A 54,442-nucleotide genomic window follows, 5' to 3' on the forward strand; every position below is an offset into this window, starting at 1 on the left:
ATGCACAGCTCAGGGTTGCATTCCAACCAGGACTTCTCAAAGTATTTCATCCATCTGCGCAATGTTATATTTTCGTACTGTTTCAACATCCACGGCGCATGTGCAACGATCAAACGGCTCGCTCGGGTCCAATCTTTTCCGAGAAACGCATGCTCAGTCGCCTCCATTATCCACCCGTGACTTTCAAACCAACAGCTTGCAGAGATATGTAGGGCAGGAAGCAATTCGTTATAGGTTTTTCTTACATGGGAAAGCAGAAGTTCTGCGAACAAATGGTGATAACGATACCACTCATTTACGCCATCCAGTGCGATGACAAATGAATTCGTTCTCTCCAGCATGCGAAGGATGTCGTAAGCATCTGGTTCTCCCGTAACGGCTGCGCATAGATCGCCTGTCAGACGCGGCAGTATGGACGTTTTCAACAAAAACTTCTGCACCTTTTCTGGAAGTCGTTTCAATACTTCTTCCGACAAATATTCCCCGACATACTTGTCATTACCGGAAAATTGATGAATGACCTTAGACGCTTCGGGCTTTCCTTGCATGGACAAGGCTGCTAACTGCAAACCGGCCACCCATCCCTCCGTTCGTTTGCTTAGCATGCCAATATCTTGTTCTGACAGACTCAGACCCAGTTGCTCATGGAATAAGCGTCGACACTCCTCCTCATTGAACCGAAGAGTGTCTGAGCCCAGTTGCTTCAACTGTTTCCGAACGCGTAGACGGTGAAGGGCAAAAGGAGGTTCCTCCCGCGTAATCAGGACGACATGCATATAGAAGGAAGCATGCTGAAGCAGTGTCTGCAGTCCTTCATGAATGGAAGGCTCCTTAATGAGATGGTAATCGTCCAATACCAGATAAAAATCACGTTCAAATCCCGCAATTTCTTCGAGTAACACGGACATCAATTGCTCAGCAGAAGCCGTGTACTGTGGGTGAAGTACCGAGGAAGATTCTTTGCCCAAGCCTTCCTGTGCCCTATCAATCGCCCTAGCAAAATATCGCCAAAAGCGCACGGGATCATTATCTGATTCATCCAGAGAGATCCAACCGGTCGGTTTGCCAGAATTTTGCGTCCATTGACTGACTGCTGTCGTTTTACCGAAACCGGCTGGCGCGCACACGAGAATCAATCTTGCAGCGCCCGCTTCATCGATTTCTTTCAATATCTGATGTCGAAGTAACAAGTCCGAACCATACTTCGGAACATGAAGCTTGGTTGCGATAAGTGGACTGTACGTTAATAAATCCATACGCATCTCCTGCCTAGAAGTAAAATGACATTCATGAAGGAAACATGGAAAGTAGCCTTGCTATCGATGACCTGAAGCGCAATGAGGTTGGCTAACGAGGAAAAAGAGTCTATATAAAGATAGGAAATATTGCTCAGATTAAAGATACAGCAAAGTGATCCATGAGTGGATATTTTTTTTATGAACGTTGCTTCCAAACAGAGAAAAACCCGACCATTACAGATGCCGGGTTTACTTTGAGTCATCTAAACATTCTGTTGATTCGTCTGGCTTCTATTGCGACTTTTTTACTGTACAGCCTTTTATCCTGTTTGAGTTGCAGCATCTTGGCACACTGGTGCGCCTTTCTCAAAACGTTACTGCTGTAGTTGTTTGTCGATTTCAACATCTGGTCGGCCCAGCGATACGCTTCTCTAGCCAAAGACTCGTCGCTATCCTTCGCCTTCAAGCTGATATCCAACAAGGTCTCGCTCAAGCTTCTGCCCAAACCGGCACTCCTCCAGGAGGAAAAGAGTTTGAGCTCTGGCTCGCACTGTTTAACGCTGGCAAAAGCCTTGACCAAGTCCTGCTTGAGCAAATGGATTTCGGCCATTTTTAACCAAAGAAATACTTTGTCAAACGAATCTTCCTGTTCCGGGAGATCCTGTGTGAGATAGTGAAGTGCCTTGTCGTACTCTTCCAATTGTTTTGCCTGATGATACAGCAGAGAATAATTCTTTTTGTCAGAGCCCAGCTGCTCTTCTAGCTTCCCCAGTAATTCTCTGGCTTCTGCCCTATTACCGAAATCGCTTGCTCTGTCCATTAACGTAATCAAGGACTCATCCTCGAGATTGGCAGGGTAATTCCTTGCCTTGGATTGAAACCATCGTTCCATATGTTCAGCCGTATACATCGTTTCCAGCTCCTCTTTCTTATTCTGAAAGAAAGAGCTGATTCGGTACAGATCGTTCTCTTTGATATACGTGATCGCCTCTTCAATCCCCGCCGAAATGATATACTCGGTGTCAAAGCCATAGTAGGTATCGAAATTACTTAATTTGGCCTGCTCAAACAGTGGGATATGGTTCACATCCTTACACTTCGCCAACAAATAAGCCACAATGTCCATGGATTCATGTAATCCCTGATACGGATGGGATTTATGCATCTCAATCTCTTGGCTCATCAAATAGTGTAGGAACTCTTTGTCTGCTTCTGTCACAGTCTGATCGTATTGAAGCTGAACAATCAGTGCGTATCTTTTCAGCCCGTTCTTGTCATAACCGTATGCATCCTTACACTTGCTATATGCAAAAGAGCCCCAGATGTCTTTGGAATGTTTGATCAATGGCAATTGCTCGGGTATTTGGTGGATTTCCATATGCTATTCTCCTCTCCCCGGAATGGGACGGCAGCGCCTTACTCATCTTTTCCCATTCTAATCGTCTACATTTGACAATACAATTTTCAAAGTGGTTAAATGTAATATGTTTACATTTTTTCAGGAGGTGCACAAAATTGGAGCAACAACCGTCATCATCATCGGTACCGACAGAATTTTCTCCTCTTGTCCAACAAGAGCCACCAAAAAACATGGGGGATTTATCGAAATCGTACGACAGGGCGACGATTTTTTTCACGAGATGGGGAGCCCATGTTCTCGATCATATTCTTCTCGCTTGTTTTCTAATCGGATTACTCTCCCTTGGGATTTCCATTGATAAAGACGCCAACAGTCTTTACTTCTTCATCCTAGCCGCCATTATCCTATGTTCTTATTATGTACTGTTAGAAGGACTTACCGGATATACGATCGGAAAATTTACTTTTCGCATCATTGCTGTCAATGCAGAAGGACGGCCGCCGGGGTTATGGAAATCATTCATCCGTTCCCTCATTCGTCTATTCGAAGCAAATGCGTTTCTTCTAGGCGGGTTGCCAGCCGGTATCAGTGTGTTGGCTTCCGACAAAAAACAACGGTTAGGCGATCTAGCAGCGAATACATACGTCGTTAAGGTGAAGGATCTGAACATCGTCAGCAAAAAGCAAACAACCGTACTCGCTGTTGTCTTCTCCAGCGTTGCTGTTTTATCCATCATTGGTATGATTTTTGGGATAATCGATCTCGCATCAAGAACGCCTACCGAAGAAATTTTCTATAGCAAGGATAAAAAACTTCAAATAACAGCCCCTTCCGATTGGAGCAAGGATTCAGCCCTTCATGATGAGGCTGATATAGCCATCTCCAATCGAATCAGCGAAAAGTATTTACTCGTACTATCAGATGCCAAACAGAATCTCGACAGTTCATTCACACTTCAGGACTATGCAGACTTCGTTGAAGCAAACATTGAAGATTCAGTAGAAAATGTATCCGTTGATAAACCGATTCGTACCGTAGTAAATAACCAGGTCGCCATCCAATTCAATGCCAAAGGGGAAGGTGACGGCGTCAAAATCGCGTATATTGTGACAGTGTTCGAAACGCCTACGCATTTTTATCAAATCATGGCTTGGACTGAGCAGAAAAGGTTTGATTCGCTCAAACAAGAACTGCAAAAGGTCAGTGCAAGTTTTCGCGAGGTAAAATAGCGACTGCCTTCTCCTCGGAAAAAAACTCCATAGTTTTAATAAAAAAGGAAAAGAGGAGCTCTTCTTAGGGCTCCTCTTCGCAGTTCACCGTTTTCTTTCCCACACACTATTTCTCTATCGGCTCTTTATCAATGGCCTTTTTGCTGGCTATTTGATTCCCCCACGGAGGTTCTGCTCTCATCAAGTGCCGTACAAAATAATCCCACTTTCTGCGGATAAAGTACGGTTCCAAAGAAAAGCCGTGATGTCGGTTGGGCAATAGCAGCATGTCAAAATCTTTATCCGCTTTAATCAGCGCATTCGCCATCCGAATCGTTTGGGAAGGATGCACATTTTCATCCATATCTCCGCTCACCAGTAAGAGCTTTCCTGTCAGATTGGCTGCCAGACGTGCATTGTCTTGATCCTTGTACAAGTCCGGGTCATACAGACCTTGATAGCGTTCCGCCCATGCTGCTATATACAGCCGTTGATCATGATTACCACACGCGGAAACCGCAGCTTTGTAAAACGCTGGAAATGAGAGCATGGCCCTTGTTGAAGCGTAGCCTCCCCCTGACGAGCCCCAAATGCCTACCCGATCAACATCCACATACGGGTAGCGCTCAGCCAATTGCCTTACCGCAGTCACATGGTCAAGCAAACCTCCTGCTTCCTCCAATTTTCCGTTCGAGATATCATGGAACCATTTAGAACGATAAGGTGTCCCCATTCCATCTAGGATCAATACGATAAAACCCAACTGCGCCAAAGATTGTCCACCACCCAGCGGGTCATGGCTTCGACCGGGATCGAGCGCGAAAGCTTTCGGCGTATTGATGATCTGTGGTCCCCCGTAAATGTAATCGACGACCGGATACTTGCGTGAAGGATCAAACGGGAATGGACGCAGCATCACCCCATAAAGATCCGTCACACCGTCTCGTGCTTTAACGGTAATCCTTTCTGGAAATTGGTACCCCATCTCGAGCAGCATTTCTACATCAGCGTGCTCCAATTCGCGAATCAGGGTGCCATCTATCGAGCGGAGAACAGAAACAGGCGGCAAATCAACTCGCGAAAACGTATCGACGAAATACTTCAGATTGGGAGAAAACACAACATCATGCTCTGCATCTTCTGGCGTCAGCAACGACAGACCCGTTCCATCCAGACGAACACGATACAGGTGTTGATAATAAGGATCGCGCCCCTCTTCTAGCCCCCCTCCAGTGATATACACCCATCCCTGCTGCTCGTCCACTGCCATCAATTTTCGTACCGTCCAGGAACCCGATGTGATCGGATTGCGAATTTCCCCCGTTTTGCCATCGCAATGGTAGAGGTGACTCCACCCATCACGCTCTGAGTGCCAGATGAACGAACCATCAACCAATAACCGAATATTCGGATTAGTTTCACCGAGATTATGCAGGTCTTGATTCAAAAACGTATCGCTTTGTTCCCGAAGTAGTGTGCAAACCTCACCGGAGCAAGGATCAGCCACGGAAAAATCGACAGAGCGAGCATCACGGGACATCCGGGCGAAATATACCTGTTTACTGTCGGCTGACCATCCGGCCATTTGCATCCCCGGAGTGAGGGGTGAGACTGGACATGCCAGTAAAGGCTCGTTTTCAATCTTAACTGTGGTTCGCCTTTCCAAATCACAGACGACCAGCTCAGCCAACGGTACGTGTGGATCGCCAACTAGTGGATAACGGTACGAGTGGAGTACCGGTCTGACTTCTTCGCCTTTCGGAACCGATTGAATCAGATACAAATTGCGCACCTTTCTTTGATCAAGCCGATGGGTCAACAGCATCTTGGAATCGGGTGACCAAATCGCTACTGGAGGAAGCTTTATGTTATTCAATCGCTCCCCCACCGTCGAGAGCCGACATTCAGGTTGGGTTCCGTAATCATAGTAAGCCTTGCCGTCGCGGGTTAGCCTGAAACGCTTTCCGGTCTCGAGTGACCGAACATACAAGTTGTGATCATATACGAACGCCACCCACTTTCCATCTGGAGACGGCAGTTCATCCATCGACGGCTTATCCACATGATCTATCGGCTTGCAGCTGTATTCCTGTAAATCACAGTTCCAGACAGTACCGCCCACCTTAAACTGGAATGACAATCCATTCTCGGTAAATAAAAGTTCCCCAAGTGGCAATGTTTCTGCGCTATACGTTTCTCCTGCCCTTCTTGACAAACAGACAGCTAATCGTGCGTGATCGAATGCTGGCTGACTCGTATTCTGTTCAGCATCTACGATCACATATTGCCTGCCAGTCCCCTTTTCCAAACGGATTTCTCGGATGTACCAGAACCGATTCCCACTGATCCAGTTTGGCCTGACAAAAGCATTGAATACTGCGTCGTAATAATTGGCAGGATGCAAGCGTTGTGCCCTCTCATACTGTTCCCCTGTGACAACATTCTCCATGTGAATCCCCCTCTTCCAAAGTGAGATACAAGAATCATGTGCTTCACAATTTCGAACTAGAAGTTTCCTTAATTATCCATTTGTTACATGCATATGTAAATCGCGAGATAATATATCTCTGAATTTACTTTTTTAGCACCGAACAAGTGATTTTTTTTCAAAAAGAAAGAGGCGCTCTCTCGCCTCTTCGCTCCTCATATAGATTACTCCACTTCCGCTATCATTGTTTGGTTCCTACCCGATCTCTTCGCTTTGTACATGGCCTCGTCAGCTACATGCATCAGATCTTCAGCAGAAACCGCATGGGAAGGATAGTGCGCAATGCCTTGTGACACGGTTAGCGGCTGCCCGATTGGATTTGTACTTGTTTCTAAGGTATGGCGTATTCGTTCGGCCACCTGATAGGCCTCCTCCAAGCCCGCATGGGAAACAAGGACAACAAATTCCTCACCGCCAAAGCGACTGCTCACATCTTCGGGCCGAAGTGATGAAGAAATCATTTCCGCAAAATGTTTCAACACCTCATCTCCAGACTGATGACCATACGTATCATTAATGGATTTAAATCGATCAAGGTCCATCATAATAAGAGAAAAGGGGATTTGCTCCATCATCCATTTTTGCATGGTTTCCTCGAGCGTTCTTCGGTTTGTTAGCCCTGTCAACGGATCTGTTCGCGCATCATGAGCCAACTGATCTGTCTGTTTTTTGATATCGTTTAATGTAAAACGAATGGCTCGAGTTAACAGCTCAGCCTCTCGATTCCAATGCTGTTTACCTTCGGAGAACTCCACCTCTTCTCTACCTGCCTTGCTCACAAGATCGGCCAGGGATACGAAAGGTCTTGCTACTTTGCGCGCAAGTCCAATCACAACTAGCATTAATAGTAGAAAGGGAGGCAGTGTATACAGCAAAACGCGTTGAATATCACGATTTACTTGTTCATAAACAACACTGATATTCGACACGACAACGACACCCCAGTCGTTCTCTGGAACCTTCACGTAGGCGGCCAATTCCGTCTGTCCCCTCAAGTTGACAATCTGTTCATAGCCACTTTGCCCTTGAGTGAGCTTCTGCACGGCTGGATTGGCACTGATATCCTCTCCGATCCGACTTTCATCACGATGGAACAACAAATAACCGTTTGATCCTACGATGTAGAAAGATGAACCTAACTCGTCCGTTGGGTTGCTCCCCAGGATGGTATTTAAAATGTTCTCTTCATGAAGATAAATCGTTCCCCCGATAAAACCACGGTAGATTCCGTCTTTATCAAAAATGGGTTCACTAATAAGCAAAATGAGACGATTCGAATGTGCAGTGATATAGGGTACAGAAATATAAGGCTTTTTTAATGCCAATACCGTTTTCCCCACATCCATTTTCAAATAGGTTCCTGCTGTACCAATTGATTCGGGAGACACACCTCGAACAAGCCCGGTTTCATCCACCACGATAATCGAATTAAAATAGTTGTTTGTACGACGTATCAATTCAAGCTTCCCATGTATTTCATCTGCATCCATCTCGTGCATATCGGAAAAGATGCTCGCCGAATACTGTAAGCTACTCCGCATGGATTTTATCAAAGCGTCTATGGTGTGACTCATTTTAAGTGCACTTGTGTGATTTAAGGTCAACGTCGTGTGAATCAGTGCCTGTTTTTTGGATTGATAGAATGAGATAAGTAGGATAGTAACAGTCAGTACAACGGATAAAGAGACTAGTCCTGTTAAAAGTGTCACTAGACTAATCTTTTTCGAGTGGTTTGCTTTCTTCTGTAAGACAGGCATCTGATGCCCCCTTGTATTTAGCCTATAGCTATTATGCAATAAATAACAAATAGTCTAACACTTGATAATATTCGTTTCAAGTATATAAGAAAGTTCAAACAGACGACTTTTGGCTTGAGGACATAAAAAAGCCACCTTTGTCAGGTGGTAGTTTTGTTCCTATCAATAGCGTAGGACATCATTATCTAGGAGACCCGAAAGCTTTGTCTTCTCATCCACATCGTTGCGACCCACTTTTCCCCATGGATCACTTGTGTCCCTGCATGCAAAGTGAACTCGTTTAATTCTTGATTGCTATAAAAATATTCAAAGTAGACAGCCATGCCTTTGGTAGGGAAAACAGATAAATTAAGCAAAGGGAACACCGTTCCTCCGCCTTGCTCCACATCATTCAAATACATTACGAGCGTACTAATGCGATTGTTCGTACTTGCTCGACTCGTTTCTGCAAAGAAATCATAATGGGGTTTATATTCTTGGCCAGGGGTATATCGTAGAACTTGCAAGCCATCACCATGCTCAATCGGAATGTTCATGATTTGGGAGATCCGCTTCTCGATTCTTGTAATCGTCTCCGTCTGCTCGCAGAACACCCCGCTGCTCGTTCGAATAGAATTGACTGAACGATCTTCGCCTATTTTTGAACGTTGCAATCGTTCTCTGGAATGTTCGATTAGCTCATCGCATTCGCTATCGCTAAGCACATTTCCTAACACGACAACCAGTGGTTCCTCATACTTAGTAAGAATTCGAATCTCTCGATCTTCTGTCTTGATCCTATTTCCAGTATGATCAAAAATCGTCCGTTCTTTCTCTGTCGTGTGCCCTTTCACCCTATGCACCCCATATATATGACATCCATCGCAAAAAATAGAATACCATAAAATGAGTAATTCCAATCTGTAAACTTTAGAAAAATAAAAATATTTTTAACTCTCACTCGATGCTGATTGACTTATGAACAAAACCCGTCTCCTATATGATAAGAGACGGGTTTGTACGTTATTTTCATGCCTCTTTTTGTTTTTGAACGTGGTACGTATTCTTCCGGAATACACTGATCATGTATCCGCATACCCCGCCTATAAGAGAAGGCAGCAACCAGCCCAAACCTACGTCATACAGTGGTAGGTACTGAGTAAAATAATGATAGACAACACTGTTTTCGAATCCAGCAGCCTTTGAGCCATCAAACAGACTAATCAGAAAAGTGAAAAGTAAACTTCCTTGATACACTTCTGGTCTGCCATTGAATGCTTTGTGCAGAAACGTCAAGAAGAGTAACGAGATCGCAATCGGATACATGGTCATTAAGATCGGAACGGAGACCTTAATGAGTTGCGTTAATCCAATATTGGCAACGAGTGTACTGAAAACAGACAAAATAACCGCGAATTTTTTGTAAGAGATCTTCGGAAACCATGCATGAAAAAAGGAAGAGCAGGCTGTAATAAGTCCTACACTAGTAGTCAAACATGCCACTGTAATCATTAATCCCAATAAAATGGCACCATAAGAACCAAAGTAGTAATTCGAAACTTTCGCCAAAACTTCAGCACCATTTTCTAAGTGGCCCAACTTTTCTACACTAGAGGCACCCATAAAGGAAAGTGCGGTATAGAAAAGTGCGAGAAGTAAACCGGCTATCATTGTTGCTTTTGCGCACGCAGCCAATACTTGTTTTTTTGCAGTAACTCCCTTTTCTTTAATCGCATTCACGATGATCATTCCAAAAACAAAAGCTACAAGCGCATCCAATGTTAAATACCCTTCTTGAAAACCCTTGAAAAATACATGGGATGTATAATCTGCTTGCGGGGCTTGAAGGGCTCCAATTGGATAAATAATAGCCGTTACTGCAATAATTCCAATAAACGTTAATTTAATTGGAGTTAAGATTTTTCCGACTACATGGATAATTTTCATAGGATTGAGCGATAAGAAGCAGGCAATTGCGAAAAACAGGATGGTAAATAGAATCAGCGGTGCCGGACCTGCCTGTTCTGATAGGAAAGGCTTTACCCCAATATCAAACGATACATTGCCTGATCTCGGTATCGCAAAAAACGGACCGATTGCTAGATATAGAACAATCGTGAATACCATTCCGAATACGGGATGCACGCGACTGGCTAAAGAGCGCAAGTCGTCTTTTCCCGAATAAACAAAGGCTGTGATCGCTAACAAAGGTAACCCGACCCCTGTAACTAAAAAACCTGCATTGGCTATCCATACATTTGTTCCTGCTAATTGGCCAAGCATGGGCGGAAAAATTAAATTACCCGCTCCAAAAAACAAAGCAAATAACATGAATCCTATCGTAACTACAAAAGAAAATGGCGCTTTCTGTGACACAAAAATCCTCCTAATTGTTCTCTATCTCTCATTCATAAATGTTCATTCAGATGGTTGCTTACCCAACCCTCATTTATTCATTCTGATACTATACTCTAAATAAACATTCTTTTCAAACATACATAACTCAAAGTACCGCTCCGCTTGCAAGAGAAAGACACTCCAATCGCTATAAGCTCAGTTACTCCAAGTTGCCGGAAATCAAGCTTACACCCCTGATACAGTTTACTACAAGCACCCCTATTGTCGCAGCAGGAAGTACCTTCCCTGGAATAAGCCGCCATTAACCAAATTTATATATTTCAGAAAATATTTATTTTTCTTAACTTGAAATGAATTGTCAATTTTCCTTATAATTACAATTAAGCCTTTTGTTGATAGAAAGGTCATATAATTCTACCTCTATGGAAAGGAGATGTAAACTCATGAAGAAGGTCGTAAAAGTAGCAGTAAACAAGAACAAACAAGTGCAAGAAATGAAAGCGCTGAAATGGCGTGTAGTTGTTGATGTGTGCTTGTAAGAGAATCAAAAAGCATTCGTGATTTCCATAAAATTATAAAAACTAGGAAGGACGGGATTGCCGATGAAAAAGGTAGTGAAAGCACAACTTTCTAATAATCAAAACGTTCAAGAAATGAAATTGCTTCCTCTTCCAATTTTAACAATTGCATGTAGAATGTAATCAATTGTTCAAGAGCACCTCGTGTGCTCTTGAATTTTTTGCATAAAGTTCTCACTTTCCAGGCAGTAAGCAAACATGACAGGATGGTGCAGTTTATGAATCAAGCGCATTTGTTGGAAAGATATCATCAGTTGAGAGAGCTTGCCGTGGACGCAGACGCATGGCTAGAATCAGAGATCGGTTCCGATCTATGGGTGGATGGAATTAACGTATTTTTAACGGTATCACCAGAGGATTTTATTGAGGGACTTGAGCAATTCGAGGGTAACTACGGTTTTAACAACCATGGAATTGTAAGCGATATACGTCAATTTCAACGTTATTGTAGAGAAGCAGCAGCGGATGGTGAATTTCCTTTATATCAGGCTCTAGCAGTTGGGATGACCTGGTTAAGCTTGCAGCCTCAAATAAACGGCGGCTATTTCAATTTGCCCGTTCAAATTACCAATCACTCCATCGCTTTGTTGTTAAGCCCAACCTATTTAGCTGTTTGGGCACATAGTTACAATGAAGGGATTGGATTATACTTAGATTTACACTCGACGCTACCAACGTTATTCCGACCAGAACATGGACGGATCTATCAAAATGCAGGATCGTATTTGGAAGGAAGTCACATCAAGTTTCCTTTTCAAAATTACTTCCACGAAATTGCTCATATCCTCTTCTTCCATGACGTCTACCAACGTGTACTGGGGAGCGAAGACGAATGCAGAAGCTACTGGACACATATCGAAGCATGCATTTATGGACTTGAGGAGCAGGTGCTCGCTGAAATGATGGAAGTGCAACCAGATTTGCATGCCATTGATGATGGATTCGGAAGTAGTAAAGGATTCGAGGAGTTTATCTCTTATCGATTTGGAATTCTCGGCAATCTAGAGGATAGATCGATACCAAAAGACACGGTTCGAACGTACATCAAAAGAAACATGCAATTAGGCGAAGCGAATGAAAACATCCCTGATAATGAGGTAAAAGCGAGGATTCTTGCTAGTCATAAGCTAGATGAGGAACAATTACAAGAACTCGATACTCACTGCAAGTCATTTGCTACGGCATTGCAGGTACATAGCTTGTGGGGAATCAAAAGCTATCAACGAAACTCGATTCCAGCGTTTCGTGAAGTGGTAGAGTTACTCTCTCCTGATGCGTACTGCCTGCAAAAACTCGAAGAATCCCTGCGACCAGATTCATGGAGTACATTAGAAGATTTGTTATCGAAAAATCCTTTTGTTGAGATATGCTCTCAAACAAGAGAAAAAAATATTCAAGTATGGAACTGGCGCGATACCCTGTCTCGATTGGCAGAGATGCGCGGATATTTGGCAAACGCTAATGAACCTGGTTATGGCGAGACCAATCAAGAGCTATTTGGGATAGCGAAGCGTTTGGCTAGCGTCATTCACGAGGAGAAACAAAAAGTGGGCCTGGAAGAGCAGTATGAAATCCAGTACGCCGACATGAACCGAGAAATTAGCGAATCATTAAACCGATTGCCAAACGTGGAAGTACGCGATCATTTGCACAATCTTCTCTCCAAACCGTATTACTTTGTGTTAGAGCCCAATTAATATCTGATAATGAGTCAAAGACCGGCGATATTTACTATGTTGGTCTTTGTTTTTTTATGCAATGAACGGGATATCCTCCTTTACTCCCTCCCTGCATCAGCATGTCCCTCCTGCAACTCATTGTCAGGCTGTTGAATCATTTGTTTTGCCCCCTCCCCTAGTTTTTATCCTTTTTTTAGAAATCGTTTAGGGTTTGTTTTGAAATTAAGTTTAGGATGGGGGTAAGCAAATTATTCAGAGGGGAGAGGCTTTTACGTGCTTGAGAAACTTCCTAAAATTTGGTGGGGATTATTTCTTGTATCGCTAGTGGTTATCCTTCCATTTATGGCTCCCTATTTAACATTAGATCCTGCAAACAGCCGCATAACGATTATTTCCGGTTCTCTTCAATATCCTTTATTAGTTGCTCATATCGTTTCTGCTTTCATTGCTCTTCTCACTGGCTTTTTCCAGTTTGTCGACCGAATTCGCCTAAAGAACCCAAGGATACATCGTTTTCTTGGGAGGGTTTATGTGTACAGTGTGTTTATCAGCGGACTGCTCTCTTTTGGGGGTATTTTTTATGCAGAAAATTTCATGAAGGCAACAAGCTTCCTTGTCTTATCTTTCGCTTGGCTGTTCACTTGCTGGAAAGGGTACCGTACCGCCATCAACAAGCAATATGAGGAACACCGAAAGTGGATGATTCGCAGTTTTGGAATGACATTAGTTGCCATAAGCGCGCGTCTATTGGTGCCAGTACTACTCCTACTGTACTTTATTTTTCACGGTTTTTCTATTCCGCATGGTATGGAAACCGTCATTGGAGAGGTTTTGAATGTAAACATTTGGGCTGGGCTTATTCTTAATTTTGTGATTGTCGAGTGGGTTATATTGAAGAAATAGGCTTGCTTCGTCACGCCTGGAGTCGTAGCGCAAAGAAGGACTGTCTCGATCGTTAAATCGGGACAGTCCTTCTTGTAGATCGGTTTCGTGAGACACAGCTTTCCCTCACCGAATCAGAAAACGAACGAGGCAAGTGAGCTAGAAGTAAGAGCTCCGATGCAGATTGCGTTTGCTTTTTTAGTGGCGATGCTCGATTGAATCAATCTTACTAAGTGCTTTTTCTACCAAATCGTAGTTGCCGCCATGGAGTTCTACCACTACGGTGATGTAGGCGCGAAGTTTATTGGAAGAAATTTTGAAGCGATCACGAAAAAGGTAATCCATACGATGGGGTAGGCTCTATGTCTAGGAAGGAGATCGTTAAGCCACCATTAAGTCTATAACATTTTATGTCAAAATATTGAAATAACACCAAATAATCGAAGGAGCTTAATGAAACAAAAGCGAATCCTAACAGAAAATATTTCTTATGAAAGGGTGTTTTGGTCATGCTTAAAAAAAGTATGGTTTCTGCTTTAGGTCTACTAGTAGTTACAATGTCACTATCCATTCCTACCAAGGCTACTGAACTCACAACATCTTCTTCTCAGGAAACGTTACTTCAAAATCATTCAACCGACTCTCATAAAGTATCAAGAGTAACTAGTGTTAATTTTGGAGCTACAAGACAAATTTCGAAATCAACTCCTATTCCTCCAGATTGGGTCATTACAACAGTAATGAGTGACTACTACGTCATCCAATATGTAGGTGGAGCAAAGTTGGGTCAGACAGTACAGACTGCTAGAACGACCCCCATTCCAAAAGACTGGGTGATCACTGTTGCAACAAGTGATTTCTTTGTATGGACGTATGTAGGAGGAGCAAGCTTCGGATATACCATTCAGACCGCAAAAATAACCCAAGTTCCAGAAAACTGGGTGATTACTCTAGCAACTTCAGATTTTTATCAACTGAAGTATGTAGGAGGGGCAAGCTTTGGACAGACCGTACAGACCGCAAAAATTACCCCAATTCCACCAGGCTGGGGCATTACAACCGCTACATCAGACTTCTATATCCTTACTTATAGAGGATAGTGGTTTTCACGCCAGTATGCCCAGAGAACAGTTCCCCCATAAACACAAAAAAGCCACCCTCATCAGGTGGCTTCACTTTATGTATTTGGTGGAGGCGGGGGGATTCGAACCCCCGTCCGAAAACAGCGATACATGAGCATCTCCGAGCGCAGTCACTCATTTAAATTTCGGTACGGATTCGCGGAGTGACGCGCTGACCCGTTACCTAGCCTGATTGATCTTCTTCCTTCGGCTCCAGGCGGAAGCCTCCGGCGTATCCCACTAAAGTTGAGCGCTAGTCATGCCACATGGGCGATGGAATGGTAGCGCCTCACTGGTTATTAAGCAGCGAGAGAAAGTTGTTTGTTGCCAGTTAATGGCGTTCCGCGTTGTTGACGAGGTCCGCAGCCCCCCGGCTCGCTTCTCATGCTCTACCATCCCCGTCGAATCCAGAACGCCCCCAGGTAGGTGAGAAAAAGTCTAGGTGAAGAGCCATTAAATCCGCACCTAGACTATATTGAACAGTGTATTGGCTTGTTGTTGCTTATTAAATATAGCACAGGCGACAACCAAAACTCAACGTTGATTGCTGCCAAGCCTGCCAGTGCAATCCAATCAACCTTTTTGACGTTCGCGCAGAGCACGATCGATATCACGCGCAGACTCTTTTTTCTTGAGGTCTTCGCGCTTGTCGTAGTTCTTTTTCCCTTTGACAAGTGCGAGCTCGACCTTGGCCCAGCCGCCCTTCAAATAAATGCTGAGCGGGACCAGTGAGTAGCCTCTTTCGCGAATCAGACCATTGAGCTTGAGGATTTCCAAGCGGCGCATCAGCAGCTTGCGAGTCCGCTCTGGCTCATGGTTAAAACGATTTCCCTGCTCGTACGGACTGATGTGCACATTGTACAGAAGCAATTCGCCATTCTGAACACGGGCAAAGCTGTCCTTGAGCTGGACACGCGCCGCACGCACGGACTTGATCTCCGTACCGGTCAGCTCAATGCCTGCCTCGTATACTTGCTCGATGTGGTAATCGTGGCGCGCTTTTCGGTTTTGGGCGATTGTCTTGGTTCCGGCCTTCTCTTTTGACATGGAGATCACCTCACTTGTACGTACTGCGTTTCGTACCAGTTAGTCTAGCAAATTTTGCCCATTGTGGCAAGTCATTTACCCGGTAAATAGCCATCCCCGAAAAGGGAAACGGATCGCTCCGAGTACTTTTCGGGGTTTAAACAATTGTTTAACGGCGTTTCCGTTTCACCTGACTGGCTACATTTTTGCGATTCTTTTTCTTGGACTTGACGAGATCTTCCCAGAATCCCTTCTGGCGTTTCGCTGGGGTATCTCCTTCTCCTGTACCGATTGGCAGCACTTCTTCACCGTTCGATGCTTTGCCCGATCCAGTACGACGAGGAGGTTTGTTCCCTTCCGCTTTGCGGCGATCCTTGTATTTCTGCCGGATTTCCGCCGGATGCTTTTTGTCCTTTTGACGATCTGGTCGATCTGGTCGATCTGGTCTGCCAGGACGATCTGGACGGCCTGCACGTGAACGATCTTGTTGCTTGCCACGTGTCGGCTTACGATCCCCACCGCGACCATCTATTACGCGAGGCGTACGCTCACGGCTACCACGGAAGCCAGCCTTCGGCATCCCGACGATTTCGAAGTCGATGGTGCGTTCATCCACGTTGACATTCGCTACACGTACCTCGACGACATCCCCGATCCGGTACTGCTTTCCAGTACGCTCACCGACCAGCGCAAACATTTTCTCATGGTAATGATAGTAGTCGTCGGTCAAAAAGCTGACGTGCACCAAGCCTTCAATGGTATTAGGCAGCTCGACAAAAATCCCAAACGAAGTGACGCTGGAGATGACACCTTCGAATTCTTCTCCCACTCGCTCAAGCATGAACTCCGCTTTTTTCAGATCGTCTGTTTCACGCTCGGCATCGACAGCCAACCGTTCACGCTGTGACGCATGCTCTGCGATTACTGGCATTTGCTCTGCCCAGTACCCCAGACGTTTTTCTGATATTTGATTCCCCAACTCGATCCATTCGCGAATACGGCGGTGGACGATCAGGTCGGGATAACGGCGAATCGGCGAAGTGAAATGGGTATAAAACTCCGTAGACAAGCCGTAATGCCCCAGACTTTCCGCGTCGTAACGCGCTTGCTTCATCGAACGCAGCATGACGGTGCTGATAATAATTTCTTCCGGCGTTCCTTTTACCTCTTCCAGCAGCTGCTGCAACGCACGTGGATGAACAGAATTGCCCTTCCCGCGGATCGAGTAGCCAAAATTCGTGATGAACTCCATGAAGGCCATGAGCTTTTCAGCGTTCGGGTCTTCGTGAATCCGGTACATGAACGGCTGCTTCATCCAGTGGAAGTGCTCCGCCACTGTTTCGTTGGCAGCGAGCATGAACTCTTCGATGATCTGCTCCGCAATCGATCTCGTGCGGAAGCCGATTTCCGTAGGTGTACCCGCTTCATCCACATAAATTTTCGCTTCGCGGAAGTCAAAGTCAATGGCACCACGCTGCATACGTTTTCCACGCAACTTCAATGCCAAATTCTTCATTTCCTCGAACATCGGGACGAGTTGGCTGTACTTCTCGATCAGCGCTTCGTCCTTGTCGTCCAAAATACTTCGTACATCCGCATACGTCATGCGCTCATCTGTACGAATCACGCTCAAAAATATATCGTACTTAACGGTGTTCCCGCCTGCATCCATCTCCATATCACAAGAAATCGTCAAGCGATCCACCTGCGGATTGAGACTGCATATTCCGTTGGACAAGCGATGTGGCAGCATCGGAATGACGCGGTCAACCAAGTAGACACTGGTACCGCGACGATACGCCTCATTATCCAGCTGGGACTTATCGCGAACGTAATAACTCACGTCAGCGATATGCACACCGAGTCTTACGTTTCCATTTGGCAGCTTCTCAAGAGACACCGCATCATCCAAGTCTTTGGCATCTGCTCCATCAATGGTGACCATCATACGATCACGTAAGTCACGCCGACCCTTGATCTCTTCCTCGGATATCTCATCTGGTGCCGCCTCAGCCTCAGCTAATACGTCCTCAGGAAAAGCCTCAGGCAAGTTAAACTTACGGATGATCGACAGAATATCGACGCCCGGATCGTTCTTATGTCCGAGAATCTCGACGACTTCACCCTCTGGATTCACACGCCCCTCTGGATAGCGAACGATGTTCACGACTACCTTGTGACCATCTACTGCTCCATTAAAGGAGTCCTTCGGGATAAAAATATCTTTGCCGATTCGCTTTTCGTCGGGGATGACAAACGCGTAATGCCTCTCATCCTTGAATGTCCCTACAACCTGCTTGATTCCGCGCTCGACAATGCGGATGATCTGCCCTTCCAGGCGATTGCCGCCCGCTTCTTTTTCCACGCGGACAAAAACCGTATCGCCATGGAGTGCACCATTCATATCATTCGCATGTACATATACGTCATCCGAGTCAGGTGTCTCCGGGATCACAAATCCAAAGCCCTTCGGATGACTTTGCAGACGTCCGCGTACCAGATTCATTTTTTCAGGCACGCCATACCGATTCGCTCTGGTGCGGATCACCTCTCCGCTCGCTTCCAGTGCATTCAGCGTTTTCACAAGCTCCTTGAACGTGACAGAATCCTTGATTCCAAACGCTTCTTCCAGTTCCCTCACCGTCATCGGGTGGTATGCTTGCTCTCGCATAAACGCGAGTATTTTTTCTTGGTCTTCCATTCACAAACCTCCTTTTTCGCGTGGCATTCCCGCGTTTCTCCATGACCATCCTATTATGTAGTATTCACCGTTCCTGCATATCGCAATCGGAATAGAGAAAAAGACAGCAAGTTGCACTCGCTGTCTTTCGGCCGTTCGTCTATTACGCTCCTGATTTCAAGAAATACCCGAGCAAAATCGCAAAAATCATGAAGCCAACCGCAAATACAACGGTCAGTTTCCCTAAAAGTGCGTCAATCCCGCGGGCTTTTTGTTTGCCCATCAGTTGCTCTGCGCCGCCACCAATCGCTCCGGAAAGGCCGGCACTTTTTCCCGATTGCAGCAACACGACGATAATTAAGCCAATACTTGCGATCACAAGTAAAATTTTCGCAGCCAATGCCATTTTCATTCACCTCAAAACGTATTTCCAAGGCGGAAAAAACCAATACAACAACTTTATCACACTTGTCTGGTAACAGCAACCCGCTATCCCTTCCATTTATAAGAGAAATTCTTTCAAATAATATTGACCGTTATAAGGTAGAATAAGAGCAACGTGTTTTTACGAAATAATGGCAAATTGTGTACTTTCTTTGTCTTGTTTGGTAGTCTCCTTGATATTGTCAAACTTTTGCCGTAAAATTACCATGAAACTTTATTATTTGCTTTGGGAGGTCTTTGTCAGATGGCTGGGTCCAACAAAAAAGACATGAATCAAAACGATGTAATTGATTCCGCGAAGGCCTTTTTCACTTCGTTTGGTATCTTGTTTCTAGTTTTTCTCATCGCACTTGTAGGTTCAATCATTTTCCCACCAAAACATGGCGAAGAAGCCAATGGTGGCGGCGCACCAACTGCACAAATTGACGCTGCTGCTGTATTTAAACAAAATTGCGCTTCCTGTCACGGTCAAAATCTCGAAGGCATTGCAGGTCCAAACCTGACGAAAATTGGAGCGACGCTCAGCGCTGACGACATTGCTAAAATCATCAAAGATGGTAAGGGCGGTATGCCTCCTGGAATGCTGAAGAAACAACCAGAAATTCAAGCGGTTTCACAGTGGCTGTCGGAGAAAAAATAAGTACATAGATAGCCAGTAAGAAAGAAACACCGAAGACTCGTCCTCTTCGGTGTTTTCCGCGTTAATGGGGAGGCTTTTACATATGACCATCAAGATCGAAGCTTTGGGGAAACAAATCCACTCTCCCACGAGTACATGGTTGTTTCGTGACGTAAACGCTAGTATTAAAGAACCTACGATTATTGGAATTCTAGGAAGATCAGGCCAAGGAAAAAGCACCTTGCTCCGTATTTTGGGTCGTCTTCTGCACCCTGATGCCGGTAAGGTTTTTTTAGAGAATAAAGAAATGTCATTGTGGGACGCGAAAGCTTGGCGAATGAAAATCAGTTATGTGGCACAGCAGGCTGTTATGCTGCCAGGCAGTGTGGAAGACAACCTGCGGACAGTAAGTACCTTGCATCAACGTCCTTTTGATAAGAAGCTCGCCTCTGACTTGATGGAGCAGTTATATATGGAAGAGATCGATTGGTCAAAACCAGCCGCTCAACTGTCCGGTGGTGAAAAACAACGACTCGCTCTCGTTCGCAGCTTGTTGCTTCAGCCACCTGTCCTGCTGCTGGATGAGGTCACCGCTTCACTCGATATGAAAAGCAAGCAGGCTGCTGAGCGTCTCCTCGTCGATTTGCACCGGCAAACGGGCACGACCTTAATTTGGGTCACGCATGATTTAGAAGAAGCGCGAGTGGCTTGCAAGCGCATTTGGTTTATGGCCAACCACCAGCTCGCAGAAGATGCTGAATGTGAAGCGTTTTTCCACTCGCCCCAATCCGTTGAAGCTCGTGAATTTTTGCAAGATGGAAATGTCTTTGCTGCCTTAAGTGAGGTGCAGCGATGACGCATACTTTTACGTTTTCATACATGTGGCTACTCTTTGCCTATGCCTTTGTTTTCATTGCCCTTCTGCTCTCTGTTTGGCAGAAGCTCGGTTTGGAAAAAGACATTTTGATTGGCACCATCCGTTCGACCGTTCAGTTGCTCGCGATCGGCTATGTCCTACATTTTGTCTTTGCTGCCGATAGTGTCTGGTTTATTTTCGTGATCATTCTCATGATGATCTTGGTCGCTTCGTGGAACGCTGCCAGCAGAGCGAAGCATTTATCGGGGATCTTTTGGCGGATCTCCCTTTCACTTGCGATAACAGAGATCATCACCATGGGACTGTTGGTTGTACTCGGGCTTGTCTCTCCTACGCCGCAGTACCTCATCCCGATGAGCGGCATGATTATAGGCAGCTCTATGATCGTCACGAGCCTTTTTCTCACGCATATGAACAGAGAAGTAGAAGCCTCTCGTGGGGAAATCGAAACACTGCTTTGTCTGGGAGCCACTACACGCCAAGCCGTGCATGTGGTGTTGAAGCGCGCTGTCAAAGCGAGCATGATTCCTACCTTTGACACGATGAAAACAATCGGACTCGTCCAATTGCCAGGGATGATGACTGGAATGATCGTCGCAGGTGCCAGTCCCATCGAGGCCGTGCGCTACCAAATCCTCATTATGCTCAGCTTCAGCTCCTCTGCGGCTATTTCGGCGGTTCTAATCAGCGTGCTCAGTTATCAGCTCTGGTTTACTCGGGATTCCATGCTCCACTCGTAAATGCACACACTGCCGGACCTTTGCTTCCGGCAGTTTTTTTGTTTTTGTAATGAAATGCACCCTGAGTCGTCAAATTACAAGTAGAACGTACAAAAGGTGGTTCAGCTATGGACAAAAACGGTTTAATGGAGCAATGGTTCCTGCGCTATGGCGATGATATTTACAAATTTCTTATTTACTACACAGGAACCCGCGATGTAGAAGACCTCGTCCAGGATGTCTTTTTAAAAGCGCTTCGGTCTCTGGATGCATTCGAAGGCAGATCGCAACCGAAAACATGGCTATTGACGATCGCGAGGAATACCGCCATCGATCATAAACGAAAGCAACGTCTTCGTAATTGGCTGCCAGATAAATGGCTGGCGAATATAGAGACGGAAGAAAAAACACCGGAAGAAATTCTGCATGTACATGAGGAGCACCAAGCACTTTATCATGCAATCCGTGAAGTAAAGCCCGCTTTTCGCGAGGTGCTCATTTTGCGTGGAGTCAAAGGACTGTCCTCCAAGGAGACGGCTGAAATACTTGGGTGGTCCGAAAACAAAGTAAACGTGACACTGCACCGTGCCATGAAGGCTGTCAGGGAAATACTTGAGCGTGAGAAAAAGGAGATGATTGGCGATGCGATCTAATTCAGACCATGACTTACTAGCTAAATTGAAAGGGATGCCGGATATGAAAATGAGCGGAGAACAAAAGCACGAGATCGTTTCTGCTATTCGCCAAACAAATGTGAGCAAATCTGGGGGGACTGCTTCTTATCGTGGTTTCTCTGCGCTTGGAAAGGGATTGGCCCTCTGCTCGGTACTTGCTGTGACCGTCTGGCTGGGAGCCTCACTCCTTACGAATCAACAACAGAGTACAATGCCGGGCACCGTTGCGCCTATTGCTCCTGGCTCTCCTACTGCTTCTCCGGGACCGGGTCCAAACAACAGCGTAACGACACCGCCATCTCCGCAGTCAGAGGAGCTCTTGTCACAAATTCGCTCAAATGCGAAAGAAGGCAGAGTTATCTCCCTTCCTTTCGTTCTAGAAAAAACGGTAGATGAAGTCGAAAAGGGCTGGGGAAAACCTGAGAAAACCTACACGGCAAATGGATTGATCTACTCCGCCTACCCGAAAAAAGAAGTCGTATTTGGCTACAACAAAGGTATGCAGATCGTAGACATGCACAGGACAGATTTACGTTTGCAACAAATTAGCCTGTCTGCCGTCGAAAAGAGCTGGGGAAAGCCAGGGCGTATCAGCGAGTTTGGTAATCAAACGATTTACACCTACGATGTCACAAACAACTATCAGGTGAAATTCCACTTCCAAGGAACAAAAAGCACGAACAAGGAAGACCTGATTCTTGTTGAATACCATCTGTATTACCCGCAAGGAAACAAAAATCTCATGCTGTATGCGAACAATGCCGAGATTTTGCAAAGCGTGCGTGATCTCGCCCGGAAAGGCCAAACCTTTGGCAGTCAGTATCGTGTAGAAAAAGATATGTTCGATGACGCAGAAAAACAGCTGGGCAAACCGGATGTCGTCTCCTTCATCAATGGCATCACGTACAATACGTACCGGGATCTCAATCTAGTCTTCGCCTTTAACAAAGGAATGCAGATCGTTGATATTCGCTCCTACGACCCACGCCTGCAAGCAATCACACTTGCCGAGGTGCGTGAAACACTTGGGGAGCCAGCTAGCAAAACCACAACAGGCGGCCAAACCATCTACACCTACAAGGTAACCCCTGATTATGAATTAAAATTCATTTTCTCAGGTATCATGACCGATGACCCAAACACCCTCTACATCGATCACGTAAACATTTACTACCCACGAGGAACATTCAACAACATGGCAGGATAACCACACAAAAAAGACGGGAGCATCAGTCCCGTCTTTTTTTCATTATTTACCGATGATGTAGCCTTCCAGCTCATCCAGTACTTTATTGGCTGCGATTACGCCACCGGAAGTATTCCAGATGGTGTCATCCACTTTGAATGCTTTATTGTTTTTCACGACGTTCAGGTTTTTCCAGAGAGGATCGTTCGTCCACTCTTGCTCCAGCTTGGAAGCTTCGCCTTTGCCTGTTTCGTACGTGAAGTAGAACATGATGTCGCCGTCCATTTCTGGAATGCGCTCTTTGGTTACTTCTGCTGCGAAATCGTCTTTGTCTTGGGAAGCTGGACGTGCCAGGCCAAGGTCTTTGAAGATCGCGCCAGTGAAGGTGTTTTTGTAGTAGATGCGAACTTTACCTGGCATGAAGCGTACAACGGATACTTTCGTGTTCAGCTTGTCGCCAGCTTTTGTTTTGAATTCTTCTACGCGCTTGTTCCAGTCAGCGAGGACTTTTTCACCCTCAGCCTTTTTGTTTACTGCTTCTGAGAACAAGGAGAAGTTTTCTTTCCAGTCGCCGCGTGGCTCGTCAACGAATACCGTTGGAGCAATTGCAGTCAATTGTTGATAAATTTTTTCGTGACGGAATTTCATACCCAGAATCAGGTCAGGTTTCAGTGCAGCGATTGCTTCCAGGTTAGGTTGACCTTCTGTACCTACGGATTTTGTACCCTCAAGGAAAGACTTGGTGAAATCGTAGAATTGAGTAGGATCAACGGTCGAGCCTACAGCCCCTACTGGCTTCACACCAAGAGCCATCAAGGTTTCTGTACCTTGGTTGGTCAACATGACGATGCGTTCTGGTGTACCTTTAATGGTTGTTTCGCCCATCGCGTGTTTCACTGTGTAGCTTTGGCCGGAACCCTCCGAATTGCCTGTTGCTTGATCAGCAGGCTTTTGTTCTGCCGGCTTTTGTTCACTTGCTTGCGGAGTACCACAACCTGTAACAACCAGCAAGAGCGCCATTAAGACAGCAAAGAAAGCTTTACCGCTTGCGGTCCGATATGTACGAGAAAACATGATGAAAGGACCCCTTTCCCTTTTCTATAATGAGAATTCATATCAATGACAGAGTCTATCCTACTCCCCTGCTTGTCAAAAGTCAATCACAAAATGATAATGACTATCAACGTCATTGACACTTCCTTTATGTAGCTCTACACTTAACTATGAAACCATCTAAGAAATAAGGATGTAGCCATCATGAATTCTTTTTTAGCTAGCAACTTTCGTAAAATTCTGGGAGTGGTATTCGCCCTTCTTCTCCTGACTTACCTCAGTTATGCCAGCCTCATCTTTGGCGTCATTGACACAAGTTGGCAAACTGCGATTGATGCCTACACGAATTTCAACGGCTCCAATGAGCACATTGTCATTAAAGAAGTGCGAGTACCGCGTGTGCTCAATGCGCTTACGGTCGGTTTTTGCCTCGGCTTGGCCGGAACTCTGCTCCAATCCTTGACGAGAAACCCTGTTGCAGACGTTGAACTGTTCGGTCTTAATGCAGGTGCTTCTCTTTTTGTTGTGTTCGCCGTTACTTTTGTCGGAATCAGCTCCTTGACTCAGTTTACGTGGATTTCCTTTTTAGGAGCCGCTGTAGCAGGTTTGATCGTTTACTTGCTCGGTTCATTCGGCAGAGATGGGCTTTCACCTGTGAAGCTGGTTCTAGCGGGTGCAGCTATCACCGCTTTGGCTTCCTCAATCCGACACGGCATGATGGTCCTTAATGAAAAAGCTACTGACGAGGTGCTGTTCTGGCTAGCAGGGTCAGTCGGAGGCAGAAAGCTGGAGTATTTAGCCACTGTCTTTCCTTATATGATCATCGCCTGGATCGCTGCTTTTGTCCTCGCACGTCCGATTCAAACCTTATTGATGGGTGATGACGTAGCAAAAGGTCTCGGACAACGCACATTATTGGTCAAATTCAGTGTTGGAATCGTCATTGTTCTCTTATCCGGTTGCGCGGTTGCTGTTGCTGGACCCATTGGTTTTGTCGGATTGGTTACTCCGCATCTGGCCCGCTATCTCGTTGGAATCGACACTCGCTGGGTGCTTTTGTACAGCGGTCTGCTTGGTTCCATCCTACTGCTGTTAGCAGACATCGGCGCTCGGTATATCGCAATGCCTTCAGAAGTTCCTATTGGAGTAATGACAGCCCTGATCGGGATTCCTTTCTTCATCTATGTCGCACGCAAGGGGCTGGATAAATAATGAAAGACTACCTGTCTCTTCGCATCGGCAAGCGCTTTTCATCGTTTCAGCTACATAAAAAGACGATCTGGTTTTCGCTACTCGCCTTGCTGATCGTCATCGCAGTGGCGGTTGTCAGTCTCGGAATGGGTGAAATGAAAATCGCCCCGCTCGATGTGATCAAAGTTTTGTTGGGAATCGGTTCAGAAGAGAATGCTTTGATTGTGGAGCAATTTCGCCTGCCGCGCATCGTCATCGCGATTCTGGTAGGTGCCGCACTTGCCGTTGCTGGTGCCATCATGCAGGGCCTCGTCCGCAATCCGTTGGCTTCCCCAGATATTCTTGGAGTATCCGGTGGAGCATCTGTTTTTGCAGTCGGCTTTTTGATCCTATTTGAAACAGCGAGCATCAAATGGCTTCCTCCCATCGCTTTTTTGGGAGCGACATTGACAACATTCCTGCTGTACGCCCTCTCTTGGAAAAAAGGCGTTACGCCGCTTCGTCTCGTCATGATCGGTGTTGGAATCAAAATCGCAGCGGGTGCCATTGTCACCATGCTGATCATGTTCAGCCCGTTTTTGCTGCAAAATAAGGCATTGCTCTGGCTGACAGGAAGCATCTACGGCGTTGCCTGGAACGACGTATTCATGATTTTGCCGTGGGTCGTCGGACTGATTCTCGTAGCCGCCTTACTTGCTAGACGCGTGAACATTCAACAGCTCGGCGATGATCTGGCGACGAGTCTCGGCAGTTCCTTGCAATTGGATCGCTTCCTCCTGCTCATGATTTGCGCGGCTTTGACGGGAACAGCCGTCTCTGTTGGAGGAGACATCAGCTTTGTGGCTTTGCTGGCCCCTCACATTGCCAAACAACTGATTGGTCCGTCCTTTGGCGGTGCCATGACACTCTCGGCTTTCTTGGGTGCCATTATCGTATTGCTTGCGGATTTGATTGCACGGATGGCTTTTTCACCAATCGAAGTGCCTGTAGGGGTATTCACCTCTGCCATCGGCGCTCCGTTTTTCATCTACTTGCTGTACAAAAACCGAAATCGCTAGTAAAGAACTTTGTCCCGCTGTGGTGGTGGGGAGGAAACAGGAGAAAACGCTCAGCTTCTTGTCCCAACCACTGAGGGATTCATTGCCCGACTCCATGCAAAAAGCGAAACCGCGTCCAAAGTGGTTCTTTCAGGAAGTTTTTCAGAGGTGGACGCTTAAGAAGGTGTTTCGCTTTTTGCATTCCGTCTTGGTCGACGTGCCAAAGATCTTCGCTTATTTCTCCTGTTTCCTCTACGAGCTGTCGTGCTATACGGATTTTAAAAAGCCTTTAAAAGATTGATGAATGTGATCAGTAACGCCAGAGAAAAATATTTCCAGACGTAGCGACTTGTGGAGTCCTTCGGAGCGGACAGTGCACGCTTCCAGTGGGACGTAGCCTGGAGCCTAGACTGGAAATATTCTGCTCCCACCATAGCCACATGCGGCCCTGAATATATTTTTTAACTTCCTATGCGTTTGAAAGGAGTCCAACCCATATGCAAGCTTTGGAAACCCAACGGCTTACGTTATCGTACGGAGAACGCAACATCATTGAAGCATTAGATTTAAACATCCCGCGTGGAAAAATAACTGTTTTCATTGGTAGTAATGGCAGTGGCAAATCGACATTGCTGCGCTCTCTGGCACGTTTACTCAAACCAAAGGAAGGTGCCATCCTGCTTGAAGGAGAATCAATCGCAAAGCGCTCTACCAAAGAGGTAGCCAAACGTCTTGCCATCCTTCCTCAAGGCCCATCTGCACCAGAAGGATTAACGATTCTACAATTGGTCAAACAAGGACGCTATCCTTATCAAAACTGGCTACAGCAATGGTCAGAAGAAGACGAGCAGATGGTCAACAAAGCATTGGCAGCTACTCAACTCACGGATATGGCTAACCGTGCCGTCGACAGTCTCTCTGGCGGACAACGTCAACGCGCCTGGATTGCAATGACGCTCGCCCAAGGTACCGAAACGATTTTGCTGGATGAGCCTACGACTTATTTGGATATGTCGCATCAGATTGAGATTTTGGACCTGTTGTTTGAACTGAATCAAACAGAACAGCGCACCATCGTCATGGTGCTTCACGATCTGAATCTCGCTTGCCGCTATGCCCATCATATCGTTGCCGTTCACAATCAGACCGTAGTGGCAGAAGGGGCTCCAAACGAAGTACTGACGACCGACCTTGTCCGTACGGTTTTCGATATGGATTGCCAAATTACGCAAGACCCGCTGTACGGAACTCCTATGTGCATCCCGTACAGTAAAAGCCGCCTGGGCTTTGTGCAGGCCGAACCCAAAGCATTCGCCATGTCATAAACGCCAAACAACAAAAAGACTGTCCATCAGTAGTATGGGCAGTCTTTTTTCGTATGCAAAAACTTGAGTGCAATGGCATGTTTCTTTCATCCTACAAAAAGAACAGTGGCAGTCCCGGACTTTCTTGCATCCTGGACTGCCACTGTTCTTTTTATCTATCAATCATGTAAGCTTACTTCTTCAGGTTGTAGAATGCAGAACGACCGCCAAAACGAGCTGTATCAGCGAGTTCGTCTTCAATACGCAGCAATTGGTTGTACTTCGCTACGCGGTCAGTGCGGGAAGGCGCACCAGTCTTGATTTGACCTGCATTTGTAGCCACTGCGATATCCGAAATCGTAGAGTCTTCGGTTTCACCGGAACGGTGGGAGATCACCGCAGTATAGCCAGCCAGCTTCGCCATTTCGATTGCTTCGAAGGTTTCTGTCAGCGTACCGATTTGGTTTACTTTTACCAGAATGGAGTTACCTGTAGAGGTTTCGATTCCGCGAGCCAGACGCTCGGTGTTCGTTACGAACAAGTCGTCGCCTACCAGCTGAACTTTGCTACCCAGCTTGTCAGTCAGTGCTTTCCAGCCATCCCAGTCGTCTTCAGACAAACCGTCTTCGATAGAGATGATTGGGTATTTGCTTACCAGATCTTCGTAGAACGCGATCATTTCTTCTGTTGTTTTCACAACGCCTTCGCCTTCGAAGTGGTATTTGCCATCTTTGAACATTTCTGTAGCTGCAACGTCCAGTGCGAGGAACACGTCTTTGCCTGGCTCATAGCCTGCTGCCTTGATCGCATCCAAAATGGTTGTGATCGCTTCTTCGTTGGATTTCAGGTTTGGAGCGAAGCCACCCTCATCCCCTACTGCTGTGCTCAGACCTTTTTCACCCAATACTTTTTTCAGGGAGTGGAAAATTTCCGCACCTGTGCGCAGCGCTTCCTTGAAGGACGTAGCACCTACTGGCATGACCATGAATTCCTGAATGTCTACAGTGTTGTCTGCGTGCTTACCACCGTTCAGGATGTTCATCATAGGCACTGGCAACATTCTCGCGTTGAAGCCACCGAGGTAGTTGTAGAGAGGAACGCCGAGAGAGTCTGCAGCTGCACGTGCTACTGCCATGGACACGCCGAGAATCGCGTTTGCGCCTAGCTTGGCTTTGTTTGGTGTACCGTCGAGCTGAATCATCGCCATATCGATGCCAACTTGATCGAGAGCGTCCATGCCGATCAGTTCAGGAGCAATGATTTCATTCACGTTCTCTACGGCTTTCAGAACGCCTTTACCCAAGTAGCGGGATTTGTCACCGTCGCGAAGCTCAACTGCTTCATACGCACCTGTAGACGCTCCAGATGGAACATCTGCGCGACCCATCGAGCCATCTTCGAGATACACTTCTACTTCCACAGTTGGATTACCGCGGGAGTCCATAATTTCGCGTGCATAAATGTCAGTAATCATTGCCATTTCTCGTCCATCTCCTTTTTTCATGTGCACTTACAATCTATTTCGATAAACGCCAAGCTACCCTTACAGTGTGTCCCAGTAAAGTCTATTTTGCAAGTAACGATTTGCCTGTCATTTCAACCGGTTGCGCTACCCCCAAAAGCTCTAAAAGCGTTGGGGACAAGTCGGCCAAAATACCGTCTTCGCGCAGAGCAGCCCCGTCTTTAGTCACGATTACAGGCACCGGATACGTACTGTGTGAAGTAATCGGACGTCCCGCTTCATCCAGCATCAGATCCGCGTTGCCGTGGTCAGCTGTGATGACGGCTACGCCGCCTTTTGCTACGATGGCATCGACCACTCGGCCCAAGCATGCATCGACCGTCTCGACTGCTTTGATCGTTGGCTCCATCATACCGGAATGACCAACCATGTCGCAGTTGGCAAAGTTCAGGATGATCGCATCAAAATTTTCTGCCTCGATCTCAGCGACAACCGCGTCTGTCAGCTCTGGAGCACTCATCTCCGGCTGCAAATCGTACGTCGCCACTTTTGGCGAAGGAATCAAGATACGCGTCTCACCTGGAAACTCCTTTTCACGCCCGCCACTGAAGAAGAACGTCACATGCGGATATTTCTCCGTCTCGGCAATGCGCAACTGCTTCAAGCCTTGCTGGGAAAGCACCTCTCCCAACGTGTTATCCAGATTGGAAGGCTTGTAAGCGATATACCCGTCAACTGTCTCGGAAAAATGCGTCAGGCACACAAAATGCAGATCGCGTGGACGCTCATCTCCGCGGTCAAAGCCACGGAAATCTTCATTCGTAAAGGCTTGCGACATTTGAATCGCACGATCCGGGCGGAAATTATAAAAAATAACCGAATCGCCGCTTTGAACGGTCGTCACTGGTTTTCCTGCCTCATCGAGAATCACGGTTGGCATGACGAACTCATCCATAATGGACTTTTCGTAGGATTCTTTCACTGCTTGAACCGGATCACGATAAGCCGGAGCATCTGCGTACACCATGGCACGATACGCCTTCTCTACGCGCTCCCAGCGTTTGTCCCGATCCATCGCGTAGTAGCGACCTTGTACGGTAGCAATGCGACCAACGCCGATCTCTGCGATTTTGGCTTGCAACTGTTCGATATATCCCACTGCACTGTCAGGCGATACATCGCGACCATCGAGGAAACCGTGGATGAACACATCCGCAAAGTCCTGCTTTTTCGCCAACTCTAGCATTGCAAACAGGTGGTTAATGTGACTGTGTACACCACCATCGGACAAAAGCCCGAACAGATGAAGCTGCTTGCCGTTTTGCTTCGCGTGCTGGAAAGCAGCGATCAGTGTTTCGTTTTCAAAAAAGGCGCCTTCTTGAATCGACTTGGTAATGCGCGTCAAATCCTGATAAACAACACGCCCTGCGCCGATATTGAGATGGCCTACTTCGGAGTTCCCCATCTGTCCTTCTGGAAGCCCAACAGCCAGCCCGCTTGCCTCCAGTGTCGCGTGAGGGTATTGGTTCCAGTAACGGTCGAAATTCGGCTTGTTGGCTTGTGCTACTGCGTTTCCATGCGTCTCGTTACGCAGAGCAAAACCATCTACAATCAAAAGGGCAACCGGTTTTGGTCTTTGTGCCATTGCTTTCTCCTCCTATCGCGACGTAGCTCCTGCCACTAGCTGCAAGTAACTGTCCGCTACAAGACTCGCTCCACCGACCAATGCTCCGTCGATATCCGGCTGTGACATGTAGCTTGCGATGTTTTCCGGCTTTACGCTTCCGCCGTATTGAATGCGCACTTTTTCAGCTGTCGCTTGTCCGAAGCGTTCACCGATTACGCTACGAATAATGGCAATCGTTTCATTGGCATCTTCTGCCGTGGAAGACTTGCCTGTGCCAATCGCCCAAATCGGCTCGTATGCAATAACGGTATCTGCCACTTGTGCAGCGTCCACTCCAGCAAAGGCACCTTCTGTCTGCGTACGAACGACGTCAGCTGTCTCGCCCGCTTCCCGCTGCTCCAGACTCTCGCCTACGCACACAATCGGTACGAGACCTGCTGCTAATGCGGCTACAACCTTTTTGTTCACGGTCTCATCTGTTTCATTGAAATATTGACGGCGCTCGGAGTGACCAAGGATCACGTACTCCACACCGATTTCTTTCAGCATAGACGCGCTGATTTCACCTGTATAAGCACCTTGCTCTTCAAAATGCATGTTTTGCGCGCCGATGGCAATATCCGTGCCCGCCAGTTCTTCCTTAAGTGCAGCCAACGCTGTAAATGGTGCGCAAATGACTTTTTGTACCCCGGAAGTATTGTTGCCTGCCTTGGCGTCCTGCGCAAATGCTCTTGCCTCGGCCATCGTCTTGAACATCTTCCAGTTCCCCGCGATAATTGGTGTTCGCATGCAAACTCCCCCTCTTCGCTCTTATTGATTATCTGCCAACACAGCTACGCCTGGCAGTTCCTTGCCTTCCATGAATTCCAGAGACGCTCCGCCGCCTGTAGAAATGTGTGTCATCTGCTCGGCAACGCCTGCTTTCTCCACAGCTGCTACGGAATCCCCGCCACCGATGATGGTCGTACCGCTGCATACTGCCATCGCCTTGGCTACACCAATCGTGCCGCCTGCAAAAGCATCCATTTCAAATACGCCCATCGGACCGTTCCACACCACTGTTTTGGATTCTACAATGACGCTGTGGTACTGATCTACTGTTTTTGGCCCGATATCGAGTGCCATCCAGCCCTCTGGAATCGCATCAATTGCTACGACCTGCTTCTCGGCATCTGCCGCAAAACGGTCAGCTACCACAACATCAACTGGCATCAGCAATTGAACACCGCGCTCTTTCGCCTGATCCATCAACGTACGTGCGAGGTCGAGCTTGTCGTCTTCACACAGAGAAGCACCAATACCGTAACCCTGTGCTTTGAGGAATGTATTCGCCATACCGCCGCCGATAATCAGGTGATCGACTTTGGTCAACAAATTTTCAATGACAGCAATCTTATCTTTTACTTTTGCACCGCCGACAATTGCTGTAAACGGACGCTCCGGATTGGACAAGGCTCCGCCCATGAAGCGAATCTCCTTCTCCATCAACAAGCCTGCAACTGCTGGTATGTACTCAGCGATTCCCGCTGTAGAAGCATGTGCCCGGTGAGCTGTCCCGAAAGCATCATTGACAAACAGATCAGCCAAGGCCGCAAAGCTTTTTGCCAGTTCTGGATCGTTCTTTTCTTCTCCCGCATGGAAGCGCACGTTTTCCAACAGGATGACGTCGCCAGACTCCATCCGTTCTACTGCCGCTTCTACGTCAGCACCATGGCAATCCTCCAGCTTACGCACGTCCTTGCCCAAGAGCGAGGATAGATGTGCTGCGACAGGAGTAAGACGCATCTCTTCCACTACTTGGCCTTTAGGACGCCCAAAATGGCTCGCCAGGATTACTTTGGCTCCTGCCTCCATCATGAAACGGATGGTTGGTACAGCAGCACGAATACGTGTATCGTCGGTGATTACCCCGTCCTGCATCGGCACGTTAAAGTCGACGCGGCAGAATACGCGCTTGCCTGCCAGCTCAACATCGCGGATAGATTTCTTGTTCATGAACGATCCTCCCAAATCATTGGCTTTTTATTCGGAAAAAAGATATGGGAAAAGGGAGATTGCTCTCCCTTTTTTTCCACAACAGTTCTATTTTACGTGTTAGAAGCCGCGCTGTGCAACATAATGACACAAGTCTACGACACGATTGGAGTAACCCCACTCGTTATCGTACCAGGAAACGACTTTCACCATGTTTCCTTCCAGTACCATTGTAGACAAAGCATCAATTGTGGAGGATGCAGGGTTTCCATTGTAATCAGACGATACGAGTGGCTCTTCGGAGTAGCCGAGAATGCCTTTGAGTGGGCCTTCTGCCGCTTCTTTCAGAGCGTTGTTGATTTCTTCAACAGTTGCATCAGTCTTCAACTCAACTACCAAGTCTACTACGGATACGTTTGGAGTTGGTACGCGCATTGCGAAACCATTCAGCTTGCCTTTCAGCTCAGGCAGTACGAGTGCTACCGCTTTTGCCGCTCCTGTAGAGGTTGGAATGATGTTCTCCGCAGCTGCACGGGCACGGCGCAAATCTTTGTGCGGCAGGTCGAGAATTTGTTGGTCATTGGTGTAAGAGTGAACGGTTGTCATCAATCCGCGTACGATACCGAATTTTTCATTGAGAACCTTCGCATAAGGCGCCAAGCAGTTCGTTGTGCAGGATGCGTTGGAGATTACAGTGTGTTGAGCTGGATCGTACTTGTCTTCGTTTACACCGATTACGACTGTAATGTCTTCGTTTGTTGCTGGAGCGGAGATGATGACTTTTTTCGCGCCACCTTCCAGGTGCTTCGCTGCATCTTCGCGCTTCGTGAAGCGTCCAGTCGATTCCACTACAATTTCAACACCGTAATCTGCCCATTTGAGTTGAGCTGGGTCGCGCTCTGCCAACACCTTGATTTCTTTGCCGTCAACGATGAGCGTGTTTTCGGAAGCTTCAACGCTCACGTTCAGAACACCATGAACGGTGTCATATTTCAAAAGGTGAGCCAGTGTGTGTGCATCTGTCAGGTCATTGACCGCCACGATTTCTACATTCGGATTGTTCAGTGCTGCACGAAATACGTTACGACCGATACGACCAAATCCGTTAATACCTACTTTTACCATAATGTATACCTCCTGCTCATTAGCTAGCTTTATTCTTCATCGCGAGAAACCTGCCCTCTGGCGAAAAACAGCGGGTCGATAATATCGTCACAATCGGTAATAAGATTGGAAAAAACACAAAGGGCAATGTCTGGATCGTCGAAACACCTAACGTGAGTGCCATCATCATCGATAGACCGTTCCATGGGATCAGTACAGGCATGACAACTGTGGAGTCCAACATCGTCTTGCCCAACAGCTCGCGCCCTCCCTCCCATTGGGAGAACCGTCCGAGAAGAGTAGAGCCGAGAACCAATATTGGAATGGTTTGATTACAGCTGATGATGACCACTAACAGCGATAATGCCGCTGCCTTCGCTACCAATACCGTCTTATTTTTTGTATGGCCCATCATTTTGTCTACGATGGGGGTTAATAAATTGGCTCTGTTCAAAATGCCGTTTAAAAAGCCTGCGAGAATGATTAACGCCAGAACACTGAATATGGCGAACATCCCGCCCCCATGGACCAGTTGATCCAGCGGCGTTCCTGAATGAAGCTCAAATCCAACTAGCATCGATGTAAAAAACGTCTTCACATCCAAATTCCCATTGATCCCGACTAGAATCGCACTGGCTCCGATACCGTAAAACAATGCCTTCACAGCTTTTACTCTCAGTGCGAAAGATGCAATTAACACGACGAGAGGCAGCATGAGTAGCCAATGTACAGAAAAATGACTGACTAACAGCTCCTGGTACATTTGAATGGTATCCGTCGAGCTCGCCTGAGGTCGAAACAGATCAAGAATCAGGAAAAGTAACGCGCAAATCGCTACCGTAAGCAAAGCAGGACGCCGTATTCTTCTTTCCTGCTCTTCTGTCATACCGACATTGGAAAGCACCAGTAAACGACTGCTGGATATCGGTGAGAAACGTTCCCCCACCATCGCTCCAGAGATGAGCGCACCTCCTACGATCGCAGGTGATATCCCTGCTGCGTGTGCGATGCCCATCAGAGACAGCCCAATCGTACTCAGCGTACCGATTGATGTACCCAATAAATAACTGACGCCTGTGGTCAACAGAAAAGAGAGAACGAACAAATACTCGACATTCACAATCGACAATCCGTAGTAAATGATGGCGGGTATAGTTCCTCCCATCATTAAAAGCGGAATCAAGAGTCCTACTAAAAACAGAATCGTAAGGACGGGCTTTGCCTTTTGGACACCTTCCCAGCCAAACACGAACTGCTGCTTCCACGGATAACCCAATCTTTTTACACTAACCAGTGTGACCAAGATCGCAAAAACAATCCCCCATGCGATCGGAAAACCGAGCGATAGGCTCAAAATGATGCCAGCGATCATTGCCAAGATGGGTGTTACCGATGTGATAGACATGCGACCGACTTCCTTCCGTTACAATCGTGCGGACAACAGCGTGTAAGCTGCCCCTTCGTCCGTAATGAGTACATTCTGACACGATTGCTTAGCAAAGGAAAGAATCGCTTTTGCCTTGCTTTCGCCCCCCGCAATGGAGAGCACGGTTTCTGCCTTGTGCACTTCCTCTAGCTGTAAACCAATTGTCGGCATTCTGTGGACCGTTTCTCCCGCTTCATTAAAGTAGTAACCGAATGCTTCTGATACAGCACCCGTCTCCACTAATTCTGCGAGCTCTTCCTCCGAATAATTCCGCCTTCTCGCCATCGTGACGGCATCCCCGATTCCATGCAAAACGATTCGAGTCTCGCCCAAGAGCGACAGCACATCTTGCACTTGCGGCTCTTTGACCAATGTCTGCAAGGCTTCTGGATGGAGGCGATCCGGTACGTGAAGAAGCCGATAAGAAGCACCTGTTTTCGCTGCCATGGCGGAAGCGAGCGTATTCGCTTGTAGCTCTACGCGTTCTCCCAGTCCACCGCGAGCAGGGACAAACTGAACGTTTTTGAACGAAGCAGAAGGCGTCAGATGACTTGCTACGCTGGCGATGGATGAACCACCTGTTACCGCTACAATGTCTCCTTCTTGCACGACCTGTTTGAGTACCCTTGCCCCTACCCGTCCCAGCTCTTCCTTTACCCAAGGCGATTGGTCTGCATTGCCCTGCACCACAATCACTTCTGATATGCCCAGCTTTTTTTGCAGGCGTTCCGCCAAGTCAGTAAGGCCGAATAGGTCTCCTACGAGAGGCTCCATGTCGTCCAAGACTTGTTGCCCTTCTTCACTCAGGCTCATTCCCGCAGCCGTTACATGAAGGAGCCCCGTCTCTTTTAGCAGTTCCACTTCTGCCCGCAAAATACGCTCAGTAGTATCCATGGCTTGAGCTAGACCTCTTCTGCCAATCGGCTGCAAATGATAGATGGATCGGAGCAACATGTACCGCTGACGCAAAACCTGAATCAAGTCAGGCAACAATTTTTGTTGCAGTTCCAGTAAACGTCGCATTTTGCCTTCTTCCTTGGTTACAAATTGTTGATCGGGACGTTAAATGTCCCTGTATATACATTTTTTGTCCCGCTTGGTGCAAAAAAAGATCACTTGCTACAACTTGAATGTATCATATTTAACAATATCTTGCAAGTTCCCCCGAGTCCCTATAAAAAAGTGCCACTCATGACCGAGCGGCACGTCTATGTAATTCGTCTCGCAGCTCCTCTAGCGTCACCACATGTGTAATGGAACGAAACACGATTTCTCCATCAATCTCGACTACTGGAATGACAAACATCATTTCTTCATGCAAGACCGGATCACTTTCAATATCAACCATGCGCATACGAAGGGGGAGCTCCTTCGCCAAACTGCGGATGTAGAGCTCCACCTCGTCGCACAAATGACATTTTTTTCTCCCGTACAAGACAATTTCAAACGTTTTTTCATTCATGCCCGTTAAAACCTCTTTCGTTTAGCCGACGATGGGATCAGCATTTCTTCCCGGTACTTGGCAACCGTACGGCGGGAGATTTCAATCCCCTCTGTAAGCAACATCTCACCCAGCTTTTGATCAGATAACGGAGACTTCCGATCTTCTTGTTCGATCAGTGCTTTGATTCTGCGCTTAACACTCTCAGAAGAAGTCACTTCCCCGCTAGATGTAGAGAGTGCTGACGTAAAGAAATACTTCAGTTCAAAGATTCCACGCGGTGTCTGGACGTATTTGTTGCTGGTTGCCCGGCTGATCGTCGATTCATGCAGGCTGACCCGCTCTGCTATTTCTTTTTGTGTCATGGGCTTTAAGTAATGAATCCCCCGATCAAAAAACTCCCGTTGCATATCGAGGATGGCCTGAGTTACACGCATGAGCGTCAGGCGGCGCTGCTCCAGACTTTTTGCCAGCCACATAGCAGCATTCAGCTTATCGTGAATGAACTGCTTGGCTTCATCCTGACTTTTTTGCTGGCTCAGCATCTTTTCATAGAAGCTGTTGATTTTCAGCCGCGGTGCAGCAACATCATTGACCAATACTACATAATCATTCCCGACCTTCTCTACCGTCACATCTGGAATGACATATCTTGTGTCTACTGCGGAAAAGGCCGCCCCTGGACGCGGATTCAGCGTACGGATCAAGTCTGCCATCGCCTGTACCTCTTGCGGTGTACACCCGATTTTGTCTGCAATCCGCTGATAGCGATTGTCCGCCAAATCTTGCAGGTGGTTGCGAACGACCTGAACGATCTTTTCATCATCGAGTGCCAAATGCTCGAGCTGCAGCAAAAGACATTCTTCTAGGCTGCGTGAAGCTACGCCTACTGGATCAAAATGCTGCAAGACGGACAACACGTCCTCAATCTCCAGCATTTCAGCACCTAGGCGCGTACTCGCTTCCTCCAGTGTAATTTCCAAATACCCCTTCTCATCCAGATTCCCGATCAAAAAGAGAGCGATCTGTTTTTGCAGCGACGAGAATCCTTTTACATAGCCGAGTTGACGCTCCAGATGTTCGTACAGCGTCTCCGCACCTTGCTGGACGTAATCCAACGGATTGTAAGTGCTTTCATTTTTCAACGAACCGTACTCACCTGTCGCGCGATTGCCCACAATTTCTTTCCAGTCAATCTCAGGAGCTGGTTTCTCTGCTTTTGCAGAAGCGACTTCTCCAGCAACTTCAAGGTCAAAAACAGGATTTTCATTGGCCTGATCCTGCAAATAGGAGATGAGATCAATGGCTGAATACTGCAATATGGTAATCGCTTGGCGTAATTCCGGCGTCATCACTAATTTCAGTGTTTGTTCTTGAAATAACCCCAATCCCATGTTCATGAAGCCCGCCTCCTTCGCACTTGCTCATGCTGCTCGATGACTCTTTATTTTCATTATATTCGTTCTCTCATGCAATTTTCCTGCCAAATTGATGAAGCAGAACACAAAAAACGTCGAAAGATCTTCACCAATGGACTTTTTCACTCTCGCTTACCTTATCACTAGTTTTTTCTGCTGAACTACTTTTTTTCGTTTGCATTGAGATTCTCGATGTTTTATAATGAAAATTGTCGTCACAATATACGCCTGTAGCTCAGTGGATAGAGCAATGGTCTCCGGAACCATGTGCGGGGGTTCGATTCCCTTCAGGCGTACCATACTAATAAAGACAAAGCGATCTCTTGGACTTCCAGAGGTCGCTTTTTTATGTTGAATCCCCATGGGAACAAAAAAAACAGCCCGATTATGAACTGTTTCTCTTGCGTGACATTTACTCGTTAAAAATCGCCTTGACATCAGGGGACCTATTGATGATTCCTCGTTTTATACAAAAGATAAACAAAAAACGGCGCTCCAATCGCTGCGGTAAAAATCCCAGCTGGTAAATCATGCGGTAAAAACACCGTTCTCCCAATCAAATCAGCCAAGACGACAAGCATCCCACCCAAAACAGCGGAAGCCGGCAGCAAGTAGCCATACGCTGAGCCAACTAGCCTACGCGCAATATGTGGAGCCATCAAACCGATAAAACTGATTCCTCCTGCCACACCGACCGCAGCACCTGCCAGTGCCACACTAATCGCAATCAAGAGCAATCTCTTCTTATCAATTGCTACGCCAATGCCTCTGGCGATATCATCACCGAGCTCCTGGGCATTCAAATAACGGATTTGGAAAATCGTAGCCACGAGAAACAAAAGCGTCCACGGAAGCAACGTCATGACATTTACCCAAGACATACCGTACACCGTTCCAGTCATCCACCCTAGAGCGTTTGAAGCTTTGTGGGTTTGGGTGATCACCATGAAAAAGATCGTTAATGCTCCCATCCCCGCTGATATACATACACCGACAAGCGCGAGGCGAAAAGGTGAGACTCCCTCCTTCCACGCAGTGAGATACGTAAGCGTAGCGGTTAGCAATCCACCGGTCAAGGCCACCAATGGCATCCATTGCACACTTACATCTTTTGCGAATGTGATAAATGCTACCGCTGCTGCCGTCGCTCCCGCTGTAGTTCCGATCAAATCAGGCGAAGCTAACGGATTTCGTACCAAGGACTGTAAGATGGCCCCCGATACCGCCAGGGAAGCCCCCACCATGACTGAAACGACAACGCGAGGCAACCGCCAATCGAGCACGATCAATTCATTCTGTTCACTGCCCGCTCCCACAAAAGCTTTAATGACTTCCCACACAGGAATATGCAAGCTACCTAAGCCAATACTCAATACAATCACAACAGATAACAGCAAAAATAGTATGAAATTAATTCCTAACGCCCGCTTATTTACATGAAACGAGAGCGCTGGCTTCTTGGTCCGAATGACTACATGTCTATGCATACGCCCTCCTCCTGACCAGCGGGATGATAAAGGCCACTCCGATCATGGCGGTTGCTACGCCTACTGGTACTTCCAAACGCATCGGCATCAATACAAGGCGAGAAAGCAAATCAGCGCAGACCAGAAAAGCTCCACCGAAGACGATCGAATAGGGAATCAACCATCGATGATCAAGACCGACTAAAAAACGACAAAGATGCGGGATGATGATGCCCACAAATGCAATCGGTCCGGCGAGCGCGACACTCCCACCTGCCAAGAGCACCACGATCAATATCGCTATAGCTTTTACCAAGATAATCTTTTGGCCCAGACCAGTCGCCACATCATCACCGAGTACCATCAAATTTAACGAACCGGTCAGTAGCATAGCGCCTAACCAGCCTACTAGCAAATAAGGAATGATCATAAAAAAATGATCGAGCTGTCTTCCCTCCACAGAACCAACTAACCAGTAAAAAGCCTCTGTCATCGTCTTTTCTTGCAGCAGCATAAACAGAGAGGTCACAGACGAAGCAAAAGCGGCAACCGCTGCACCCGAAAGTGTCAGCTTAATCGGAGTCATGCCTCCCCGCCCAGCGGAAGCCAACCCGTATACAAGCAGAGCAGTCACACCCGCTCCGATAAAGCCTGCCCACATCATTTTCGACACTGGGAATTGCGAGCCAAAAACAACAATCGTCGTCACAATAGCTGCTGCAGCTCCAGCGTTCACACCAATAAGAGATGGTGAAGCCAAAGGATTTCGAGTCAACGCCTGCAACAAAACACCTGCTACAGCGAGGCTGCTCCCCACCGCTACCGCTGTAAGTGTACGCGGCATTCGGGAAGTCGTAATAATCAAATGTTCCTCTGAACCGGAAAATTGGGTGTATGCCTCTACTGCAGTAATGAGCGAATACCGATTGATTCCGAAAAGGATACTAGCTACCATCACGACTGCCAGGACGACGAGTCCTACTATGAGTACAGTAGTCTTTTGCAGTCGGCTGGACAAAATCACATTCACGCCTGTTCCCTTCTTTCCGTTGCATTCTACCTATTCTGTCTATTCGCTACATATGTATGTAAGTTTCTCCCACTAATCAGTCTAAGCTTGCGGATAGGGCTAGTCAATGATATTGATTTTTATTATCGCTATTGGAAAATTCAGCACAAAAATATCTATACTTTTCCTTTCGTTCCAAAAAATATATTGACACATTGTCATATAAGCATATACAGTAGTGAAGAAAAATGATAATCATTATCAGTTAAAAGGGGGATTTTCCATCATGCGCAAAACTTCCCTGCGTTTGATGCTCGGGGCTATGCTTTCCGCTGTGATGCTCGTAACAGGTTGCGGGGGACAGGCAACGTCTACATCCAGCTCATCTTCTTCTACTCCAGCTGCGTCAACAACTACACCTGCACCGGCAGCGTCTGAAGAGAGAGAAGTAAAACACTTTATGGGGTCAACAAAAATAAAAGGGACTCCTCAGCGAGTGGTCGCTCTTACTAGTGAAAGCACAGAGGCTGTTCTCGCATTAGGGATTACGCCAGTTGGGGCTGTCATGAGTGGCCTCGGTAAACCTGGTGACCCATGGCATCCACATATTAAAGAGAAAATGAAGGATGCAGTTGAATTGGGTGACGAGAACCAACCGAATGTTGAACTGATCGCCAGCCTGAAGCCAGACCTGATTCTGGGAACAAAAGGACGCCAAGGGCAAGAAAAAGTATACGCTCAGCTTTCCGCGATTGCCCCAACCGTCTTCTCCGAGGATCTCGTAGGCAGATGGAAAATCAACTTTGCACTTTACTCCGAAGCGTTGAATAAAAAAGCTGAAGGCGACAAGCTGATGGCTGATTTCGATAAGAAGATTGAAGAGGCAAAAGGAAAACTGGGTGACAAGACGAAGATGAAAGTCTCTGTCGTTCGTTTCGTAGCTGGAAAAACTCGTCTTTACTTGAAAGACACTTTCTCTGGCGTTGTTCTGAGCCAGCTCGGCATTGCTCGACCAGCCTCCCAAGACATCGATGAGTTCAAAAAAGACATTCCAAAAGAGCTCATGGCTGAAATGGATGGCGATGTCATGTTTTACTGGATCGGTGATTATTCCGGTGATGGATCTGCCAATAAATACACCGAGGAATGGATGAAAGATCCGCTCTATCAAAAACTGAATGTCGCGAAAAACAATAAGGCATTCCAAGTTGACGAAGTGATCTGGAACGTAGGTGGCGGTATCCTTTCTGCTGAACTGCTTGTTGATGACATCGTAGAACGCTTCTCCAAACTGTAGGCTATATACTTTCCGATACCGTCAATAAAGCAGGAGTGGTTGAGATAACCACTCCTTTTCTTTTACCTACTGGCATTATTGATCGAGTTCCTTACTTCCAGCAGTATCCTTACTGGGCAGAATCGGATCTATTTGTTCAGGTTTACGCGAATAAGCTTTGTTTGTAACCAAAATCGTCGCACCGATGATGACGATAAAAATGAGCACCAACGCAACGATAAAACCAGTTGTCATGCATACACCCCCGACTTTTTTCTAACTCTCATTATAGCTGATTTCCATGCGAGTCAGAACCTTCATGCATAACCAATTCATTATGGAATAACAAACTATTCCAAATTTTGATAGGAAAATGGGTCTTATATCTCGAATAGTTACGACAACGCTATCTCACTCAAATACTTGATAGACTATGCGGGGGAAATCTGATGAACAAGCTTAATACCCCTTTCTTATGGAAAAAGAAACGCTCAAAAAAGGAAATCACGCAAGTGTTATTTCCAGATCAAATATTAAAAGCATTTTTTCACTTTACGACGGATGCCATCTCGATTAGTGATCTCGATAACAATATCGTCTTGGTGAATCATGCTTTTGAGCAATACTACGGTTGGTCCATGGAGGAGATTTACGCTTCACCGCTCTGCTTCATTCCAGACGAGTATAGGAGCGAGACCAAACAGTTATTTGATGCGGTCAGGAGCATGGGTGTCTTACTAACCAATTACGAAACCATCAGGCAGCGAAAAGATGGCACGAAGATGGATGTCATTCTGTCGGCTGCTCCAATCAAAGATGAAACGGGAAAAATTATTGGTGCTTCCTGTATTACCCGTGACATTTCCGACCGCAAAAAAATTGAAGAGGCCTTGCGTCAAACCGAAGCCAAATATCGTCTCCTCATCGATCATACCCAGGATATCGTGACGATTTATGATTTATCCATGCGACGCATCTATGCATCCCCATCAATCGAGCAATTGGGATTTGTTCCAGCCGAGGTTACTTCCCCTAACAATCTGCAACTCACACATCCAGAGGATATCCCTATGTTCAGGGACAAATTTCAAGAGATCATGGCAACGAAACAACCCGTTCATTTCGAGACGCGCTCTATGGATAGGAACGGAAACGAGGTTTCCTTCGAAACACGCGGTATCCCCATTTTAAGCGCGGTAGGAGACGTACAAAACATCATGTTAGTCTCGCGAAATGTCACAGAACGCAAATACTCTGAGGCCGCCTTGTTTAAAAGCGAGAAAACGAACAAAATCATCTCGGAATACACAGATGATCTTATTCTAATTACGGACAAAAACGGGGATATCCTCTATCTCTCCCCTTCTCATTCACGCGTAATCGAAACGAGTGAAAATTGCCGTCAGCTCACCTTTGCTGACATTCATCCAGAAGATCGGCAAACAGTCATTGACCACTTTCATCATTTGCTGGTGACCCAAGAACCAAAGATATGCGAGTTCCGTTTCCAAACGAAAAATAACAAATGGATCTTTCTCGAATCAAAGGGTGCCCCCATCCTGACGAAAACGGGAGATTGTGATGGCTTTATCATCGTATCGCGGGATATTACAGAACGCCGAAATAACGAGGAATTATTACGGAAGGCTGAAAAGCTGTCCGTGATTGGGGAGTTGGCTGCTGGGATCGCCCATGAGATTCGCAATCCCCTAACATCCTTGAAAGGCTTTATCCAATTTCTTTATCCGAGCATGAATGATAACCAGCAGTACGCTGATATCATGCTCTCTGAACTGGACCGGATCAATTTTATTGTGAGTGAATTGCTAGTCTTGGCAAAGCCTCATAGCATTCAAATCAAGCCTCTTCCGCTCATCCCTTTGCTGGAAAGCGTCTTGGCACTATTGAGGTCGGAAGCAAACTTGAAAAACATCGATTTCTGTACCGCATTTGCTTACCATCCGATCATTGCGGGAGAAGAAAACCAGCTCAAGCAAGTCTTTATCAATATCATTAAAAATGCCATTGAAGCGATCGACGGACATGGAGAGGTTCATATTGCCACCGCCTTAAAAGACAATCATCAGGTGCTCATTACGCTCACGGATACAGGCTGTGGAATCTCTGAAGAAATGATTCACAAGCTGGGTGCCCCCTTTTTCACGACAAAAGAAAACGGGACTGGCCTCGGCCTCATGATCAGCAGCAAAATCATGAAAGACCACAACGGTAGCCTGGAAATTAAAAGCAGGGAGCACGAAGGTACAGTGGTAGAGATTACACTGCCGATTGTACAGGACCAAATTGGGTCATCCTAGAAAGGTGTACATCCCATTATCAGCGGAGGTGCCCTATGGATTTCACCAAAATGAGCACAAGTGAGTTTGTGGCCAAAATTCGCGAATCCCAAGCGAAAAACCTGCGTAGCAGACAGCATCAGGGCTATGGTCATCCGGAACAGCGGCTGCCCAGCAAGCAACGAGTATAACAAGCAAAAACCCACCTGCGAGCTCACTGCTGGGCCAGGTGGGTTTTTGTTTGTTATTGTGGATCCTGCTTATTCAGGTTACGATCTCTTTCAGACTTTTGCTTTTGGGTGCCTTGCGTCTTGCTGCTGTGTCCTTGGTTGCCGCCATTCTTCGTATTACGATTGTTTGACATCAGAATCCCTTCCTTTTCATTCTGGTATTCATGCCAAACGTAGTATGTCCCAAACGGCTGATTCATAATGAAGAATTACTTCGCTTCACCCATAAATACTTTCTTTCCATCCTCATACTTGTACACATATACGGAAGCAAAGTCGTTGTCGCCTTTTTCATTGAATGTTACGTTGACGAATTTGCCTTTGTAATCTTTGGTTTTGTGAACAGCTTCCAGCACTTGTTCACGAGTTGGCTTTTTGCCGCCATTTGCTTTGATCGCTTCTTCCAGACCGTTCAGCATAACCCCCATGGAGTCATAACCAAACGAAGTGAAGATCCCTACTTTGTTGCCAGTCGCGCTCTCGAAATCTGTGATCCATTTCTTGCCGTCTTCGGTAGCACCAATATCACCAACAGTAGAAGTAAAGACTACGTTATTCGCATTTTCCGCACCAGCAATTTTCACCATGTCAGCGGAGTCGTAGCCATCGCCACCCATGAAGACACCCTTGAAGCCTTTTTCACGTGCTTGCTTCACGATGATCCCTGCATCAGAGTAGTATCCACCGAAGTAGATCATCTCTGGATTTTTCGCAAGGATTTGGGTGATGATTGCACTATAATCCTTCTCGCCTGCCGTTACCCCTTCATAGCCGAGAACTTGTACGCCGTCTTTTTCAAATTGCTTTTTCACTTCTTCTGCAAGACCTTGTCCATAAGCAGCCTTGTCATGCATAACGAAAGCCGTTTTTACATTCAATTGATTTTTGGCAAAAATAGCAGCCTTAGAGCCTTGTTGATCATCACGCGCACAAATACGGTGTACGATCTTCTTGCCTTGCTCAGTCAAATCGGATCCCGTTGCGGAAGGAGATACCATTACGAGCTTTTCTTGTTCATATTGCGCTGCTGCTGTAATCGAAGCACCTGTTGTAGCATGGCCAACTACTCCGACTACGTCAGGATTTGAAATCAACATTTGTGCGACTGCTACCCCTTGTTTCGGGTCAGCTTGGTCGTCTTGCGCGGACAATTCAACATCAAAGCCAAGTGCTTTGAATGCCTCCTTTTTTTCTTTCAACGCATATTCAGCACCAGCTTTTGCTGTGCTTCCGTAGTCGGAGTACTGACCAGACATCGGACCAACTACAGCAATCACGAGCTTCTCAGTAGCTCCGCTTGCACCGCCCGTGCTTCCTCCGCTATTGTTGCTCGGCTGTGGTGTCGCGCTTTGTCCACCAGTCCCCGTACCTCCACCGCAGCCCGCGAGCAATGTGCTCAGAGCAAATGTTGCAGCCAGTATCGACAATGATTTCTGTTTTTTCATAGCAAAAACATCCCCCTCTTTATTTATGAGCAAACTATGAATCACAATCTTATTGTAGGATATTTTAGAAAATTTGCAATAGAAATGATTAAAAGAAGAATCAATCAAAAAGCCTCTATCGCTGTCTGCTAATAGAGGTGTATGACGTATTGCATCAAGGAAATAGCCACTTCTCCGCATAAAAATAGCTATCTTGATGAAAAGCATCTCATTCATTTCTAGAACAAATTGGAATAATTAGCTTGTAAGTGCGCGTTTTGCATCGTGATCTAGGTCGAGAGCTTGCGAAGCATACACATCCCTCTACTCTTTCCATATATCTCCTATGCAACTCTCCCGCCAAACATGACCAGACTATAAGAAAACCTTTAGCGACGCCTGTTCATGAGCAACCACATTTTTAGCGGAACGATTTCATGTGCTCTGGAAAGTACGTTGAAAAAATAAATATCCCACGAACAAATGTTTTTGTGCACAACCTGTGCATAACATTGTGGATAACTTTCGAAAGTGAGGCTTGCCATGGCAGGGGAACGTTTTTTTCTCATTTATCAAGAGGCCAGTGACGAGGAATGCTTATTGACCATTGAACCATACAAAGATCAACAGGAGCTAGCGGAAGCCATCAATCAGCTGCAAGCCAAACAAATCGATGAGTATACGATCATCAAGGGAAAAAAGATGAAGGCCACACTGAAACTCGCCGTCGATTTGACCGAGGCCGATGAGAATTCTAAGGAATGAATGTTTTCTTTTTGGAGTAGGTTTAGACAAAGGGAATTTGGCAAACATGGTAGTGAGGGCGCGCACTTATGTGTTTGACCTTCATTGACCTTTTGTGTATGATATTGTTACAAAGAGAGGAGGAAGACTAGATGCATATGAATTTAATTCCAACCGTCATTGAACAGACGAACCGCGGGGAACGTGCTTACGACATTTATTCCCGCCTGCTCAAAGACCGCATCATCTTTCTGGGAACCCCAATCAACGACACCGTAGCCAATATCGTTGTGGCACAGTTGTTGTTCCTTCAGGCGGAAGATCCGGAGAAAGACATTCACTTGTACATAAACAGCCCAGGCGGTTCTATTACTGCTGGTATGGCAATTTACGATACTATGCACTTCATCAAGCCAGATGTATCCACCATTTGTATCGGAATGGCTGCTTCGATGGGAGCATTCCTGCTGGCTGCTGGGGCAAAAGGCAAACGCTTTGCTCTGCCAAACAGTGAAGTCATGATTCACCAACCATTGGGTGGTGCCCAAGGACAAGCGAGCGACATTGAGATCGCCGCAAAACGTATTTTGAAGATGCGTGATCATCTGAACACTATCCTGGCTGAACGCACTGGACAGCCTTTGGAGCGCATCCAAAAGGATACCGATCGTGACAACTTCCTCTCTGCCGCAGAAGCAGTAGAGTACGGATTGATTGACAAAGTAATCACTTCCGAACCGTCTTCCAAAAAATAAGAAATACGTAGTAAAAAAAGCACTCGTGCCTGGACTACTGGCCGAGTGTTTTTTTTGTATGCCGAGCAAACCCCAAGAGGCTTCCCTTGATTTGCCCGGCTTTTTCAATGGATCATTGTGACACTTCCATTAACTGACTGACATACACCGTCCGGCTATGTCCTGGATTTTTTTCCTCATGCACACGTGCTGTTGACGTTTTTTCGTCTACAGCATCGATCCAAACGGCTTGTCCTTCGTACTCTACCTTGATATGGTCGTCGGAGCTCATAATGGCTTGTGCTCTCGTTACATTCATAAGCGGCTCCCTATTGCTCATCTTCAAGGGCTTGCTTGGCTGACGACGCCCCTGTCATTGTGTCAACACTGGTTTCTTCAATCAGGCCGTTCTGGTCGGAAACGATCCCTCCCCCTAGTCCTTCGTTAATCATCCGGTCAATGTCCATGTCAAAGCAATCGCGGCCTTCGTGGCACGAATCACGGTTACTCATGTCTGATTCCTCCTTCATGCAATATACATGGTTAGAAATGCCCTGCCCGAAGTGAATTGATACATATTCATCAAGATGACCAACAAAAAAAGACACCTCCCTTAAGGGAAAAGTGTCTCTCGTGACTCTATTCTTCCTTGCTTACCAGATTCGTAAGGCTAGTGACTGCCTGGGAGGCATCCGGCCCTTCTGCCAAAATGGTAATTTCTGTTCCAGAGCTGATTGCGAGGCTCATGATACCCATGATGCTTTTCGCATTAACCTTCTTGTTGCCTTTTTCTACGAATACTTCCGATGCAAAACGGTTAGCCTCCTGTACGAAAAAGGCTGCTGGACGAGCTTGCAAACCGGTCTTTAACTGAACCACGACCTGCTGTTGAACCATGAATGGACCTCCTTACTTGTAGACTATTATCCTTTAGTATAACATGCATCTACATCGAAATATTTTGTTTTTCTCGTATTTTGTCAGCGATTTCGTTAATTTTTCGCAAGCGGTGGTTAATGCCCGATTTGCTCACTACTCCGCTTGGCACCATCTCGCCCAATTCTTTCAAATTGATATCAGGATGAGCCAATCGTAGCTCCGCAACCTCACGCAGACGTTTTGGCAAATTCTCCAATCCCATCTCTTGATCGATGAGCTGAATATTTTCCATTTGTCTGGTGGCTGCATTCACCGTTTTGTTTATGTTGGCGATCTCACAATTGTGTAATCGGTTTACTGAGTTCCGCATGTCCTTTACGATTCGGACGTCCTCGAAATACAGAAGCGCCTGATGAGCCCCAATCAAGCTCAAAAACTCTGTAATCTTTTCGCCTTCTTTAATATAGAGAACATACCCTTTTTTCCGCTCGATGCACTTGGCATTTAGTTTATACCGATTGGCGATCTTGGTCAATGCTTCGCAAAAATCCTGATAGGAAGTGAAAATCTCCAGATGATAGCTGGATGCCTCTGGATGATTCACAGATCCCCCCGCCAAAAAAGCCCCCCGCAAATATGCAGCGCGGCAACAGGACTTTTTCACGATCTCAGGAGCGATTCCTGGGATAAACGACAGGCTTTGATCCATGATGCCCAAGTCTTGCAAGATATCATTGGCCTTATTCGGAATACGCACAATGTAGACGTTGTTCTTTTTCAATCGCATTTTTTTGCGAACCAGCAGTTCAGCGTGTATCTGAAACAACCTCTTGATTAGCGTGTAAATGCGTCGGGCAATCGCCGCGTTCTCTGTCGTCACATCCAGCACCAGTCGTCCGGCTCCAAACTGCAGACTTCCATTCATTCGAATCAAGGCTGAGAGCTCTGCCTTGCTGCAGCAATCGGCACCCTCCGTCATGGTAAGTTCTTTTTTGGTATGCGCGGCGAATGACATCGACTTCACTACTCCTTCTCTATCTTCAGCACCTTCCGTCTTCGTTTGACGAGTGACACAACCTGCTTGCTGACAGCATGTGCATCATGACGTAGGTATCCGTCCTCAAATGTGACTAACGGCTTCGCCACCACATTTAAACCGAGTTGGCGCAATTGCTTTAAGTCACATCGGACAGGAGCTGCTCCTTTTTCCGTATATTTGTCCAATACATGGGTAGGCAGCTCGGCTGAATTGACAATGATCGTATCCAGAAATGGTCTATCTACATGGTCATACATGACATTGACGTGCCTGGATGCAGAAAAACCGTCTGTCTCCCCCGGTTGTGTCATGACATTACAAATGTAGATTTTCGGGGCTTGTGCGCGTGTAATCGCTTCAAATAACCCGCGTACTAATAAATTGGGCAGGATGCTCGTATACAAGCTGCCAGGCCCAATCAAAATGGCATCCGCGTCGGCAATGGCCATCAGGGCTTCGCTCAGAGGAACAGCGTCCTCCGGATCAAGGAATACCCGCTTGATTTCTTTGCCAGTCAACGGTATTTGGGATTCTCCGATTACGAGAGATCCATCTGTCATTTCCGCTTTCAACTGAATCGACTGCGTGGAAGCTGGCAATACATCTCCACGTACTGCCAAAACTCCGCTTAGTGTTTTGACTGCGGTGACAAAATCTCCAGTGATTTCGTTCATCGCTGCAAGTAATAGATTTCCCAAATTATGCCCTGCTAATCCCGTGCCTGTGGAAAAACGATATTGCATGACTTTTTCCATCAACGGCTCTGTATCGGCCAGAGCAGTCAAGACGTTTCGAATGTCGCCAGGTGGAAGCATATCCATTTCTTCTCGCAAACGTCCAGAGCTTCCCCCATCGTCTGCTACCGTAACAATCGCTGTGATATGCACCGGCTCGTGCTTCAAACCGCGTAGAAGGACGGACAAACCCGTTCCTCCGCCAATAACGACTACCCGTAATGGCCTTGACTGTAGCCTCCCGACTCCCTTAGTAGGCATATGTCACCTCATTATTTCTAATACACATACCACAGGTGGCTTTTTATGCACGCTTCAATCTTTCCTGCCATCTTATGCTCATTTGTTCTTTTCCATGTCTCGATGACTGACACGGACAGAAAAATCTTTACCAAAGGTTTCTCCCAAATGTTCTGCAATGGCGACCGAGCGATGCTTGCCACCGGTGCATCCTATTCCTATCACAAGTTGACTTTTTCCTTCTCGCTGGTAATGCGGCAGGGTGTACCCCAAAAAGTCTGTAAGCTTTTCTAAGAATTCTTTTGTGTCCTTGTGCTTCATCACATACTCTGCCACGTCTGGATCACATCCTGTTTTCGGACGCAAATCCTCCACATAATGTGGGTTAGGCAAAAAACGGACATCGAACATCAAGTCAGCGTCTATTGGTGCGCCGTATTTGAAACCAAACGACAAAACATTAATCGTAAGTGGTGATCCTTGTTGACCGTATTGGTTGATGATTTTTTCTCGAAGCTGAACTGGCTTCATTTGACTCGTATCGATAATCTGATGCGCCCAGCCCTTCATTTCCTCCAACAAACGGCGCTCAGCGTGAATTCCTTCCAAAGGCGAACCGTTCGGGGAAAGCGGATGTCTGCGACGTGTTTCCTTATAGCGAGAAACCAATGTCTGATCGTTCGCATCCAGATAAAGGATGTGGTACGATAATCCATTCATCTGATTGAGGCTCTCCATGGTTACGGCTAGATTTTCAAAAAACTCACGCCCTCGCAAGTCAATCACCAATGCGACTCGCTCAATACTCCCACCAGACTGTTTGACCAACTCAGCAAATTTGGGAATCAGTACAGGGGGTAGGTTGTCTACACAAAAAAAGCCCAGGTCCTCCAAGCTTTGTACAGCAACTGTCTTTCCCGCACCTGACATTCCGGTAATAATCAGGAGATTCATGGCCTTGTCGTTTCCCAATTCCGTCACGCAACTCGCCTCCTACGATTCTGACAATAGCATACCATATTGTCCACCTTATTCGCACCTTTTTGAACCGCTTCCCCTGTTTTTCCAATGATGTCTTCTATAGGCGTATAAGCTTTTTTAGAAAAAAAGATGCGTGACTGAATGCCAGCCACGCAACAATTGTTTATATAGATAAGGGGGTCAATTCATTGTCTATAGATTACTCTTGAATTATTTCACCCATGTTACAAGCAGGTTAAGAGATTGTGACATTTTGTTCCTTTAGCTTTTCATTAAGCTCTTCTACATAGTGTTGAGCAGATTGAGCAGCGATTGAACCGTCTCCAGTAGCTGTCACGACTTGTCGCAGCATTTTTTCACGTACATCTCCTGCTGCAAAAACACCTTTTACTTTGGTGTACATTTTTTCGTCTGTCAATACGTAGCCTGCGTCGTTGGTGATACCCAGTGGACGTACGCTAGCAGTCAATGGGTCCATACCTACGTAGATGAACACCCCATCTGCTGGGTATTCTCTTTGTTCACCTGTTTTGGTGTTTTCCAAGAGAACCGCTTGTACTTTGCCTTCACCACGGATTTCTTTTAGTTCTGTATCCCAGATCACTTCGATTTTTTCGTTATCGAAAGCTCGTTTTTGCAGGATTTTCTGTGCACGGAACTGATCACGACGGTGTACGATCGTCACTTTGGAAGCGAAGCGAGTAAGGAACACAGCCTCTTCCACTGCGGAGTCTCCTCCACCAACAACCACCAGCTCTTTATTGCGGAAAAATGCACCGTCGCATACCGCGCAGTAAGAAACGCCACGGCCGGACAATTCTTTTTCGCCTTGTACACCGAGCAAACGATGCTCTGCACCAGTTGCCACAATAACAGACTTGGTCAAGTATTCCTTGTCACCCGTGATAACGCGCTTGTACGGCTCTTCATCGCGGATTTCTTTGATTTCCCCATATGCATACTCCGCACCGAATTGCTGTGCATGCTCAAACATTTTTGTAGAGAGATCAGGGCCAAGAATAGAAGTGAAGCCTGGGTAGTTCTCGATATCTTCCGTGTTCGCCATTTGACCGCCTGGAATTCCTCTCTCCAGCATCAATGTGCTCATGTTCGCACGGGATGTATATACAGCAGCCGTCATTCCAGCAGGGCCAGCTCCGGCGATAATCACATCATAAATTTTTTGATCGCTCATGGTTGTTGCCTCCTCATCTCACACAGTTCTGTTTCCTTATTTAAATTAATTATAATGTAATAATCTATTTAAAATCAAGTGTCGACAAAACTTTGACGCACTTTGCCAAGGTAGCGGCAGAAATGCCGTATTTTTGAGCTAGAAGGGCTTGTGACTGTTTTTCGTTCGTTATCGTTCCGTATACATATTCTAATGCTGCGACCCACGCTACTTCTTTTCGCACTTGTACAAGACTTTGGGCATATTCATGATGCTTGCGCCATACATCGAGGCACCATTCTCCGGCCTCTTGCTTGCCCTGTGAGAGCAAATAACGGCTTATGCCTTCTTCTATACTGCCCTTCTGCTCATCCGTCGCGGGTGAACCATTCGATCCATCAGGAGTTCCTTCCGGCATGTCTGCACCCATATCAGCCAAAGCCAGCAACGCCAACTTTTGCAGCTGTTGGTTATCCGTCTGGTAATAAAATTGACGGACCGCGGTTTCAGCTTCATCGTCTCCGATCAGAGACAAGGTTTGCAACACCGCGAATTTCACTTCATCGCGTCCATGCTGCAATGCCCAGAGAAGGGAAGCTCGGATCATCGGGTCTGTTTTAAAATCTTCCACTCCCGTGAATGAAGCCTTTTCCCAAGAAACATCACGTTGGGTCGTATTGTATTGGTAGGGGATCGGTTTTATAGTCTCCCCTTCTTGTTCGTTTTTTACCATTTGAATGTACTGATCTGCGATTCCTGCTTCTGGGTCTAACTGCTTGGCTTTTTGCCACCAGCGCAGTGCTTGATCCTTTTTCCCGCTCAAATAAGCTGAGATCGCAGCATAGTGGTACGTGCACGCTTCATGCGGCCGTCCATTTCGCAGCATGCGTTGGTAATGGAAATACGCTTCATCATGCTGGCCCAGCACTCCCATTGTTGTTGCGAGCTTATAGGTATTTTCCGGATGGAACGGAACGACCTTTTTCAACATATCAATCAAGCTCAACAGCTCTGTCGTTTGATTGTGATGGGAGAGCAAAACGGCCAAATTGCACAGTGCATGCAGATTTCCTTCTTCCTTATCCAGCGTCTGTTCGATTGTCTCCATCGCCTTCTGGAATTCCCCAGCATAATAGTAGGCGAGAGACAAATTGTTCCACGCTGGCAAAAAGTCAGGATCGGCTTCGACGATTTCTTTTAAGGTATCCAGTGCCTCCAAGAAACGTCCCTCTTCCAGACTCCGACGAGCTCGTTCATGCTTGCTGTATACGTCCTCTTTTTCACTTGGGAGGAAGTGTCGCGGTGGCATGTCCAGCTCAAAGTAAATATAGTCGAGGAGCTCTTCGGCCTCTTCCCGATACGGTCCAGTGCTATCTTCTTGTAAATAACGAACAGCCATTTCTTCTGCCATAGGGTAATCTTCTAAGTTGGCATAGTTGTTCGCCATGTAGAAATACACTTCTGTCATAGATGGGTCCCATTTTTCTATCACTTCATAGAGGACTTCATTTGACGCTTCAAACTGTCCGGTTTCAGCTAAAGCACTTGCCAAATGGCAGTGGCATTCTGCATTCGTTGGCTCCATTTCAACTGCTCGGCGAAATGAACGCAATGCTTTATCATAGTCGTACCGATTCAAACAACGCATTCCCCGGTCAACAAAAAAAGCAGCATCTTGCTTAAAGTCAACGACGGTCGTTTTCTTCAAAATACTTTTGTTATGTTTCATAAAACCTCCAACATCGTAGGAGCTTACACTCCAAGTATCGTACCAGAAGCATCGGCACCCTACAAGCTGACTCGTCTTTTAAAGTGTTCAGCGGATAAAGCAAGAAACACCACTGGCACATAGCAAGTGGTGTTTACGAACAAAAATGGAGCGGACGAAGGGTCTCGAACCCTCGACCTTCGCCTTGGCAAGGCGACGCTCTACCAATTGAGCTACGTCCGCACATCTTATCAACTATTCATATTTTGTCCGATTGAAAAAACTGGTGAGCCATGAAGGACTCGAACCTTCGACCCTCTGATTAAAAGTCAGATGCTCTACCAACTGAGCTAATGGCTCGTACATGGTGGCTCGGGACGGAATCGAACCGCCGACACGAGGATTTTCAGTCCTCTGCTCTACCGACTGAGCTACCGAGCCATATACTTTGTTCGCCACTCTTGAATAAGAATGGCGGAGCTGACGGGACTCGAACCCGCGACCTCCGGTGTGACAGACCGGCGTGAACTCCAACTTCACCACAGCTCCATATAGAAGGCTTGTTCCTTCAAAACTGAATACGCATGATTGCTAAGA

The 54,442-nt window shown here is 46.6% G+C and carries 49 protein-coding genes, 5 tRNA genes and 1 other RNA gene (1 of these 55 cut by a window edge); 18 read left to right on the top strand and 37 right to left on the bottom strand.

Annotated elements, in window-relative coordinates; genetic code table 11:
• Both HP398_RS31300 and HP398_RS24500 read right to left on the bottom strand, forming a co-directional pair.
• A protein-coding gene (locus tag HP398_RS31300) for a winged helix-turn-helix domain-containing protein (protein ID WP_173623903.1) crosses the window boundary here: on the bottom strand, positions 1-1,256 show its start. The gene continues 1,315 nt to the left of window position 1, outside the view; the window shows 1,256 of its 2,571 coding nt (coding positions 1-1,256); its start codon is at positions 1,254-1,256; the stop codon falls past the left edge of the window.
• Between the two features lie 241 nt (positions 1,257-1,497).
• Positions 1,498-2,616 (bottom strand): hypothetical protein, encoded by a 1,119-nt coding sequence (locus HP398_RS24500; RefSeq protein ID WP_173623904.1) that lies wholly within the window; start codon positions 2,614-2,616, stop codon positions 1,498-1,500.
• Positions 2,617-2,753: 137 nt separating this feature from the next.
• On the opposite strand from HP398_RS24500, the gene HP398_RS24505 reads away from it, so the two are divergent.
• Positions 2,754-3,827 carry an RDD family protein gene (locus HP398_RS24505; protein WP_173623905.1) on the top strand — a complete coding sequence of 358 codons (1,074 nt, stop codon included), beginning with the start codon at positions 2,754-2,756 and terminating at the stop codon, positions 3,825-3,827.
• Between the two features lie 106 nt (positions 3,828-3,933).
• Here HP398_RS24505 and HP398_RS24510 read toward each other — a convergent pair whose 3' ends face one another.
• From HP398_RS24510 to brnQ, 4 genes are all read right to left on the bottom strand, one after another.
• Positions 3,934-6,255: a S9 family peptidase gene (locus HP398_RS24510; RefSeq protein ID WP_173623906.1), complete on the bottom strand. Its 2,322-nt coding sequence runs from the start codon at positions 6,253-6,255 to the stop codon at positions 3,934-3,936.
• Positions 6,256-6,458: 203 nt separating this feature from the next.
• Positions 6,459-8,051: a sensor domain-containing diguanylate cyclase gene (locus tag HP398_RS24515; protein ID WP_173623907.1), complete on the bottom strand. Its 1,593-nt coding sequence runs from the start codon at positions 8,049-8,051 to the stop codon at positions 6,459-6,461.
• 185 nt (positions 8,052-8,236) lie between these two features.
• Positions 8,237-8,884 carry a 2OG-Fe(II) oxygenase gene (locus HP398_RS24520; RefSeq protein WP_017251696.1) on the bottom strand — a complete coding sequence of 216 codons (648 nt, stop codon included), beginning with the start codon at positions 8,882-8,884 and terminating at the stop codon, positions 8,237-8,239.
• Positions 8,885-9,059: 175 nt separating this feature from the next.
• Entirely contained in the window at positions 9,060-10,406 is a 1,347-nt protein-coding gene (brnQ, locus tag HP398_RS24525) for a branched-chain amino acid transport system II carrier protein (protein WP_173623908.1), read from the bottom strand.
• Positions 10,407-11,184: 778 nt separating this feature from the next.
• Here brnQ and HP398_RS24530 point away from each other — a divergent pair.
• Together HP398_RS24530 and HP398_RS24535 are read left to right on the top strand one after the other, a co-directional pair.
• Positions 11,185-12,663, top strand: coding sequence for a hypothetical protein (locus HP398_RS24530; RefSeq protein WP_254476340.1), 1,479 nt, complete (start codon positions 11,185-11,187; stop codon positions 12,661-12,663).
• 255 nt (positions 12,664-12,918) lie between these two features.
• Positions 12,919-13,548 (top strand): DUF2306 domain-containing protein, encoded by a 630-nt coding sequence (locus HP398_RS24535; RefSeq protein WP_173623910.1) that lies wholly within the window; start codon positions 12,919-12,921, stop codon positions 13,546-13,548.
• Positions 13,549-13,725: 177 nt separating this feature from the next.
• Here the strand turns inward: HP398_RS24535 and HP398_RS31040 are convergent, their stop codons facing one another.
• Positions 13,726-13,872 (bottom strand): hypothetical protein, encoded by a 147-nt coding sequence (locus HP398_RS31040; protein WP_254476342.1) that lies wholly within the window; start codon positions 13,870-13,872, stop codon positions 13,726-13,728.
• 164 nt (positions 13,873-14,036) lie between these two features.
• Here HP398_RS31040 and HP398_RS24545 point away from each other — a divergent pair, with 164 nt between their 5' ends.
• A complete protein-coding gene (locus tag HP398_RS24545) occupies positions 14,037-14,627 on the top strand; it encodes a hypothetical protein (protein WP_173623911.1) in 591 nt (196 codons plus the stop codon).
• Between the two features lie 86 nt (positions 14,628-14,713).
• On the opposite strand, the gene ssrA is transcribed toward HP398_RS24545, so the two are convergent.
• From ssrA to secG, 4 genes are all read right to left on the bottom strand, one after another.
• Positions 14,714-15,068: a transfer-messenger RNA gene (ssrA, locus tag HP398_RS24550) on the bottom strand.
• A 153-nt stretch (positions 15,069-15,221) separates the two neighbouring features.
• Positions 15,222-15,695, bottom strand: a complete 474-nt coding sequence (smpB, locus tag HP398_RS24555) for an SsrA-binding protein SmpB (protein WP_017251652.1) — start codon at positions 15,693-15,695, stop codon at positions 15,222-15,224.
• Positions 15,696-15,843: 148 nt separating this feature from the next.
• Positions 15,844-18,375 (bottom strand): ribonuclease R, encoded by a 2,532-nt coding sequence (gene rnr / locus HP398_RS24560; RefSeq protein WP_173623912.1) that lies wholly within the window; start codon positions 18,373-18,375, stop codon positions 15,844-15,846.
• Between the two features lie 142 nt (positions 18,376-18,517).
• On the bottom strand, positions 18,518-18,760 hold the full coding sequence (gene secG / locus HP398_RS24565) for a preprotein translocase subunit SecG (protein WP_007728789.1): 243 nt from the start codon (positions 18,758-18,760) through the stop codon (positions 18,518-18,520).
• A 282-nt stretch (positions 18,761-19,042) separates the two neighbouring features.
• On the opposite strand from secG, the gene HP398_RS24570 reads away from it, so the two are divergent.
• The 5 genes from HP398_RS24570 to HP398_RS24590 all read left to right on the top strand — a co-directional run bounded on the left by HP398_RS24570 (position 19,043) and on the right by HP398_RS24590 (position 22,894).
• Positions 19,043-19,438 carry a YqzM family protein gene (locus HP398_RS24570; protein ID WP_007728788.1) on the top strand — a complete coding sequence of 132 codons (396 nt, stop codon included), beginning with the start codon at positions 19,043-19,045 and terminating at the stop codon, positions 19,436-19,438.
• 82 nt (positions 19,439-19,520) lie between these two features.
• Positions 19,521-20,273, top strand: coding sequence for an ABC transporter ATP-binding protein (locus HP398_RS24575; protein ID WP_173623913.1), 753 nt, complete (start codon positions 19,521-19,523; stop codon positions 20,271-20,273).
• Positions 20,270-21,034, top strand: a complete 765-nt coding sequence (locus HP398_RS24580; protein WP_173623914.1) for an ABC transporter permease — start codon at positions 20,270-20,272, stop codon at positions 21,032-21,034. Before HP398_RS24575 ends, HP398_RS24580 begins: the two co-directional genes overlap by 4 nt.
• Before the next feature lie 107 nt (positions 21,035-21,141).
• On the top strand, positions 21,142-21,666 hold the full coding sequence (locus HP398_RS24585; RefSeq protein WP_173623915.1) for an RNA polymerase sigma factor: 525 nt from the start codon (positions 21,142-21,144) through the stop codon (positions 21,664-21,666).
• Positions 21,656-22,894, top strand: a complete 1,239-nt coding sequence (locus HP398_RS24590; RefSeq protein WP_173623916.1) for a YjgB family protein — start codon at positions 21,656-21,658, stop codon at positions 22,892-22,894. The genes HP398_RS24585 and HP398_RS24590 overlap by 11 nt, the downstream gene beginning before the upstream one ends.
• A 42-nt stretch (positions 22,895-22,936) precedes the next feature.
• Here HP398_RS24590 and HP398_RS24595 read toward each other — a convergent pair whose 3' ends face one another.
• Entirely contained in the window at positions 22,937-23,947 is a 1,011-nt protein-coding gene (locus HP398_RS24595; protein ID WP_017251645.1) for an ABC transporter substrate-binding protein, read from the bottom strand.
• A gap of 183 nt (positions 23,948-24,130) precedes the next feature.
• Between HP398_RS24595 and HP398_RS24600 the strand changes: the two genes are divergently transcribed.
• From HP398_RS24600 to HP398_RS24610, 3 genes are all read left to right on the top strand, one after another.
• Positions 24,131-25,138, top strand: a complete 1,008-nt coding sequence (locus HP398_RS24600) for a FecCD family ABC transporter permease (RefSeq protein ID WP_173623917.1) — start codon at positions 24,131-24,133, stop codon at positions 25,136-25,138.
• A complete protein-coding gene (locus HP398_RS24605) occupies positions 25,138-26,175 on the top strand; it encodes a FecCD family ABC transporter permease (protein ID WP_173623918.1) in 1,038 nt (345 codons plus the stop codon). Before HP398_RS24600 ends, HP398_RS24605 begins: the two co-directional genes overlap by 1 nt.
• Positions 26,176-26,651: 476 nt before the next feature.
• Positions 26,652-27,479, top strand: coding sequence for an ABC transporter ATP-binding protein (locus HP398_RS24610; RefSeq protein WP_017251641.1), 828 nt, complete (start codon positions 26,652-26,654; stop codon positions 27,477-27,479).
• A gap of 172 nt (positions 27,480-27,651) precedes the next feature.
• Here the strand turns inward: HP398_RS24610 and eno are convergent, their stop codons facing one another.
• The 9 genes from eno to rpoN all read right to left on the bottom strand — a co-directional run bounded on the left by eno (position 27,652) and on the right by rpoN (position 37,892).
• On the bottom strand, positions 27,652-28,938 hold the full coding sequence (gene eno / locus HP398_RS24615; RefSeq protein WP_069851539.1) for a phosphopyruvate hydratase: 1,287 nt from the start codon (positions 28,936-28,938) through the stop codon (positions 27,652-27,654).
• An 85-nt stretch (positions 28,939-29,023) separates the two neighbouring features.
• A complete protein-coding gene (gene gpmI, locus HP398_RS24620) occupies positions 29,024-30,565 on the bottom strand; it encodes a 2,3-bisphosphoglycerate-independent phosphoglycerate mutase (protein WP_173623919.1) in 1,542 nt (513 codons plus the stop codon).
• A 12-nt stretch (positions 30,566-30,577) separates the two neighbouring features.
• Positions 30,578-31,336: a triose-phosphate isomerase gene (gene tpiA / locus HP398_RS24625; protein WP_173623920.1), complete on the bottom strand. Its 759-nt coding sequence runs from the start codon at positions 31,334-31,336 to the stop codon at positions 30,578-30,580.
• Positions 31,337-31,357: 21 nt separating this feature from the next.
• Positions 31,358-32,542 carry a phosphoglycerate kinase gene (locus tag HP398_RS24630; RefSeq protein WP_173623921.1) on the bottom strand — a complete coding sequence of 395 codons (1,185 nt, stop codon included), beginning with the start codon at positions 32,540-32,542 and terminating at the stop codon, positions 31,358-31,360.
• 99 nt (positions 32,543-32,641) lie between these two features.
• Positions 32,642-33,646 carry a type I glyceraldehyde-3-phosphate dehydrogenase gene (gene gap / locus HP398_RS24635; protein ID WP_007720484.1) on the bottom strand — a complete coding sequence of 335 codons (1,005 nt, stop codon included), beginning with the start codon at positions 33,644-33,646 and terminating at the stop codon, positions 32,642-32,644.
• A 19-nt stretch (positions 33,647-33,665) separates the two neighbouring features.
• The gene (locus tag HP398_RS24640; protein ID WP_173623922.1) at positions 33,666-35,030 is read right to left on the bottom strand and encodes a Na+/H+ antiporter NhaC family protein; all 1,365 of its coding nucleotides are present in this window, start codon (positions 35,028-35,030) and stop codon (positions 33,666-33,668) included.
• An 18-nt stretch (positions 35,031-35,048) separates the two neighbouring features.
• Entirely contained in the window at positions 35,049-36,074 is a 1,026-nt protein-coding gene (locus HP398_RS24645; protein ID WP_069851529.1) for a sugar-binding transcriptional regulator, read from the bottom strand.
• Positions 36,075-36,240: 166 nt separating this feature from the next.
• Entirely contained in the window at positions 36,241-36,513 is a 273-nt protein-coding gene (locus HP398_RS24650; RefSeq protein ID WP_017251633.1) for a glutaredoxin family protein, read from the bottom strand.
• Positions 36,514-36,518: 5 nt separating this feature from the next.
• Complete coding sequence (rpoN, locus tag HP398_RS24655; RefSeq protein WP_173623923.1) at positions 36,519-37,892, bottom strand: RNA polymerase factor sigma-54; 1,374 nt, start codon at positions 37,890-37,892, stop codon at positions 36,519-36,521.
• 242 nt (positions 37,893-38,134) lie between these two features.
• Between rpoN and HP398_RS24660 the strand changes: the two genes are divergently transcribed.
• Positions 38,135-38,209 (top strand) — tRNA-Arg (locus tag HP398_RS24660).
• 147 nt (positions 38,210-38,356) lie between these two features.
• Here the strand turns inward: HP398_RS24660 and HP398_RS24665 are convergent.
• Positions 38,357-39,397 (bottom strand): FecCD family ABC transporter permease, encoded by a 1,041-nt coding sequence (locus tag HP398_RS24665; RefSeq protein WP_017251631.1) that lies wholly within the window; start codon positions 39,395-39,397, stop codon positions 38,357-38,359.
• Positions 39,390-40,406, bottom strand: coding sequence for a FecCD family ABC transporter permease (locus HP398_RS24670; protein WP_173623924.1), 1,017 nt, complete (start codon positions 40,404-40,406; stop codon positions 39,390-39,392). The genes HP398_RS24665 and HP398_RS24670 overlap by 8 nt, the downstream gene beginning before the upstream one ends.
• Before the next feature lie 265 nt (positions 40,407-40,671).
• On the opposite strand from HP398_RS24670, the gene HP398_RS24675 reads away from it, so the two are divergent.
• Entirely contained in the window at positions 40,672-41,682 is a 1,011-nt protein-coding gene (locus HP398_RS24675; protein WP_017251629.1) for an ABC transporter substrate-binding protein, read from the top strand.
• 75 nt (positions 41,683-41,757) lie between these two features.
• On the opposite strand, the gene HP398_RS24680 is transcribed toward HP398_RS24675, so the two are convergent.
• Positions 41,758-41,916, bottom strand: coding sequence for a hypothetical protein (locus HP398_RS24680; protein WP_017251628.1), 159 nt, complete (start codon positions 41,914-41,916; stop codon positions 41,758-41,760).
• Positions 41,917-42,110: 194 nt separating this feature from the next.
• Here HP398_RS24680 and HP398_RS24685 point away from each other — a divergent pair, with 194 nt between their 5' ends.
• Both HP398_RS24685 and HP398_RS24690 read left to right on the top strand, forming a co-directional pair.
• On the top strand, positions 42,111-43,979 hold the full coding sequence (locus tag HP398_RS24685) for a PAS domain-containing sensor histidine kinase (protein WP_017251627.1): 1,869 nt from the start codon (positions 42,111-42,113) through the stop codon (positions 43,977-43,979).
• Positions 43,980-44,014: 35 nt separating this feature from the next.
• Complete coding sequence (locus HP398_RS24690; protein WP_017251626.1) at positions 44,015-44,149, top strand: DUF4023 domain-containing protein; 135 nt, start codon at positions 44,015-44,017, stop codon at positions 44,147-44,149.
• A gap of 248 nt (positions 44,150-44,397) precedes the next feature.
• Here HP398_RS24690 and HP398_RS24695 read toward each other — a convergent pair whose 3' ends face one another.
• Complete coding sequence (locus HP398_RS24695; RefSeq protein WP_017251624.1) at positions 44,398-45,633, bottom strand: branched-chain amino acid ABC transporter substrate-binding protein; 1,236 nt, start codon at positions 45,631-45,633, stop codon at positions 44,398-44,400.
• A 522-nt stretch (positions 45,634-46,155) separates the two neighbouring features.
• On the opposite strand from HP398_RS24695, the gene HP398_RS24700 reads away from it, so the two are divergent.
• Both HP398_RS24700 and clpP read left to right on the top strand, forming a co-directional pair.
• The gene (locus HP398_RS24700) at positions 46,156-46,377 is read left to right on the top strand and encodes a hypothetical protein (protein ID WP_048034962.1); all 222 of its coding nucleotides are present in this window, start codon (positions 46,156-46,158) and stop codon (positions 46,375-46,377) included.
• Positions 46,378-46,508: 131 nt separating this feature from the next.
• Positions 46,509-47,111, top strand: coding sequence for an ATP-dependent Clp endopeptidase proteolytic subunit ClpP (gene clpP / locus HP398_RS24705; RefSeq protein ID WP_007720441.1), 603 nt, complete (start codon positions 46,509-46,511; stop codon positions 47,109-47,111).
• 112 nt (positions 47,112-47,223) lie between these two features.
• Here clpP and HP398_RS24710 read toward each other — a convergent pair whose 3' ends face one another.
• The 12 genes from HP398_RS24710 to HP398_RS24765 form a co-directional block, all read right to left on the bottom strand.
• Positions 47,224-47,409 (bottom strand): H-type small acid-soluble spore protein, encoded by a 186-nt coding sequence (locus HP398_RS24710; RefSeq protein WP_017251623.1) that lies wholly within the window; start codon positions 47,407-47,409, stop codon positions 47,224-47,226.
• Positions 47,410-47,419: 10 nt separating this feature from the next.
• The gene (locus HP398_RS24715) at positions 47,420-47,602 is read right to left on the bottom strand and encodes a hypothetical protein (RefSeq protein ID WP_017251622.1); all 183 of its coding nucleotides are present in this window, start codon (positions 47,600-47,602) and stop codon (positions 47,420-47,422) included.
• Positions 47,603-47,729: 127 nt separating this feature from the next.
• Complete coding sequence (locus HP398_RS24720; RefSeq protein ID WP_048034964.1) at positions 47,730-47,987, bottom strand: HPr family phosphocarrier protein; 258 nt, start codon at positions 47,985-47,987, stop codon at positions 47,730-47,732.
• A gap of 49 nt (positions 47,988-48,036) precedes the next feature.
• Positions 48,037-48,984 carry a DNA-binding protein WhiA gene (whiA, locus tag HP398_RS24725; protein WP_017251620.1) on the bottom strand — a complete coding sequence of 316 codons (948 nt, stop codon included), beginning with the start codon at positions 48,982-48,984 and terminating at the stop codon, positions 48,037-48,039.
• Between the two features lie 8 nt (positions 48,985-48,992).
• Positions 48,993-50,003 (bottom strand): gluconeogenesis factor YvcK family protein, encoded by a 1,011-nt coding sequence (locus HP398_RS24730; protein WP_017251619.1) that lies wholly within the window; start codon positions 50,001-50,003, stop codon positions 48,993-48,995.
• A gap of 78 nt (positions 50,004-50,081) precedes the next feature.
• Positions 50,082-50,963 (bottom strand): RNase adapter RapZ, encoded by an 882-nt coding sequence (gene rapZ, locus HP398_RS24735; protein WP_007720425.1) that lies wholly within the window; start codon positions 50,961-50,963, stop codon positions 50,082-50,084.
• Between the two features lie 235 nt (positions 50,964-51,198).
• Positions 51,199-52,158, bottom strand: a complete 960-nt coding sequence (trxB, locus tag HP398_RS24740) for a thioredoxin-disulfide reductase (RefSeq protein WP_017251618.1) — start codon at positions 52,156-52,158, stop codon at positions 51,199-51,201.
• A 64-nt stretch (positions 52,159-52,222) separates the two neighbouring features.
• Positions 52,223-53,866 (bottom strand): tetratricopeptide repeat protein, encoded by a 1,644-nt coding sequence (locus HP398_RS24745; protein ID WP_017251617.1) that lies wholly within the window; start codon positions 53,864-53,866, stop codon positions 52,223-52,225.
• A 146-nt stretch (positions 53,867-54,012) separates the two neighbouring features.
• Positions 54,013-54,088 (bottom strand) — tRNA-Gly (locus HP398_RS24750).
• A 41-nt stretch (positions 54,089-54,129) separates the two neighbouring features.
• Positions 54,130-54,205: transfer RNA gene (locus tag HP398_RS24755), tRNA-Lys, on the bottom strand.
• 5 nt (positions 54,206-54,210) lie between these two features.
• Positions 54,211-54,286: transfer RNA gene (locus HP398_RS24760), tRNA-Phe, on the bottom strand.
• Between the two features lie 31 nt (positions 54,287-54,317).
• Positions 54,318-54,394 (bottom strand) — tRNA-Asp (locus HP398_RS24765).
• Between the last annotated feature and the right edge of the window lie 48 nt (positions 54,395-54,442).

It is taken from the genome of Brevibacillus sp. HB1.4B (assembly GCF_013284285.1).
Classification (GTDB): Bacteria; Bacillota; Bacilli; order Brevibacillales; family Brevibacillaceae; genus Brevibacillus; species Brevibacillus porteri.

What these genes read in the sequence shown, in the direction of transcription:
- HP398_RS24600 (WP_173623917.1), top strand. Translation starts at nt 24,131, where the DNA reads ATGAATTCTTTTTTAGCTAGCAACTTTCGTAAAATTCTGGGAGTGGTA.
- HP398_RS24645 (WP_069851529.1), bottom strand. Translation starts at nt 36,074, where the DNA reads ATGCGACGTTTACTGGAACTGCAACAAAAATTGTTGCCTGACTTGATT.
- HP398_RS24675 (WP_017251629.1), top strand. Translation starts at nt 40,672, where the DNA reads ATGCGCAAAACTTCCCTGCGTTTGATGCTCGGGGCTATGCTTTCCGCT.
- HP398_RS24585 (WP_173623915.1), top strand. Translation starts at nt 21,142, where the DNA reads ATGGACAAAAACGGTTTAATGGAGCAATGGTTCCTGCGCTATGGCGAT.
- HP398_RS24575 (WP_173623913.1), top strand. Translation starts at nt 19,521, where the DNA reads ATGACCATCAAGATCGAAGCTTTGGGGAAACAAATCCACTCTCCCACG.
- tpiA (WP_173623920.1), bottom strand. Translation starts at nt 31,336, where the DNA reads ATGCGAACACCAATTATCGCGGGGAACTGGAAGATGTTCAAGACGATG.
- HP398_RS24695 (WP_017251624.1), bottom strand. Translation starts at nt 45,633, where the DNA reads ATGAAAAAACAGAAATCATTGTCGATACTGGCTGCAACATTTGCTCTG.
- HP398_RS24595 (WP_017251645.1), bottom strand. Translation starts at nt 23,947, where the DNA reads ATGTTTTCTCGTACATATCGGACCGCAAGCGGTAAAGCTTTCTTTGCT.
- smpB (WP_017251652.1), bottom strand. Translation starts at nt 15,695, where the DNA reads ATGTCAAAAGAGAAGGCCGGAACCAAGACAATCGCCCAAAACCGAAAA.
- HP398_RS24630 (WP_173623921.1), bottom strand. Translation starts at nt 32,542, where the DNA reads ATGAACAAGAAATCTATCCGCGATGTTGAGCTGGCAGGCAAGCGCGTA.
- gpmI (WP_173623919.1), bottom strand. Translation starts at nt 30,565, where the DNA reads ATGGCACAAAGACCAAAACCGGTTGCCCTTTTGATTGTAGATGGTTTT.
- HP398_RS24715 (WP_017251622.1), bottom strand. Translation starts at nt 47,602, where the DNA reads ATGAGTAACCGTGATTCGTGCCACGAAGGCCGCGATTGCTTTGACATG.
- HP398_RS24650 (WP_017251633.1), bottom strand. Translation starts at nt 36,513, where the DNA reads ATGAATGAAAAAACGTTTGAAATTGTCTTGTACGGGAGAAAAAAATGT.
- HP398_RS24745 (WP_017251617.1), bottom strand. Translation starts at nt 53,866, where the DNA reads ATGAAACATAACAAAAGTATTTTGAAGAAAACGACCGTCGTTGACTTT.
- HP398_RS24610 (WP_017251641.1), top strand. Translation starts at nt 26,652, where the DNA reads ATGCAAGCTTTGGAAACCCAACGGCTTACGTTATCGTACGGAGAACGC.
- whiA (WP_017251620.1), bottom strand. Translation starts at nt 48,984, where the DNA reads ATGTCATTCGCCGCGCATACCAAAAAAGAACTTACCATGACGGAGGGT.
- eno (WP_069851539.1), bottom strand. Translation starts at nt 28,938, where the DNA reads ATGGCAATGATTACTGACATTTATGCACGCGAAATTATGGACTCCCGC.
- HP398_RS24665 (WP_017251631.1), bottom strand. Translation starts at nt 39,397, where the DNA reads ATGCATAGACATGTAGTCATTCGGACCAAGAAGCCAGCGCTCTCGTTT.
- HP398_RS24510 (WP_173623906.1), bottom strand. Translation starts at nt 6,255, where the DNA reads ATGGAGAATGTTGTCACAGGGGAACAGTATGAGAGGGCACAACGCTTG.
- HP398_RS24580 (WP_173623914.1), top strand. Translation starts at nt 20,270, where the DNA reads ATGACGCATACTTTTACGTTTTCATACATGTGGCTACTCTTTGCCTAT.
- HP398_RS24500 (WP_173623904.1), bottom strand. Translation starts at nt 2,616, where the DNA reads ATGGAAATCCACCAAATACCCGAGCAATTGCCATTGATCAAACATTCC.
- HP398_RS24700 (WP_048034962.1), top strand. Translation starts at nt 46,156, where the DNA reads ATGGCAGGGGAACGTTTTTTTCTCATTTATCAAGAGGCCAGTGACGAG.
- gap (WP_007720484.1), bottom strand. Translation starts at nt 33,646, where the DNA reads ATGGTAAAAGTAGGTATTAACGGATTTGGTCGTATCGGTCGTAACGTA.
- HP398_RS24640 (WP_173623922.1), bottom strand. Translation starts at nt 35,030, where the DNA reads ATGTCTATCACATCGGTAACACCCATCTTGGCAATGATCGCTGGCATC.
- HP398_RS24730 (WP_017251619.1), bottom strand. Translation starts at nt 50,003, where the DNA reads ATGCCTACTAAGGGAGTCGGGAGGCTACAGTCAAGGCCATTACGGGTA.
- secG (WP_007728789.1), bottom strand. Translation starts at nt 18,760, where the DNA reads ATGGCATTGGCTGCGAAAATTTTACTTGTGATCGCAAGTATTGGCTTA.
- HP398_RS24515 (WP_173623907.1), bottom strand. Translation starts at nt 8,051, where the DNA reads ATGCCTGTCTTACAGAAGAAAGCAAACCACTCGAAAAAGATTAGTCTA.
- HP398_RS24570 (WP_007728788.1), top strand. Translation starts at nt 19,043, where the DNA reads ATGGCTGGGTCCAACAAAAAAGACATGAATCAAAACGATGTAATTGAT.
- HP398_RS24605 (WP_173623918.1), top strand. Translation starts at nt 25,138, where the DNA reads ATGAAAGACTACCTGTCTCTTCGCATCGGCAAGCGCTTTTCATCGTTT.
- clpP (WP_007720441.1), top strand. Translation starts at nt 46,509, where the DNA reads ATGCATATGAATTTAATTCCAACCGTCATTGAACAGACGAACCGCGGG.
- rnr (WP_173623912.1), bottom strand. Translation starts at nt 18,375, where the DNA reads ATGGAAGACCAAGAAAAAATACTCGCGTTTATGCGAGAGCAAGCATAC.
- HP398_RS31040 (WP_254476342.1), bottom strand. Translation starts at nt 13,872, where the DNA reads ATGGATTACCTTTTTCGTGATCGCTTCAAAATTTCTTCCAATAAACTT.
- trxB (WP_017251618.1), bottom strand. Translation starts at nt 52,158, where the DNA reads ATGAGCGATCAAAAAATTTATGATGTGATTATCGCCGGAGCTGGCCCT.
- HP398_RS24710 (WP_017251623.1), bottom strand. Translation starts at nt 47,409, where the DNA reads ATGAATGTAACGAGAGCACAAGCCATTATGAGCTCCGACGACCATATC.
- HP398_RS24680 (WP_017251628.1), bottom strand. Translation starts at nt 41,916, where the DNA reads ATGACAACTGGTTTTATCGTTGCGTTGGTGCTCATTTTTATCGTCATC.
- HP398_RS24545 (WP_173623911.1), top strand. Translation starts at nt 14,037, where the DNA reads ATGCTTAAAAAAAGTATGGTTTCTGCTTTAGGTCTACTAGTAGTTACA.
- HP398_RS24685 (WP_017251627.1), top strand. Translation starts at nt 42,111, where the DNA reads ATGAACAAGCTTAATACCCCTTTCTTATGGAAAAAGAAACGCTCAAAA.
- rpoN (WP_173623923.1), bottom strand. Translation starts at nt 37,892, where the DNA reads ATGAACATGGGATTGGGGTTATTTCAAGAACAAACACTGAAATTAGTG.
- HP398_RS24590 (WP_173623916.1), top strand. Translation starts at nt 21,656, where the DNA reads ATGCGATCTAATTCAGACCATGACTTACTAGCTAAATTGAAAGGGATG.
- HP398_RS24690 (WP_017251626.1), top strand. Translation starts at nt 44,015, where the DNA reads ATGGATTTCACCAAAATGAGCACAAGTGAGTTTGTGGCCAAAATTCGC.
- HP398_RS24530 (WP_254476340.1), top strand. Translation starts at nt 11,185, where the DNA reads ATGAATCAAGCGCATTTGTTGGAAAGATATCATCAGTTGAGAGAGCTT.
- HP398_RS24720 (WP_048034964.1), bottom strand. Translation starts at nt 47,987, where the DNA reads ATGGTTCAACAGCAGGTCGTGGTTCAGTTAAAGACCGGTTTGCAAGCT.